General features: G+C 71.6%; 52 protein-coding genes, 1 pseudogene and 2 riboswitches (1 of these 55 only partly in view). Of the genes and pseudogenes, 16 read left to right on the top strand and 37 right to left on the bottom strand.

The window, feature by feature from the left end:
- Together ABZ374_RS20740 and ABZ374_RS20735 are read right to left on the bottom strand one after the other, a co-directional pair.
- Positions 1-481 carry the beginning of a cytochrome P450 gene (locus tag ABZ374_RS20740; protein WP_360313058.1) on the bottom strand. It extends 701 nt beyond the left edge of the window, so 481 of the gene's 1,182 nt are visible here — the first part of the coding sequence; the start codon lies at positions 479-481; its stop codon lies beyond the left edge, outside the window.
- 34 nt (positions 482-515) lie between these two features.
- Entirely contained in the window at positions 516-974 is a 459-nt protein-coding gene (locus tag ABZ374_RS20735) for a 2,4'-dihydroxyacetophenone dioxygenase family protein (RefSeq protein ID WP_360313056.1), read from the bottom strand.
- Between the two features lie 145 nt (positions 975-1,119).
- Here ABZ374_RS20735 and ABZ374_RS20730 point away from each other — a divergent pair, with 145 nt between their 5' ends.
- Positions 1,120-1,929, top strand: a complete 810-nt coding sequence (locus ABZ374_RS20730; protein ID WP_360313054.1) for an SDR family NAD(P)-dependent oxidoreductase — start codon at positions 1,120-1,122, stop codon at positions 1,927-1,929.
- Between the two features lie 78 nt (positions 1,930-2,007).
- Here the strand turns inward: ABZ374_RS20730 and ABZ374_RS20725 are convergent, their stop codons facing one another.
- The 3 genes from ABZ374_RS20725 to ABZ374_RS20715 form a co-directional block, all read right to left on the bottom strand.
- Positions 2,008-2,706: a response regulator transcription factor gene (locus ABZ374_RS20725; RefSeq protein ID WP_360313052.1), complete on the bottom strand. Its 699-nt coding sequence runs from the start codon at positions 2,704-2,706 to the stop codon at positions 2,008-2,010.
- The gene (locus ABZ374_RS20720) at positions 2,703-3,935 is read right to left on the bottom strand and encodes a histidine kinase (RefSeq protein WP_360313050.1); all 1,233 of its coding nucleotides are present in this window, start codon (positions 3,933-3,935) and stop codon (positions 2,703-2,705) included. Before ABZ374_RS20720 ends, ABZ374_RS20725 begins: the two co-directional genes overlap by 4 nt.
- Before the next feature lie 118 nt (positions 3,936-4,053).
- A complete protein-coding gene (locus ABZ374_RS20715; RefSeq protein WP_360313048.1) occupies positions 4,054-5,232 on the bottom strand; it encodes a histidine kinase in 1,179 nt (392 codons plus the stop codon).
- 106 nt (positions 5,233-5,338) lie between these two features.
- Here ABZ374_RS20715 and ABZ374_RS20710 point away from each other — a divergent pair, with 106 nt between their 5' ends.
- Positions 5,339-6,313, top strand: a complete 975-nt coding sequence (locus ABZ374_RS20710) for an SAM-dependent methyltransferase (protein WP_360313046.1) — start codon at positions 5,339-5,341, stop codon at positions 6,311-6,313.
- Between the two features lie 61 nt (positions 6,314-6,374).
- On the opposite strand, the gene ABZ374_RS20705 is transcribed toward ABZ374_RS20710, so the two are convergent.
- From ABZ374_RS20705 to ABZ374_RS20695, 3 genes are read right to left on the bottom strand one after another with little or no spacing between them, the layout of a single operon-like run.
- On the bottom strand, positions 6,375-7,628 hold the full coding sequence (locus ABZ374_RS20705; RefSeq protein ID WP_360313044.1) for a CoA transferase: 1,254 nt from the start codon (positions 7,626-7,628) through the stop codon (positions 6,375-6,377).
- Between the two features lie 36 nt (positions 7,629-7,664).
- A complete protein-coding gene (locus ABZ374_RS20700; protein WP_360313042.1) occupies positions 7,665-9,035 on the bottom strand; it encodes a PH domain-containing protein in 1,371 nt (456 codons plus the stop codon).
- Positions 9,032-9,529 carry a PH domain-containing protein gene (locus tag ABZ374_RS20695; protein ID WP_360313040.1) on the bottom strand — a complete coding sequence of 166 codons (498 nt, stop codon included), beginning with the start codon at positions 9,527-9,529 and terminating at the stop codon, positions 9,032-9,034. Before ABZ374_RS20695 ends, ABZ374_RS20700 begins: the two co-directional genes overlap by 4 nt.
- 70 nt (positions 9,530-9,599) lie before the next feature.
- Here ABZ374_RS20695 and ABZ374_RS20690 point away from each other — a divergent pair, with 70 nt between their 5' ends.
- Positions 9,600-10,751 (top strand): NADH-quinone oxidoreductase subunit D, encoded by a 1,152-nt coding sequence (locus tag ABZ374_RS20690; protein WP_360313038.1) that lies wholly within the window; start codon positions 9,600-9,602, stop codon positions 10,749-10,751.
- A 43-nt stretch (positions 10,752-10,794) separates the two neighbouring features.
- Here ABZ374_RS20690 and ABZ374_RS20685 read toward each other — a convergent pair whose 3' ends face one another.
- The 4 genes from ABZ374_RS20685 to ABZ374_RS20670 form a co-directional block, all read right to left on the bottom strand.
- Positions 10,795-12,180: a hypothetical protein gene (locus ABZ374_RS20685; protein ID WP_360313036.1), complete on the bottom strand. Its 1,386-nt coding sequence runs from the start codon at positions 12,178-12,180 to the stop codon at positions 10,795-10,797.
- 206 nt (positions 12,181-12,386) lie between these two features.
- Complete coding sequence (locus ABZ374_RS20680) at positions 12,387-13,241, bottom strand: ABC transporter substrate-binding protein (RefSeq protein ID WP_360313214.1); 855 nt, start codon at positions 13,239-13,241, stop codon at positions 12,387-12,389.
- A 92-nt stretch (positions 13,242-13,333) separates the two neighbouring features.
- On the bottom strand, positions 13,334-14,008 hold the full coding sequence (locus tag ABZ374_RS20675; protein ID WP_360313034.1) for an ABC transporter permease: 675 nt from the start codon (positions 14,006-14,008) through the stop codon (positions 13,334-13,336).
- Positions 14,005-14,745: an ABC transporter permease gene (locus tag ABZ374_RS20670; protein WP_360313212.1), complete on the bottom strand. Its 741-nt coding sequence runs from the start codon at positions 14,743-14,745 to the stop codon at positions 14,005-14,007. The genes ABZ374_RS20675 and ABZ374_RS20670 overlap by 4 nt, the downstream gene beginning before the upstream one ends.
- A 169-nt stretch (positions 14,746-14,914) precedes the next feature.
- On the opposite strand from ABZ374_RS20670, the gene ABZ374_RS20665 reads away from it, so the two are divergent.
- Positions 14,915-16,063: an ATP-binding cassette domain-containing protein gene (locus tag ABZ374_RS20665; RefSeq protein WP_360313032.1), complete on the top strand. Its 1,149-nt coding sequence runs from the start codon at positions 14,915-14,917 to the stop codon at positions 16,061-16,063.
- A gap of 25 nt (positions 16,064-16,088) precedes the next feature.
- Here the strand turns inward: ABZ374_RS20665 and ABZ374_RS20660 are convergent, their stop codons facing one another.
- The 11 genes from ABZ374_RS20660 to dacB all read right to left on the bottom strand — a co-directional run bounded on the left by ABZ374_RS20660 (position 16,089) and on the right by dacB (position 26,574).
- On the bottom strand, positions 16,089-16,553 hold the full coding sequence (locus tag ABZ374_RS20660; RefSeq protein WP_360313030.1) for a DUF3180 domain-containing protein: 465 nt from the start codon (positions 16,551-16,553) through the stop codon (positions 16,089-16,091).
- Positions 16,550-17,137, bottom strand: coding sequence for a 2-amino-4-hydroxy-6-hydroxymethyldihydropteridine diphosphokinase (gene folK, locus ABZ374_RS20655; protein ID WP_360313028.1), 588 nt, complete (start codon positions 17,135-17,137; stop codon positions 16,550-16,552). Before folK ends, ABZ374_RS20660 begins: the two co-directional genes overlap by 4 nt.
- Positions 17,134-17,496, bottom strand: coding sequence for a dihydroneopterin aldolase (gene folB, locus ABZ374_RS20650; RefSeq protein ID WP_360313210.1), 363 nt, complete (start codon positions 17,494-17,496; stop codon positions 17,134-17,136). Before folB ends, folK begins: the two co-directional genes overlap by 4 nt.
- A 192-nt stretch (positions 17,497-17,688) precedes the next feature.
- On the bottom strand, positions 17,689-18,153 hold the full coding sequence (locus ABZ374_RS20645) for a nuclear transport factor 2 family protein (protein WP_360313026.1): 465 nt from the start codon (positions 18,151-18,153) through the stop codon (positions 17,689-17,691).
- On the bottom strand, positions 18,150-19,034 hold the full coding sequence (folP, locus tag ABZ374_RS20640) for a dihydropteroate synthase (RefSeq protein WP_360313024.1): 885 nt from the start codon (positions 19,032-19,034) through the stop codon (positions 18,150-18,152). Before folP ends, ABZ374_RS20645 begins: the two co-directional genes overlap by 4 nt.
- Positions 19,035-19,143: 109 nt before the next feature.
- Positions 19,144-19,749, bottom strand: coding sequence for a GTP cyclohydrolase I FolE (gene folE, locus ABZ374_RS20635; RefSeq protein ID WP_360313022.1), 606 nt, complete (start codon positions 19,747-19,749; stop codon positions 19,144-19,146).
- A gap of 2 nt (positions 19,750-19,751) precedes the next feature.
- Positions 19,752-21,806: an ATP-dependent zinc metalloprotease FtsH gene (ftsH, locus tag ABZ374_RS20630; RefSeq protein WP_360313020.1), complete on the bottom strand. Its 2,055-nt coding sequence runs from the start codon at positions 21,804-21,806 to the stop codon at positions 19,752-19,754.
- Positions 21,807-22,113: 307 nt separating this feature from the next.
- Positions 22,114-22,680, bottom strand: a complete 567-nt coding sequence (gene hpt / locus ABZ374_RS20625; protein ID WP_078979398.1) for a hypoxanthine phosphoribosyltransferase — start codon at positions 22,678-22,680, stop codon at positions 22,114-22,116.
- 46 nt (positions 22,681-22,726) lie between these two features.
- Positions 22,727-23,707, bottom strand: coding sequence for a tRNA lysidine(34) synthetase TilS (gene tilS / locus ABZ374_RS20620; protein WP_360313018.1), 981 nt, complete (start codon positions 23,705-23,707; stop codon positions 22,727-22,729).
- Positions 23,708-23,925: 218 nt separating this feature from the next.
- Positions 23,926-25,080 (bottom strand): zinc-dependent metalloprotease, encoded by a 1,155-nt coding sequence (locus tag ABZ374_RS20615; RefSeq protein WP_360313016.1) that lies wholly within the window; start codon positions 25,078-25,080, stop codon positions 23,926-23,928.
- Between the two features lie 90 nt (positions 25,081-25,170).
- A complete protein-coding gene (gene dacB / locus ABZ374_RS20610) occupies positions 25,171-26,574 on the bottom strand; it encodes a D-alanyl-D-alanine carboxypeptidase/D-alanyl-D-alanine-endopeptidase (protein ID WP_360313014.1) in 1,404 nt (467 codons plus the stop codon).
- 151 nt (positions 26,575-26,725) lie between these two features.
- Between dacB and ABZ374_RS20605 the strand changes: the two genes are divergently transcribed.
- The gene (locus ABZ374_RS20605) at positions 26,726-27,217 is read left to right on the top strand and encodes an inorganic diphosphatase (RefSeq protein ID WP_020549566.1); all 492 of its coding nucleotides are present in this window, start codon (positions 26,726-26,728) and stop codon (positions 27,215-27,217) included.
- Between the two features lie 120 nt (positions 27,218-27,337).
- On the opposite strand, the gene ABZ374_RS20600 is transcribed toward ABZ374_RS20605, so the two are convergent.
- The 4 genes from ABZ374_RS20600 to ABZ374_RS20585 all read right to left on the bottom strand — a co-directional run bounded on the left by ABZ374_RS20600 (position 27,338) and on the right by ABZ374_RS20585 (position 31,635).
- The gene (locus ABZ374_RS20600) at positions 27,338-28,684 is read right to left on the bottom strand and encodes an NlpC/P60 family protein (RefSeq protein WP_360313011.1); all 1,347 of its coding nucleotides are present in this window, start codon (positions 28,682-28,684) and stop codon (positions 27,338-27,340) included.
- 226 nt (positions 28,685-28,910) lie between these two features.
- Positions 28,911-29,849, bottom strand: a complete 939-nt coding sequence (locus ABZ374_RS20595; protein WP_360313009.1) for a hypothetical protein — start codon at positions 29,847-29,849, stop codon at positions 28,911-28,913.
- Between the two features lie 40 nt (positions 29,850-29,889).
- The gene (locus tag ABZ374_RS20590) at positions 29,890-30,609 is read right to left on the bottom strand and encodes a VTT domain-containing protein (RefSeq protein WP_360313007.1); all 720 of its coding nucleotides are present in this window, start codon (positions 30,607-30,609) and stop codon (positions 29,890-29,892) included.
- 147 nt (positions 30,610-30,756) lie between these two features.
- Positions 30,757-31,635 (bottom strand): metal-dependent hydrolase, encoded by an 879-nt coding sequence (locus ABZ374_RS20585; protein WP_360313005.1) that lies wholly within the window; start codon positions 31,633-31,635, stop codon positions 30,757-30,759.
- 118 nt (positions 31,636-31,753) lie between these two features.
- Between ABZ374_RS20585 and ABZ374_RS20580 the strand changes: the two genes are divergently transcribed.
- Complete coding sequence (locus tag ABZ374_RS20580) at positions 31,754-32,512, top strand: hypothetical protein (RefSeq protein WP_360313003.1); 759 nt, start codon at positions 31,754-31,756, stop codon at positions 32,510-32,512.
- Between the two features lie 69 nt (positions 32,513-32,581).
- Here ABZ374_RS20580 and ABZ374_RS20575 read toward each other — a convergent pair whose 3' ends face one another.
- Both ABZ374_RS20575 and ABZ374_RS20570 read right to left on the bottom strand, forming a co-directional pair.
- Positions 32,582-33,562, bottom strand: a complete 981-nt coding sequence (locus ABZ374_RS20575; protein ID WP_360313001.1) for an LLM class flavin-dependent oxidoreductase — start codon at positions 33,560-33,562, stop codon at positions 32,582-32,584.
- A 102-nt stretch (positions 33,563-33,664) separates the two neighbouring features.
- On the bottom strand, positions 33,665-34,078 hold the full coding sequence (locus ABZ374_RS20570) for a MarR family transcriptional regulator (RefSeq protein ID WP_360312999.1): 414 nt from the start codon (positions 34,076-34,078) through the stop codon (positions 33,665-33,667).
- A gap of 109 nt (positions 34,079-34,187) precedes the next feature.
- On the opposite strand from ABZ374_RS20570, the gene ABZ374_RS20565 reads away from it, so the two are divergent.
- The 3 genes from ABZ374_RS20565 (at position 34,188) to ABZ374_RS20555 (ending at position 37,470) form a co-directional block, all read left to right on the top strand.
- Positions 34,188-35,039 carry an SDR family oxidoreductase gene (locus ABZ374_RS20565; RefSeq protein ID WP_360312997.1) on the top strand — a complete coding sequence of 284 codons (852 nt, stop codon included), beginning with the start codon at positions 34,188-34,190 and terminating at the stop codon, positions 35,037-35,039.
- A 98-nt stretch (positions 35,040-35,137) separates the two neighbouring features.
- Complete coding sequence (locus tag ABZ374_RS20560) at positions 35,138-36,061, top strand: TIGR03619 family F420-dependent LLM class oxidoreductase (protein ID WP_360312995.1); 924 nt, start codon at positions 35,138-35,140, stop codon at positions 36,059-36,061.
- 143 nt (positions 36,062-36,204) lie between these two features.
- Complete coding sequence (locus ABZ374_RS20555) at positions 36,205-37,470, top strand: TerD family protein (RefSeq protein WP_360312993.1); 1,266 nt, start codon at positions 36,205-36,207, stop codon at positions 37,468-37,470.
- Positions 37,471-37,530: 60 nt separating this feature from the next.
- Here ABZ374_RS20555 and ABZ374_RS20550 read toward each other — a convergent pair whose 3' ends face one another.
- Positions 37,531-38,247 carry a L,D-transpeptidase family protein gene (locus tag ABZ374_RS20550; protein ID WP_360312991.1) on the bottom strand — a complete coding sequence of 239 codons (717 nt, stop codon included), beginning with the start codon at positions 38,245-38,247 and terminating at the stop codon, positions 37,531-37,533.
- Between the two features lie 92 nt (positions 38,248-38,339).
- Entirely contained in the window at positions 38,340-39,020 is a 681-nt protein-coding gene (locus ABZ374_RS20545; RefSeq protein WP_360312989.1) for an HAD-IA family hydrolase, read from the bottom strand.
- A gap of 265 nt (positions 39,021-39,285) precedes the next feature.
- Here ABZ374_RS20545 and ABZ374_RS20540 point away from each other — a divergent pair, with 265 nt between their 5' ends.
- The gene (locus ABZ374_RS20540) at positions 39,286-39,603 is read left to right on the top strand and encodes a hypothetical protein (protein ID WP_360312987.1); all 318 of its coding nucleotides are present in this window, start codon (positions 39,286-39,288) and stop codon (positions 39,601-39,603) included.
- Positions 39,604-39,658: 55 nt separating this feature from the next.
- Positions 39,659-40,432 carry a phosphotransferase gene (locus tag ABZ374_RS20535; RefSeq protein WP_360312985.1) on the top strand — a complete coding sequence of 258 codons (774 nt, stop codon included), beginning with the start codon at positions 39,659-39,661 and terminating at the stop codon, positions 40,430-40,432.
- A 43-nt stretch (positions 40,433-40,475) separates the two neighbouring features.
- On the opposite strand, the gene ABZ374_RS20530 is transcribed toward ABZ374_RS20535, so the two are convergent.
- The 3 genes from ABZ374_RS20530 to ABZ374_RS20520 all read right to left on the bottom strand — a co-directional run bounded on the left by ABZ374_RS20530 (position 40,476) and on the right by ABZ374_RS20520 (position 43,040).
- On the bottom strand, positions 40,476-41,315 hold the full coding sequence (locus ABZ374_RS20530; RefSeq protein ID WP_360312983.1) for a hypothetical protein: 840 nt from the start codon (positions 41,313-41,315) through the stop codon (positions 40,476-40,478).
- A 343-nt stretch (positions 41,316-41,658) separates the two neighbouring features.
- A complete protein-coding gene (locus ABZ374_RS20525; protein ID WP_360312981.1) occupies positions 41,659-42,474 on the bottom strand; it encodes a (2Fe-2S)-binding protein in 816 nt (271 codons plus the stop codon).
- Positions 42,450-43,040 carry a cob(I)yrinic acid a,c-diamide adenosyltransferase gene (locus ABZ374_RS20520; RefSeq protein ID WP_360312979.1) on the bottom strand — a complete coding sequence of 197 codons (591 nt, stop codon included), beginning with the start codon at positions 43,038-43,040 and terminating at the stop codon, positions 42,450-42,452. The genes ABZ374_RS20525 and ABZ374_RS20520 overlap by 25 nt, the downstream gene beginning before the upstream one ends.
- 59 nt (positions 43,041-43,099) lie before the next feature.
- Positions 43,100-43,227, bottom strand: a riboswitch (cobalamin riboswitch).
- A 244-nt stretch (positions 43,228-43,471) separates the two neighbouring features.
- Here ABZ374_RS20520 and ABZ374_RS20515 point away from each other — a divergent pair.
- Entirely contained in the window at positions 43,472-44,209 is a 738-nt protein-coding gene (locus tag ABZ374_RS20515; protein WP_360312977.1) for an Ig-like domain-containing protein, read from the top strand.
- Positions 44,210-44,333: 124 nt separating this feature from the next.
- On the opposite strand, the gene ABZ374_RS20510 is transcribed toward ABZ374_RS20515, so the two are convergent.
- The gene (locus tag ABZ374_RS20510; protein WP_360312975.1) at positions 44,334-44,546 is read right to left on the bottom strand and encodes a DUF5708 family protein; all 213 of its coding nucleotides are present in this window, start codon (positions 44,544-44,546) and stop codon (positions 44,334-44,336) included.
- A gap of 370 nt (positions 44,547-44,916) precedes the next feature.
- On the opposite strand from ABZ374_RS20510, the gene ABZ374_RS20505 reads away from it, so the two are divergent.
- On the top strand, positions 44,917-45,666 hold the full coding sequence (locus ABZ374_RS20505) for an ABC transporter ATP-binding protein (protein WP_360313208.1): 750 nt from the start codon (positions 44,917-44,919) through the stop codon (positions 45,664-45,666).
- Positions 45,666-48,212, top strand: coding sequence for an ABC transporter permease (locus ABZ374_RS20500; protein WP_360312973.1), 2,547 nt, complete (start codon positions 45,666-45,668; stop codon positions 48,210-48,212). Before ABZ374_RS20505 ends, ABZ374_RS20500 begins: the two co-directional genes overlap by 1 nt.
- Before the next feature lie 34 nt (positions 48,213-48,246).
- On the opposite strand, the gene ABZ374_RS20495 is transcribed toward ABZ374_RS20500, so the two are convergent.
- Positions 48,247-48,891, bottom strand: coding sequence for a helix-turn-helix domain-containing protein (locus ABZ374_RS20495; protein ID WP_360312971.1), 645 nt, complete (start codon positions 48,889-48,891; stop codon positions 48,247-48,249).
- 138 nt (positions 48,892-49,029) lie between these two features.
- Here ABZ374_RS20495 and ABZ374_RS20490 point away from each other — a divergent pair, with 138 nt between their 5' ends.
- Positions 49,030-49,713 carry a hypothetical protein gene (locus ABZ374_RS20490; RefSeq protein ID WP_360312969.1) on the top strand — a complete coding sequence of 228 codons (684 nt, stop codon included), beginning with the start codon at positions 49,030-49,032 and terminating at the stop codon, positions 49,711-49,713.
- Between the two features lie 256 nt (positions 49,714-49,969).
- On the opposite strand, the gene ABZ374_RS20485 is transcribed toward ABZ374_RS20490, so the two are convergent.
- On the bottom strand, positions 49,970-55,000 hold the full coding sequence (locus tag ABZ374_RS20485) for a DUF3320 domain-containing protein (RefSeq protein WP_360312967.1): 5,031 nt from the start codon (positions 54,998-55,000) through the stop codon (positions 49,970-49,972).
- Positions 55,001-55,545: 545 nt separating this feature from the next.
- A riboswitch (cyclic di-AMP (ydaO/yuaA leader) is annotated at positions 55,546-55,689 on the top strand.
- A 9-nt stretch (positions 55,690-55,698) separates the two neighbouring features.
- On the opposite strand from ABZ374_RS20485, the pseudogene ABZ374_RS20480 reads away from it, so the two are divergent.
- A pseudogene (locus ABZ374_RS20480) lies at positions 55,699-56,094 on the top strand (hypothetical protein); the annotation flags it as partial.

Below are 56,094 nucleotides of genomic sequence, written 5' to 3'. Positions count from 1 at the left end.
CCGGCGGCAGGCCCATCAGCTCGCCGATCACCTGGGTCGGCAGGCTGGAGGTGACGTCGTGCACGAACTCGACGTCGCCGGTGCCCACCCGCGCGAAGATCTCCCGGCAGATGGTCCGGATCCGGTCCTCCATGCCGCCGACCACCTTCGCGGTGAAGGACTTCACCAGCGGCTTGCGATACGCGCGGTGGCGCGGCGGGTCCATCGACAACAGCGTGCCGCGCAGGGCTTCGAGCCGCTCGGGTTCGAGGTCCTCCAGGATGATCCCGCCCGCCTCGGCGGAGAAGATCGCCGGGTTCTGCGAGACGTATTCGACGTCGGCGTGCCGGAGCACGGCCCAGTAGCCCGGCTGTCCCGGGATGTCCTGCCAGTGCACCGGGTCGGTCCGGCGCAACTCGGCGAACAGCGCGTGCGGCGGGCCGTCGAGATACAGCTCGGGGCTGTACAGGTCGACTCCGGTCGAATCGGACGTGACGGTCATGGCATCTCCCTCGAAGCCTCGGATCGCATCCCGGTCAGCCCACGAGCACGTTCGGCCGGCCGAAGCCCTGTGCCTCGCACAGGGCGTAGTAGGCGCGCAGCGTGCCCGCGCCGTCGGTCACCGAGGTGATGTTGCCCTCGGCGTCCAGGTTGAGATTGGCGCCGTACATCTGGAACCAGACCCGGGTGTCGGGCTCGACGCAGGTGAGGGTGTGCACGGAGCCGGCGGGCTCGTAGAGGAACGAGCCGGCCCGGTTGACGTAGTCGTACTCGGCGTATTTCCACGCGCCGGCCACGGTGTAGCCGTAGACGGGGCCGGTGTGCCGGTGCGTCTCGACGGCGAAGCCCGGCTGGAAGACGTTCTCCACGATCCACAGGCCCTCCTCTTCCTTGACGCACAGCACCTTGAGCTTGTTGCCGCCGCCGATCTCGACGAACGGCAGGTCCTCGGCCCCGATGTGCACGGCGGGGCGTCCGGTTTCGGTGGTGGTCATGCGGGTTCCTCCCGGAGGCGATCGGTGCTCTGTAACGGTGTAACAGCATGCCTCAAGGACCGGTGGGTTTCGAGAGCCGCGTGGGATGGGCAACACCATCGACCGCACATGAGTGCACCGGGGGGACGGAGATGGGGAGCGGGAGATGGGACAGCTCGACGGGAAGGTGGCCGTGGTCACCGGCGGCGCCAACGGGATCGGCCGCGCGTGTTGTGAGCGCTTCGCCGAGGAGGGCGCCGACATCGTGATCGCCGACCTGCTGGACGAGGCCGCGATCGGCACCGTCGAGGCGGTCGAGAAGCGTGGCCGGCGGGCCACCTACATGCACACCGACGCGAGCAGCCCGACCGACGTGGGGACGGTGATGCAGCACGCGATCGACACGTTCGGATCGATCGACGTGCTGGTCACCGCGGCGGGCATCAGCACGGCCGACTATGTCAGCGGCCGACCGAGCAACGCGGTCGCGACCGAGCGGGACCCGATCAAGCGATTCGTGGACAGCCCGCTCGCCGAGTGGCAGCGGGTGCTCGACGTGAACCTGACCGGCACGCTGCTCGCGGTCCAGGCCGCCGCGCGCTGGATGGTGGCCCAGGGGCGACGCGGTTCGATCATCACCATCGCCTCGATCGCCGCCAAGCACCCCGAGGCGGGTTCGGCGGCCTACTCCGTGTCCAAGGCCGGTGTGTGGATGTTGACCAAGCAGGCCGCGCTCGTGCTCGGCCCGGCCGGGATCCGGGTCAACGCGATCGGTCCCGGCTTCATCGAGACCAACATGACCGCGGTGCTGCGCGGGATGCCCGAGCTCGAACAGCGCCTGCTCGGCAGCGTGCCGCTGGGCCGGATGGGCAGCGCCCGCGAGGTGGCCAACGCGGCGCTGTTCCTGGCGAGCGACCAGTCGTCCTACTTCACCGGTGAGATGTTGCACCCGGACGGCGGTTTCTATACCGACTGACCCCACCGCGCGGACGCGCCCGCACGCGGGTCGGGCGATCGCCCGAGCGGCGTGCGGGCGTGGCCCGACGGACGGGGGCTAGCGACCCCTGGCCTTGACCAGACCCGTCTCGTACGCGAGCACCACGACCTGGACCCGGTCGCGCAGCCCGAGCTTCATCAGGATCCGGCCGACGTGGGTCTTGATGGTGGCCTCGGACAGGAACAGCCGCTGGGCGATCTCCGCGTTGGACAACCCCTGGGCGACCAGCATCATCACCTCCAGCTCGCGCTCGGTCAGCGCGTCCACCACGTCCGGGCGCGGCTCGTGGTCGCTGGGCAGGATCGGCGCGAACCGGTCGAGCAGCCGCTTGGTCGTGCTCGGCGCGACCACCGCGTCGCCGGAGGCCACCGCCCGGATCCCGGACAGCAACTCCGGCGGCGGGACGTCCTTGAGCAGGAAGCCGCTGGCCCCGGCCTTGAGCGCGGCGAACGCGTACTCGTCCAGGTCGAAGGTGGTCAGCATGAGCACCTTGGGTCGGGCCCGGCCCTCGGGCAGCACGAGCGCGTTCTCACCGCTCTCGGCACAGATCCGCCGACACGCCTCGACCCCGTCCATCCGCGGCATCCGCACGTCCATCAGGACCACGTCCACGTCCACGTGCCGAAGCTTGTCCAGCGCCTCGACCCCGTCGCCGGCCTCGGCGACCACACTCATGTCCGGCTGGGCCTGCAACACCATGGTGAAACCGGTCCGCAGCAATTCCTGGTCGTCGACCAGCATCACCTTGATGCTCACTGAGCTCCTTGAAGAGTCGTCCTGGCGGGCGTACCGGAGGAGATGGAGGAGTCGTCGGGGCGACCGGCGTAGGGCAACATCGCGCTGACCGACCAACCGCCCCCGACGCTCGGCCCGGTCCGCAACCGACCGCCCAGCATCGCGACCCGCTCGCGCATGCCGACCAGACCGTGGCCCATGCCGTCGCCGGGGGCCGCGGCACCGCGGCCGTCGTCGCTGATCTCCATTTCGAGCCCATCTTCCCCGTAGCCGACACCGACCGTGGCGGTGGCATCGGGACCCGCGTGCTTGCGGGTGTTGGTCAGCGCCTCCTGGACGATGCGGTACGCGGTCAGCGCGACGCTCTGCGGCAGCTCGACCGGCACCCCCTCGACCCGGAGCTCGACGTTGAGGCCGGCGGTGCGCACCTGTTCGACCAATTCGCCGAGTTGTTCGACGCCCGGCTGCGGCACGTACGCGTCGGTCTCGGCCTGCGAACGCAACACCCCGAGCAGTCGGCGCATCTCGGCGAGCGCCTCCCGCCCCGTCGCCGCGATCGTGCCCAGCGCCTCGCGGGCCCGGTCCGGCGACGACTCGATCGCGTACGCGGCGCCGTCCGCCTGCACCACCATCACCGACACGTTGTGCGCGACCACGTCGTGCAACTCGCGCGCGATCCGGGCCCGCTCGGCCGCCGCCGCGATCTGCGCCTGCTGGTCCCGCTCGAACTCCAGCCGGGTGGCCCGCTCCTCCAACTCGGCGTAGAACGCCCGGCGGGTGCGCATCGAATCGCCCAGCACCCACGCGATGGCCAGCAACACCACGATGAAGCCGAAGCCGATCACGTTGTCGCGGAACGAGGAACCGCCCGTTTCCGGGAAGCGCGAGAGCAGGATCACCGGTCCCAGCACGGTCATCGCCAGCCCCGTGCGGGAGAGCCAGCGCGGACCGGACTTGGCGGCCGTATAGAGCACGACGAGCATCGAATAGTTGGCCGCGCTCAGCGTGTCGTCCCAGACGAGCTGCATCAGGCCGCCGGTCACCACGAGGGCGGTCGCGGTCATCGGACGCACCCGGTGCAGCGCCATGCCCAGGCTCAGCAGCGCCACGATCGCCAGGAACCACCACCGAGGCGCGGCGACGGGGGTGTCCGAGACGACCTGGAGCAGTCCGAGGCCGAGAACCGGAATCGTGCACACCGAGTCGACCCACAGGGGGTGCGCTCGCAGCCACGCATAGATTCGTTGCACACTTCGACGCTACGTGGCCGCGGGCCGGGCGCGCGTCAACCGACTTGCCGAATCATCCCTCCGCCACAAGTCGGATCCGACCGGGTCGCGGGCCCTCCCCGAGTGCCGCCGGGACGGTTCAGCCGCCCTCCCCCGGGCGTACCGGCAGTCGGGCCCGGACCCGCCAGCCGCCGTCCGGCCGGGGCCCGGTCTCCAGATGGCCGCCGAACAGCGCGACCCGCTCGCACATACCGACGAGACCGTGTCCCATCCCGTCGCCGGGAGCCGCCGCGCCCCGCCCGTCGTCGCCCACGTCCAGTTCGACGTCCTCGCCCAGATAGCGAAGGCGCACCCGCGCCTTGGCGTCCGGCCCGCCGTGCTTGCGGGTGTTGGTCAGCGCCTCCTGGACGATCCGGTACACGGTCAACGCGACGCCCTGGGACAGCTCGACCGGCACCCCCTCGACGGTCAGGTCGACCGGCAGGCCCGCGCTGCGCACCCGCTCCAGGAGGTCTTCGAGCTGCTCGACGCCCGGTTGCGGGACATAGGCGTCGCCCTCGCTCTGCGAACGCAGCACGCCCAGCAGGCGGCGCATCTCGGCCAGCGCCTCGCGGCCGGTGGCGGAGATCGTGCCGAGCGCCTCGCGGGTCAACTCGGGCGCGGCGTCCAGCGCGTACGCGGCGCCGTCCGCCTGCACCACCATCACCGACACGTTGTGCGCGACCACGTCGTGCAACTCGCGCGCGATCCGGGCCCGCTCGGCCGCCGCCGCGATCTGCGCCTGCTGGTCCCGCTCGCGCTCCAGCCGGTCGGCCCGGTCCTCCAGCTCGACGTAGTACGCCCGCCGGGTGCGCATCGAATCGCCGAGCACCCAGGCGATCACGAACGGGCCCATCAGCAACAAGGTGAAGAAGATGATGCCGGTGGTCGGCACCTCCGGGTTGTCCCACCAGCGCAACATCGCCGCGATCGGCGCGAGCACCCCGCCGACGAGCGCCGTGCGCGAGACCCAGCGCGAGCTGTAGGCGGCGGCGCTGTAGGCGATCGCGGGCATCGCGACCGCCTCCAGGCCGGGCGGTATGTCGTCGAAGAGCTGGAAGATCCCGACCGCGAGGGTGACCGCCAGCGCATGGCTGGGATTGCGCCGGCGGATCAGCAGCACGATCGACATCGTGCCGAGCGCGACCAGGTGCGGGAGGTCGAGCGGGCCCGGCTCGTCGATGATCACCTCGAACAGGCCGAACATGAGCAGCAGCAACGCCCACGCTGCGTCCACGAGCAGGGGGCGGCCACGGAGCCAGGCGTACAGGTGATGCACACAGGCAGGTTAGACGGGCACATCCGTTCGCCCACACTCCGGACGGACCGGCACAGACCGACCTCGGTCGTACGGCGGCGATCGGGGGCCGGTACCGTCGGGTTCGATGGAACGACGGCTGACCTGGAAGGAAGCCACCCGTCGGGCGTTGTACGGAGCCGAGGGCTTCTACCGCCGGGCCGAGGGCCCCGCCGGCCATTTCCGCACCTCGGTGCACGCCTCCCCGCTGTTCGCCCGCGCGCTGGCCGACCTCGCGCGCGCCGCGGACCTGGACACCGTCGTGGACGTGGGCGCCGGGCGGGGCGAGTTGTTGGTCGCGCTGTGCCGGATCGCGCCGCACCTGGAGCTGATCGGCGTGGATGTCGCCGGCCGGCCGGAGGCGCTGCCGCCGTCGATCGGCTGGGAGCCGGAGGTTCCGCCGGGTCGGACCGCGTTGTTGATCGCCAACGAGTGGCTGGACAACGTCCCCGCCGACGTCGCGGAGGTGGACGAGCACGGCGTGCCGCGGGTGGTCGAGGTGGACGTGCGCACCGGGGACGAGCGGCTGGGCGCCGTCGTCCGCGACGAGGACGCCCGCTGGCTGGATCGCTGGTGGCCGCTGGTCGGCGCGGAGCCGGGCACCCGGGCCGAGATCGGCGAGTCCCGGGACGTCGCGTGGGCGGACGCGATCGAGCGGCTGGAGCGGGGGGTCGCGGTGGCGATCGACTACGGACACCTGGCCGACGGGCGTCCGACGTACGGCTCGCTGACCGGATATCGGCAGGGCCGGCAGGTGCCGCCCATTCCGGACGGCACCTGCGATGTGACCTGCCATGTCGCGATGGACGCGGTGGCGGCGGCGGGCGAGGCGGCGGGCGCGCGGGACACGGTCCTGACCACCCAGCGGCACGCGTTGCGCGCCCTGGGCCTGACCGGCCACCGCCCGCCGTACGAACTGGCCCGCACCGACCCCACCGGCTACCTCGCCGGCCTGCGCGACGCGGGCGAGGCCGGCGAACTCACCGCACGAGGCGGCCTGGGCGACTTCCACTGGCTGGCTCAGGGCATCCGCATGCCCGTCCCCACCCACCTCCGCCCCTGACCGAACCACCCCGAGCCGATCGGCCCGGCAAACCGGCCGGGCCGGCGTCCGAGGCCGGCCGTCAGCTCGAACCGAGCGCCCCCGCCGCCCGAAGCGCGGCGATCCGCGCCTCGTCGTACCCCAACAGGTCCGCCAGGACCTCGGCGCTGTGCTGCCCGACCGTGGGCGCCCGCTCCGGCACGGGCAGCGACTCCCCGACGAACTTGATCGGCGACGGCAACTGCTCGGCCCCGAGCCGGTCCTGGTCGAACCACGGGAACCGGTGCCGGAACTGCGGATCCTCGGCGATCGTCTGCGGCGTGTTCACCGGCGCGATCGGCGTGTTCGCGTCGTTGCCGAACTCGATCCACTCGCGCGCGGTCCGGGTCGCGAAGATGTCCCGCAGGATGCCGCGCAGCTCGACGTTGCCGACCGCGTGGTCCGCGTACTTGGAGCCGGGCCAGCGCTCGAACAGGTCGGCCCGGTCCACCCCCTCGCAGAAGTTCTTCCACAACGACTGCTCGGACGCCATGAACAGCACGTACCGATCGTCCTTGGTCGCGTAGATCTGGTAGCGGACACCCTTCTCCATGCCGCCGGTGCCGGGCGCACGCCGCTCGTAGTTGTCCGACTTGTTGCCGGTCACCTCGGACTCCGGGCGCTCGTACGCCTTCCAGGTCTCGCTGCGCAGCCAGTCCATCGACGCGGCCGCGTCCGACTGGGCGATGTCGATCACACTGCCCTCGCCGGTGGCCCGAGCCCGGATGATGCCCGCGAGCACACCGAGCGCGCCGAACATCGGACCGGCGTGGATGCCGATCGAGGCGTGCTCGGGCAGATACGGGAAGCCGTCCTCGTTGATCGCCGGCTTCACCACGCCGGCCCAGGTGTCGTAGGCGACGCCGTGGCTGGGCATGTCCCGGTACGGGCCGGTGGCGCCGTAGCCGGAGATCGTGCAGAACACGATCCTGGGGTTGATCTTCCTCAGGTCCTCGAAGCCGATCCCGCGCCGGGCCAGACCGCCCGGTCGCATCGCCTCGATCACCGCGTCGGCGTCCTTGACCAGCGCCTTGAAGGTCTCGATCGCCTCCGGCTTGCGCAGGTCCAGGACCAGTGACTTCTTGCCCCGGTTGACGTGCAGGTGCATCAGTGACGAGCCCTCCACGATGGGCCACGTCATGTCCCGGATGTAGTCGCCCTGCGGCGGCTCGATCTTGATCACCTCGGCGCCCAGATCGACCAGCGACGAGGTGATCGCGGCCGGTCCCAGCATCGAACACTCGATGATGCGAACCCCTGCGAGCGGGGCCCCACCCTTCGACTCGACCTGACTCATCGCTGCCTCCCTGCGAATATGACGGTGCGTCAGATATTAACCGGCGCTCCCGCCGAGGGAAGAGGCGGAACCTGACGAACTGTCAGATGCGGGTCCGATCCAGCGTTCCGCACCCGCCTCGCGGCGTCCGATCCGTGAGCGTTCGGCCTGTTCGGCGACCATCGCGTCGGCCTCGGCCGCGTCCCGTCGGGCCGCCTTGACGTGCACCGGACCCGGGGTGGAGTCCAGGTGCACGGTGGCCAGGCCGAGCCGGCGCTCCCACGGCCCCTGGGTCCGCCGTACGCTCTGCACCTTCGCGTGCGGAATCACATCCAGGATCCGGTGGAACCGGCCGCTGCGGGCCACGAACACCTCGGCGTCCGCGCCGTAGGCGTAGGCCGACCAGCCGACCGGATCGTGCCAACGGGCCCGCCGCGGCGCCGGGATCAGCTCGACCGTGTCGATGTCCACACCCGGCAGGATCTGGCCGAGCAGGCCGTGGGCGACCACACGGGGCGCGACCGGCAACAGGATCGTCTCCTTGTCGTCGGCGTCCTTGCCCCCGTAGCCGGCCACATTGATCTCGACCCGGACCCAGCCACGCAGCCGCCACAACCACGGCTGCACGATCCGCACCGCCTGGACCCGGCCGGGCGGCACCGTCTGATGCCGCTGTTCGAGCAGGCCGTGCCGCAACCGCAGACCGTCCGGCGAACGCGCCACGGTAAAGTCGAAATTCCGGATCACCCGCCCGGCGGTGAACTGCCACGCGGCCAGGAACAGCGGCACCGACCCGAACACGAAGGCGAGTTCGTGCAGGACGAAGGCCAGGATCACCACCACCACACTGGGCGCGAGCGCGGCCCACGTGCCCACCGAGAGCAACACCGAGCCGACCACCGCCGAAAGCGGCACCGAGACCAGCGCCTGCTCGGGCGCCTCCCCCACGTCCGGGCGCACCCCCGCGGCACGCGCGAGCAACTCGGCGCGCAACCGCTGCGCCTCCGCCTCGGCCAGATAGGACAGGCTCGCCTCGGCCTTGTCCCCGCCGGCGACCTGGAGCTGCAACTCGGCGAGCCCGAACAATCGGGCGGCCAGCGGGCGGACGATGTCGACCGCCTGGAGCCGGGACAGGCGTACGTGCCGGGTCCGCCGGAACAGCACCCCGGAATCCAGCCGCAGGTCGTCGCCCTCGATCCGGAACGTGGTGAACCACCACGACAGGTAGCCGTAGCCGAACGCGAGCGGCACCACCACGCCGAGCCCGATCATCAGCCGACCCGGGGTCGCCCACCCGGAGTTGACGTTGTGCACGACCACGCCCAGGCACGCGGCGATCACCACCCAGCCGCGGGCTGGCGGGGTCAGCGGGTGCAGCCGGCGCGGCTCGTCGGTGCCCTGGACGGGCCGCTCGCCGGCGGTGCTCACAACCCCGCCGATCGGGCCTCGCCCAGCGCCGCGAGCCGGTCGCGCAGCCGCGCGGCCTCGGCCGGCGGCAGGCCGCGCACGACCGCGTCCGAGGAGGCCGAGGCGGTGTGCAGGGTCACCGTGGCGATGCCGAAGCGACGCTCGAGCGGGCCCGCCTCGACGTCCACGAACTGCATCCGCCCGTACGGCACCACCACCAGCCGGCGAAACAGCACGCCGTGCGCGATCAGCAGGTCGTCGTCCCGCTCCGCGTAGCGCCACGAGCGCTGGTTGCGCCGGAGCGCGGGCAGACCCCAGGCAGCCGTCCCGACGCAGGCGAGCACCACCACCGCGCCCGCCCACCAGACCACGAACCGGCCGAGCAGACCGCCGGCGAGCACGGCGAACACCACACAGCCGGCGAGCAGCAGCGCGCGGCGCATCCGGTAGAGCTGTTCCGAGACGGCCCGCCAGTCGAGGTCGGGCGGAGCCAGGGCGTCATCGGCCGGTTTCATGGGGGCAACCTTCCCAGGTGGGCATACAAGGGTGCGAAGGAGCACACGACTACTGGCAGACTCAGGGTCCATGACCGCCAGGACCGTGGGCGTGGGTATCGGCGCCGACCAGCTCGACACGACCGACATGGTGCTCAACATCGGGCCCCAACACCCCTCCACGCACGGCGTGCTGAGGTTGCGACTCGTGCTCGACGGCGAGCGGATCGTCTCCGCCGAGCCGATCGTCGGCTACATGCACCGCGGCGCGGAGAAGCTCTTCGAGGTACGCGACTACCGACAGATCGTGATGCTCGCGAACCGGCACGACTGGTTGAGCGCGTTCGCGAACGAGCTGGGCGTGGTGCTCGCGGTGGAGCGCATGCTGGGCATGGAGGTGCCGCAGCGCGCGGTCTGGGCGCGGACCCTGCTCGCCGAGCTGAATCGGGTGCTCAACCATCTGATGTTCCTGGGCTCGTATCCGTTGGAGCTGGGTGCGATCACCCCGATCTTCCACGCGTTTCGCGAGCGCGAGGAGATCCAGGCGGTGATGGAGGAGATCTCCGGTGGCCGGATGCACTTCATGTTCAACCGGGTCGGCGGCCTCAAGGAGGATCTGCCGGCGGGCTGGACCGGGCGGGTACGGCACGCCGTCGCCACCGTGCGCACCCGGCTGACCGGGCTGGACGACCTGGTCTCGGGCAACGAGATCTTCCGTGCCCGCACCCGGGGGGTGGGGGTGCTGACACCGGCCCTGGTGGCCGCGTACGGAGTCAGCGGGCCGATCGCGCGGGCCTCGGGCGTCGACTTCGACCTGCGTCGGGACGAGCCGTATCTGGCCTACGGCGAGCTCGCCGACGTGCTGCGGGTGGTCACCCGCGAGGAGGGCGACTGCCTGGCCCGGTTCGAATGCCTGCTGGAGCAGGTGCACGTGAGCCTGGACCTGGCCGACGCGTGTTGCGACCGGCTCGACGCACTCCCGCAGGGTCCGGTGAACCTGCGGCTGCCGAAGGTGCTCAAGGCGCCCGAGGGCCACACCTACGCGTGGACCGAGAATCCGCTCGGCCTGAACGGCTACTACCTGGTCTCGCGCGGCGAGAAGACGCCGTGGCGACTCAAGCTGCGCTCCGCGTCCTACAACAACGTGCAGGTACTGACCGAGTTGTTGCCGGGCTGCCTGATCGCGGACATGGTGGCGGTCCTGGGATCGCTCTTCTTCGTCGTGGGCGACATCGACAAGTGACACCGCGGACGCCGGTCGGCGGTCGGGCGGGGCGCCGGCCGGGTCAGGCGTGCTTGCGGATGTCGATCCGGGGGATCTCCTCGGTGTCGTCGTGCGCGGTGAGGTCCACCGGCAGCGGCTTGGGCCGCGGCACACCCGGCCGGACCCGGTCGGACTCGCTGGGCGCGAACCGTACGCCCTGGCCGCGGTGCACCGGCGTGGGCTGGACGACCGGCGTGTCCTCGGCGCGGACCGGGTCGGCGAGCCGATCGGCCTCGATGTCGTCGACCGCCCGGTCCGGGACGGAGGTCGCCTCGGCCGGCTCGATCTCCTCCCCCTGCGGGCGCCCCGCGACCAGCGCGTCGTAGCGCGCGTCCGAGCCGAACAGCTCGTCGGTCAGGAAGCCGGTCGCCTCGGGCTCGGCCGGAGCGGCCTTGGGCGCGAAGAAGTCGAACCGCCCGGAGGCCCCGGAGCCGGCCACCCGGCGGGTCACCTCCAGCACCTTGTCCCGCACCATCCGGGTGACCTCGGCGGTCTCGGTTCCGGACGCCCGGGCCGGCGCGGGCACGGTCGCGGGCGGGGTGGGGGTCGAGGAGGCGGGCTCGGCCGCGGCGGGCGGCGGCGACGCGACGCCGGGTGTGTCGGCAGGTGTGTCGGCTACCGGAGCCGACACGCCGGCCGGGACCGGGACGGCGGGGGTGGCGACGGCCGGCGGCGCGGACGAGGCGGCAACGGCTGCCCCGGGAGACTCGGCGCGGGCGGGCACGGCGGCGGAATCGGCCCGGGAGGCTGCCGCCGGGGCCGCCGGGGCCGGGGCACCGGCCGGGCGGGCGACACCGCGGCCGGGCTCGGCGGGCCGGGCGACCGGGGCGGCGGGCCGCGTCGCGGCGGCGGGCGCACTCTCGACCCGCGCGGCGGGGCGCGCCGCCGGGCCGAACACCGAGGCCGCGTAGGCCGGGACCAGGTCCGGCGCGGAGACGGGCGGCCGACGCACGGCCGGGACGATGGACGGGGCCGTGGGACGCGCCTCGCCGGCCCGCCGATCCAGCAGGTCCAACACCGCCGCGCCGCGCGCGAACAGGTCCGGGGTCAGCCGTTGCGGACGCGACACCAGGTGGTCGGCGGCCAGTTCGCCGGCCTGCAACACGGCGAGTTCGTGCTCGTCGGCCCGTTCGATCGCCACCCGCAGCTCTTCGGCCGAACGCTCTCGCTCGCGGCGCCGGGCGATGCTCTCCTCGGCCAGTCGCCGATGGTGTGCGGTACTCCCGCGGACCACCCACGCGATCGCGCCGGCCGCGGACAACACGCCCAGCAACACGGCGAGTCGAAGTGTGGTCGCACCTCCCGCGACGACCGCCAGGACGACGGCGACGAGCGCCGGCGCGCATATGGCGGCAAGCAGGGATATGCGTGTGGCGGTCGAGACCGAGCGATGGCGTCCACGTGGCATGCACCAGACGTTAGCGCGATACGGCGTTCGCCTTGGTGCGGGGGTTGCCGTGGGCGCGGGCTTTTTTGCTTTCCGTGGGGGGAACTTGGCCGGGCCGACCGCGAACACCGGGCCGGGCCGAAATCCTCCGGAATGCCGCGACGCCGACCGGACCATGGGTAAGTCCGGTCGGCGCCAGGGGATTTGCCGTCATCGAGGAAATTGCGTCAGATCAGGTTCTTGGACTTCAGGTAGGCCTTGGCGACGTCGGCCGGCTTTTTGCGGTCCTCGTCGACCTGCTTGTTGAGCGCGGTCAGGTCCTCGGTGGTGAGCACGGGGGCGAGCTTGTCGACCAGCGGCAGGATCTTGTCCGCCTTGCCCGAATTGACGACCGGAATCACGTTGTCGGCGTTCTGCAGCTTCTTGTCGTCCGTGAGGACGACCAGGCCGAACTGGTCGAGCGTGGCATCGGTGGACGTGGTCAGGACCAGTTGGTCCTTGCCGTCCTTGACCGCCTGCTTGGCGGCGGTGGTGCCCACGCCGAGCGGGTCCACGCCACTCACCTTGATGCCGTACGTCTTCTCCAGGCCCGGGGCGCAGAACGGGCGCGTCTTGCACTCCTCGCCCGCCGCGATCTTCACCTCGATGCCGGCGCGGCCCAGGTCGGAGAGCGTCTTCAGGTTGTTCTTCGCGGCGAAGTCCTTGGTCACCGCGAACGCGTTCTGGTCCACGGCCTGCGACGGTGTTCCGGACTTGAGCCCGGCCGGGCCGGCGAGCGTGTTCAGCGCGGCGACCGTGGCCGCCACATCCGGCGAGGCGACCGGTGCGGCATCCGGGCCGTTCTTCTTCCGGTTCAGGAACTCCGCCATCGTCGCCGCGTATTCGGGCACGACCGCGATCTTGCCCTTCTCCAGCTCGGGTTCGTAGAGCTCACGGTTCTTGACCGTCTTGATGCTCGCCTTCACCCCGCCCTTGTCGAGCAACTGTTTGTACATCTGCGCCAGGATCTCGGATTCGGTGAAACCGGCCGAACCGACCACCGTCTTGTCGTCGTCCGAGGAGGAACACCCCGTCGCGCCCATCAGAAACACCAGGGACAGCCCTGCCGCCACGCCGACCGTCATGCCCGTCTTGCCACGCCGTATAAGCATGCGATGCACCGCCCTTTCCGTTCTCACGAGGTCACACCGCCACGCGGCGTCCGGGCCGTGAACCGCTGCACGAGCGCGAACAGGCCCTCCACCACCAGAGCCAACGCGGCCACGAGGATTGCCCCCGCCACCACTTGACCGTTGTCCTGCAGGTCGAAACCGGCCGTGACGATGCGCCCGAGACCGCCCCCCGCGACCAGTGCCGCGAGTGTTGCGGTCGCAACAACCTGAACGGCACACGTTCGAATTCCCGTCATGATCAACGGAAGTGCCAGGGGCAGCTCGACACGGAACAACATCTGCCCGCCCGTCATGCCCATGCCGCGCGACGCCTCGACCACGTCCCGGTCCACTCCCCGCATGCCGACGTAGGCGTTGGTGAGCACCGGCGGGATGGCGAACAACACGAGCGCGATGATCGTCGCGGTGTCGCCCATGCCGATCGGACTCAACCCGAGCAGCACCAGCACCGCGAACGTCGGGATGGCCCGCCCGATGTTGGAGATGTTGATCGCGAGCGTGCCGCCCCGGCCCAGATGTCCCAGCCACAGCGCGATCGGCAGCGCTATGACCACCGCGACCAGCACGCACACCACGGTCAGCACGACGTGTTCGCCGAGCCGATTCCACACCCCGCTCTCGCCGCTCCAGTTCGTGCCGTCGGCCAACCAGTCCCACGCGTCGCCGAGCACGTTCACGCCGAGGCCCCCGCCTTCAGGTCGATCTCGGCCGTCGGCGCGGGCACCGCCGACTGTCGCCGCTTGCGCCCGCCGGCCCGCTCCCACGGGGTCGACAGCCGCTGTACGCCGAGCAACAACAGGTCGGCCACGATGGCCAGCGCGACGCACAACACCGACGCGGTCAACACCTGCGCCTTGAAGAGCGTGTCGATGCCGGAGTAGATCAGGTTGCCCAGCCCGCCGGAGCCGACGATCGCGCCGACCGTGGTGAGCGCGACGGTGGACACCGTGGCGACCCGGACGCCGGCCATGATCGCGGGCAGCGCGAGCGGCAGTTCGACCTGGAACAGCAACCGCCCGGGCCCGTAGCCCATGCCCTTGGCCGCCTCCACCACATCCGGCGGCACCGCCTGCAGACCGGCGAGCATGTTCCGCACCAGGATGGTCAGCGAGTACAACACCAGGCCGATGATCACCGTGGTCTCGGTCAGACCCGTGAACGGCTGCAGAATCGCGAACATCGCCAGCGAGGGAATCGTGTACAGGATCGTGGTCGAGCCGAGCAGCACGCTGCCGGTCAGTCGCCAACGCCGGGCCGCGAGGGCCATCGGGAACGCGACGAGCAGACCGATCGCCACCGATACGACGGTCAGATAGATGTGTTCGCGCAACGCGGTGGTGATCTCCTCGGAGTACTCGTCGAAGTACTTCCCGCAGACCCACGAGTTGCGCTTCAGGCAGTCACCGGAGGCCACAATCACGGGCGGACAGTACCCCAGCGGTCGGACGGGCATTCTCGTGACGGCCGACACACCCGGTGTGTGAACGGGATCGTCCGGGTACGTTGCCACCCTTGGGGGCCGGGAATCACCCGGATCTCCGGACACCTGCCACAATTGCCCGCCATGCCCCCGGAGGGTCCCCATGATCCGGCTCGACCGCGTCACCAAGCGGTACCCCGACGGCACCGAGGCTGTCGCGGAACTGTCCCTGAAGGTCGCCGCGGGCGAACTGGTCACCCTGGTCGGCCCGTCCGGCTGCGGCAAGACCACCACGATGAAAATGGTCAACCGGCTGATCGAACCCACGTCAGGGCGGATCTTCCTGGACGACGAGGACATCACCCGGGCCGACCCGGTCAAACTGCGCCGGCGGATGGGCTATGTGATCCAGTCCGGCGGCCTGTTCCCGCACCGCACCGTGCTGGAGAACACCGTCACCGTGCCGAGTCTGCTGGGCTGGGACCGCAAGAAGGCCCGGGCGCGCGGCGTCGAACTCCTGGAGCTGGTCGGCCTGGACCCGGCCAGGCTCGGCGACCGCTACCCGCACCAGCTCTCCGGCGGCCAGCGCCAACGGGTCGGCGTGGCCCGCGCCCTCGCCGCCGACCCGCCGGTGTTGCTGATGGACGAGCCGTTCGGCGCGGTGGACCCGGTGGTGCGCGAGCGTCTGCAGAGCGAATTCCTGCGACTTCAGGCGGAGTTGAAGAAGACCGTCCTGTTCGTCACGCACGACATCGAGGAGGCGGTGCGACTCGGCGACCGGATGGCGGTCTTCTCGATGGGCGGCCACATCGAGCAGTTCGACACGCCCTCCAGCGTGCTCGGCGCGCCCGCCAACGACTACGTCGCCGACTTCGTCGGGGCGGATCGCGGCCTCAAGCGGCTGTCGGTGACCGAGATCACCCCCGAGGACCTCGAACTGCCGCCGGTCGTGCACCTGGACGACCCGATGTCGGAGGCGCTCGCGAAGCTGCGCGCGGCCGACTCGCGCTGGGCCGTGGTGCTGGACGACGCGGGCAACCTGCACGGGTGGGTGGACGACCGCGCGACCGCCGGTACGGTGCGCGATCGGGCCCGCCGGATGGAGGCCTGGGTGTCGGTGCGCGCCTCGCTCAAGCAGGCGTTCGGCGAGATGCTCCAGCACGACGCCGGGTGGATCGCGGTGCTGGACGGGGACCGGTTCGTGGGCGTGCTCACGCCGGCGCGGCTGCACGAGGCCCTGCGGCGCTCGATCGGTGCGGAGGAGCGGGACATCCCGTTGGCCGAGGTCGTGCTGGACACGATCGAGGGCTGACGGGAAATCCCGGGCCGGCCCGGGGCTACTTGTCCTCGGGGTCCTCGGGGACGCGCAGTATCCGCTCCAGGAACAGGCAGCCGCCGACCAGCAGCAGGCCCGCGCCCACGGCGAAGGCACAGCGCTGGGCCTGGGCCGAGCGCTCGGTGACCTCCAGGAAGCCGGTCAGGTAGAGCGCGTAGCCGCCGTACAGGCCCACCACCAGCGCGCCGACCAACGAACCGGCCTTGGCGAAGACCACCGCCCGCGCGGCGACCAGCGGATCCACCGGGCGGGCGTTCGGCCGCCGCTCGCGCTGCGCCTTGAGCCGCGAACGCAGCGACAGCGCGGTCGCCAACGCGATCGCGGCCAGGCACAGCAGCACGATCGGGGCCAGGATCGGGACCACGGGCGGCGTGCCGCGCGAGTCCCACAGGTCGATTCCGGCATACGCGAGGCCACCCGCCCCCAGCGCGAGGGCGAGCAGGACGAGCGGGCGCGTGGGCTTCATCGGTCTGCGGTCAGCTCCAGGTCGTCACGGCGACGCACCCCGTCGAGGCCCACCCGCGCGAGCAGGTCGGCGACCCGGCCGTGGCCCGGTACCTCCGCCTCGGGGTCGATGTCGTGCCACGGCGCGAGCACGAACGAACGCTCGTGCGCGCGCGGATGCGGCAGGGTCAGGCGCGGGTCGTCCCGCACCACGTGCTCGAACCAGATCACGTCCACGTCCAGCGTGCGCGGTCCCCAGCGCTCGACCCGGACCCGCTGGAACGCCTCCTCGATCGAGTTGCCGCGCTCCAGGATCAGATCCGGGGTGAGCAGCGTGCGCACCTCGACCACCGCGTTGAAGTAGGTGCCCTGCTCGGGCCCGCCCACGGGGTCGGTCTCGTAGACCGGGGACACCCGCAGCAGGCTCACTCCCGGGGTGTCGGCGATCTCGTCGATGGCACCCTGGATGGTTTCCAGGCGGTTGCCCAGGTTGCTGCCGAGCGCGAGCACGACCCGGCTCCAGGTCGACGGCATCCGCCGGCCGGCGGTCTCGGCGGGCTGCTCCGGGACCGGTTCGCGCGTGGGCTCCTCGACGGTGTCGGTCATCGGTCCCGCCCTCGCACGATGGTCACCGTCACGTCGTCGAACGGGACGGTGATCGGGGCGTCGGGCTTGTGCACGATCACTTCCACCTCCTGCACGAGCGGGCGGGCCAGGCACACGTCGGCGATCCGCTGCGCGAGCGTCTCGATCAGATCGACCGGGTCGCCCTGGACGACGCCGACCACGTCCTCGGCGACCTCGCCGTAGTGCACCGTGAGGGTGAGGTCGTCGGACTGCGCGGCCGGACGGGTGTCCACCCCGAGCACGACGTCGACAACGAAGGTCTGGCCCTCGTCGCGTTCCTTCGCGAACACTCCATGGTTGCCGCGGGCCTTCAGTCCCCGCAGCGAGACGCGGTCCAGCATCAGTCGCCTCCTCGGCGCTATCCCATCACTGCGCACCCCGACCGTTCGGTTGTCGACCCGTCGAGGGGCGGTCGCGCCGACGGCCGGACCACCTCTGTGCGGTACGAATGTACCCAGCGAACCCGACAGGTTCGCTCGGCCGGGTGCCCCGAAGACACCCGAACGACGCATCGAAGCGATCGGGATCGGTCAGATCTCCTCTTCGGCGTCGACCTCCGCCATCACCGGCGACGCGTGGTGCAGCCACAACCGCCAGCCCGCGGGAGTGCGCCGGAAGACGTTGGTGACCACCGCCCGGCCGCCCGCGAACCCGGCCTCGTCGCCGCCGTCCTCCTCGGCCATCCCGGTCAGCATGTTCGCCGTGCAGGACAACACCGCGACCTCGCCGGCCAGCTTGACCTCGACGTCGGTCAGGAAGAACTGCACATACGCGGTGTTCGCCATGATCAGCGCGTACGAGCGCAGAATCTCCGCGCGTCCGTGCAACGCGGGCCACCCCGGATGCACGCACGTCACGCTGGGCGCGTCGGGGCCGTCGGCCCAGATCGCGCCGAGGGCGTCGATGTCGCCCTCCTCGACGGCCGTCCACAGCGCGAGGTTGACCTCGCGTACCGCGTCCGCCTCGGGCGACGTCTGGTCGTCAATCGGGTTCATCGGGCCTCCTGCCAGGCAGCCGCCACCTTGACCGCGTCGAGCGAAGCGGGCACCTCGTGCACACGGACGGCCCACGCGCCCGCGGCGGCGGCCAGCGCGGAGACCGCGGCCGTCGCGTCGTCGCGGCCGCGAGGCGGACGCAGTGTGCCGTCCTCGGCGGCGAGCAGCCGCCCCAGGAAGGTCTTGCGGGACGCGGCCACGAGCAGCGGACGACCGAGCTCGTGCAGCGCGTCCAGGTGGGCGAGCAACGGCCAGTTGTGCGCGGCCGTCTTGGCGAAGCCCAGACCCGGGTCGAGCACGATCGCGTCGGGGTGCACGCCGGCCGCGATCACCTTCTCCATCCGCTCGGCCAACTCGGTGCGCACCTCGGCGACCACGTCGGCGTAGACCGCGTGCTCCTGCATGCCGCGCGAGTGCCCACGCCAGTGCATGACCACCACGGGCACCCCGCTGTCGGCCACGTAGGCGGCCATCGCCGGATCCGCGAGCCCGCCGCTGACGTCGTTGACCAGCCTGGCGCCGGCCTCGACGGCGGCGCTCGCGACCTCGACCCGGGTGGTGTCCACGCTGACCACCGCGCCGGCCGCGGCCAGTTCGCGCACCACCGGGACGACCCGGCGCAGTTCCTCGTCCACATCGACCCGACCGGCCCCCGGTCGGGTCGACTCGCCGCCCACGTCGATCAGGTCGGCCCCTTGGTCGAGCAGCGCGAGCCCACGCGTGATCGCGGCCTTCGAGTCGAACCACAGGCCGCCGTCGGAGAACGAATCGGGGGTCACATTGACCACCCCCATGACCGCGCACCGGCCGAACTCGGGCAGGCCGCGCACCCGTGGTGGGCGGTCGGGAGCCCGATGTCGCGGGCCGGTCGTCGCTGTCATGGGGAACAGAGTAGGGGTTGACCGGGCGCTGCCCGGTCAACCCCCGAGTACTGCGTCGCGACTTGTCGCCGGTGTCCCCACCGACCCGCGACCGTGCGCCGTGCGACCGCTACCGGCTCAGGATCAGGCTCATCGCCTCGGCTCGCGTGGCCGCGTTCAGCAACTGCCCGCGCACGGCGGAGGTGAGGGTGCGCGCACCCGGCTTCCGTATGCCGCGCATGGTCATGCACAGGTGCTCGCACTCGACCACCACGATCACCCCGCGCGGGCGCAGGATGTTCACCAGCGCGTCGGCGATCTGGGTGGTCAGCCGCTCCTGCACCTGCGGACGCTTGGCGTAGACGTCCACCAGGCGCGCGAGCTTGGAGAGGCCGGTGATCTGACCGTCCTCCGACGGGATGTACCCCACGTGCGCCACCCCGTGAAAAGTCACGAGGTGGTGCTCGCACGTGCTGTAGACCTCGATGTCCTTGACCAGGACCATCTCGTCGTGGCCGAGGTCGAAGGTCGTGGTGAGTACGTCCTCGGGCTCCTGCCGCAGTCCCGCGAAGATCTCCTGGTACGACCTGGCCACACGAGCCGGGGTGTCCTTGAGACCCTCGCGGTCGGGGTTCTCCCCGACCGCGAGCAACAGCTCCCGAACCGCGCGCTCGGCGCGATCCTGGTCGAACTCACCCACGGTACGACCGTCGAAGGTGACCGGGTCGATCGTCACGTTCAGTTCTCCGGAGAATCGGACGGCGGCTCGGGGTGCGCTACCGCCCCACCGGACCCCGTCGTGGTGCCCGTCGCAGAGGTCGAGCCACCGTTGAGAATTCCATTCTCGCTGCCGCCGCCGGAGAGTGTGAGCTCGCGGGGCGTCATCACGGGGGGACGGCTGGACGGCTGACGCCGGCTGGAACCCGTCCACGCGGGACGAGCCGGGCGCTTGGTGACCGGAGCGAAGATCTCGGCGACCTGGGCCTTGTCCAGGGTCTCCTTCTCCAGCAGCTCCAGCACCAGGTTGTCCAGCACGTCACGGTTCTCGACGAGAATCTCCCACGCTTCGTTGTGGGCGGTCTCGATGAACCTCTTGACCTCTTCGTCGACGATAGCCGCGACCTCTTCGGAGTAGTCGCGCTGGTGACCCATTTCACGACCCAGGAAGGGCTCGGCACCGTCGTTGCCGAACTTGATCGCACCCAGCCGCTCGGTCATCCCGTACTGGGTGACCATCGAGCGGGCCAGACCGGTGGCCTTCTCGATGTCGTTCGAGGCGCCCGTGGTCGGGTCGTGGAAGACCAGCTCCTCCGCCGCGCGCCCGCCCATCATGTAGGCGAGCTGGTCGAGCATCTCGTTGCGCGTGGTGGAGTACTTGTCCTCTTCGGGCAGGACCATCGTGTAGCCGAGCGCGCGACCGCGGGACAGGATCGTGATCTTGTGCACCGGGTCGGTGTTCGGCAGCGCGTGGGCCACCAGGGCGTGGCCGCCCTCGTGGTACGCGGTGATCTTCTTTTCCTTGTCGCTCATGATCCGGGTGCGCTTCTGCGGCCCGGCCACGACCCGATCGATCGCCTCGTCCATCGACTGCGCGTCGATCAGCTTGGCGTCCGCGCGGGCGGTCAGCAACGCGGCCTCGTTGAGCACGTTCGCCAGGTCGGCACCGGTGAACCCGGGGGTGCGCCGAGCGACCGCCTTGAGGTCGATGTCGTCGGTGACCGGCTTGCCCTTGGCGTGCACCTTGAGGATGTCCCAGCGGCCCTGCATGTCGGGACGGTCGACCGCGATCTGCCGGTCGAAGCGGCCCGGGCGCAGCAGCGCGGGGTCCAGGATGTCGGGCCGGTTGGTGGCGGCGATCAGGATCACGCCGCCCTTGACGTCGAAGCCGTCCATCTCGACCAGGAGCTGGTTGAGGGTCTGCTCGCGTTCGTCGTGACCGCCGCCCATGCCCGCGCCGCGGTGTCGGCCGACCGCGTCGATCTCGTCGACGAAGACGATCGCCGGCGCGTTGGCCTTGGCCTGCTCGAACAGGTCGCGCACTCGGGAGGCGCCGACACCGACGAACATCTCGACGAAGTCGGAACCGGAGATCGAGTAGAACGGCACGCCGGCCTCACCCGCGACCGCGCGGGCGAGCAGGGTCTTGCCGGTTCCGGGCGGGCCGTACAGCAGCACACCCTTGGGGATCTTCGCGCCGACCGCCTGGAACTTGGCGGGCTCCTGGAGGAACTCCTTGATCTCGTGGAGTTCCTCGACCGCCTCGTCCGCACCGGCCACGTCGGCGAAGGTCGTCTTCGGCGTGTCCTTGGAGATCAGCTTGGCCTTGGACTTCCCGAAGTTCATGACCCGGGAGCCGCCGCCCTGCATCTGATTCATCAGGAACAGGAAGACCACGACGATGAGCACGAACGGCAGCAGGGAGAACAGGATGCTGACGATCGTGCTCTGCTTGCTGAGCTTGACCGTGTAGGAGTCCTGGATCTTGCCCTGCTCGTACTTGGACTGGAGCAGGCGCTGGATCTCCACGCCCTGCTCGTCGATGTACGAAGTCTTGATCTTGTTGTGCTTGTCGACCTTCACCCCGTCGATCAGGGTGAGTTCGAGTGACTGGTCGTTACCGCCGATGAGCTTGGCTGACTTGACCTGGTCGTTTTGGATCGCCTGGATCGCCTTGCCGGTGTCGACACCCTTGAAGCCGCTCGAAGAGGAGACGAGCTGCATCAGGAGGATCACAGCAATGACGGCCAGCGCGATCCACATGACCGGCCCGCGGAAATAGCGCTTGACGTCCATCGATGCGGGGCAGCAGACGCCCCGTCCCTCCTGCCGACTTTTGACCCGGACGCCTTATGGCGCCCGGGTACGTTGCCTGTCCGGTATCGCCCGGCACGGTCGCCCGTGCTGATCGGATGTCACTGCGTTAGACGGTACACCGGGCATCCGCACGTCAACGCGCCGCGCGTTCACTCACCTTGCGCGCCTTCGTGAATCGACCCCCGACGCACCCTCCAACGAGGGGAAACGTTCCCCTTGTTCCCGGATGCTGTTACAGGATCTCGATCGCGCAAACCCGAAGCCGTGATCCATGCGTCCGAGCGGGTCAGGTCGGCTTCGAACCACCGTATACATGCTCGGCCAGAGTGCCCACGAACGGCAGGTTGCGGTAGCGCTCGGCGTAGTCGAGGCCGTAACCCACCACGAACTCGTTGGGGATGTCGAAGCCCACGTACTTGACCGGGATGTCGACCTTGGCGGCCTCCGGCTTGCGGAAGAACGCGCACACCTCCAGCGAGGCGGGACCTCGCGAGGTGAGGTTGGCGAGCATCCACGACAGGGTCAGGCCCGAGTCGATGATGTCCTCGACGACCAGCACGTGCCGACCGGCGATGTCCGCGTCGAGGTCCTTGAGGATGCGCACGACGCCCGAGGACTTGGTGCCGGAGCCGTAGGAGGACACCGCCATCCAGTCCATCTTGACCGGCGAGTGCACGGCTCGGGCGAGGTCGGCCATGACCATGACGGCGCCCTTGAGCACGCCGACCAGGAGCAGGTCCTGGCCCCGGTAGTCCTCGTCGATCCGTTCGGCGAGCTCGACGAGCTTCGCCTCGATCTCCTCCTGCGTGACGAGGACCCTTTCGAGGTCGGCGCCCATGTCCTTCTCGTCCACCACATGCCTTACTACGAAGTTTTCGACTGAGCCCCGCGGTCACCGGTCAGGATTGAGCCGGCCGGTGAAAGAGAAGCCTGCCACACCGTCTGCGTATCTCGACGCCCCCGGGCAGGTGGATGGGCCCCTGGCCGTGCCACGAGATGACCAGCTTCTCCACCGCCTCCACGTGTCGGGCGAACAGTGCCCCGGAGGGGCTGCCCGCGCCGACGGCCGTGCGGCGCAATACCCGACGGCGGACCGCGGCGGGCAACTCGGCCAGCCCGGCGACCTCCAGTTCGCCGTCGTCGTGCGTGACGTCCGCCTGGGCGCGGTCGGCCCACTGGTCGAGCGCCTCGGCGTCGTCGCGGAACAGGCGCGCGGTGCGGGCCAGCGCCTCGGACACTCCGGGGCCGAGCGCCTTCTCCAGCACCGGGAGCACCTCGTGCCGCACCCGTGCCCTGGTGTAGGCGGGGTCGGCGTTGTGCGGGTCCTCCCAGGGCAGCAGGTCCTGCGCGACGCACGCCTGCCGGGTGATGTCGCGGCCCAGCTCCAGGAACGGGCGCTGGTAGTGCCCGGTCAGCGGCGGCATGCCGGCCAGCGAGCGCGCGCCGGAGCCTCGGGCGAGCCCGAGCAGCACGGTCTCGGCCTGGTCCTCCAGGGTGTGCCCGAGCAGCACCAGCGCGGCGCCGTGCGTCCGCGCGGCGGTGTCCAGGGCGGTGTATCGGGCCAGCCGCGCGGCGCCTTCGGGGCCGCCGCGGGTGCCGACGGTGACGCCGAGCGCCTCGACCGGACGCAGGCCCAGGTCGCGCAGTCGGGCGACGAGATCCACGGCACGACGGGTGGAGCCCGCCTGGAGACCGTGGTCGACGGTGATGGCTCCGGCACGCAGACCCGCCCGCGGGGCCTCGAACGCGGTGGCCGCTGCGAGCGCCAACGAGTCCGCACCACCACTGCAGGCCACCAGGACCAGGTCACCCGGTTGCAGCTCGCGCAGGGTCTTGCGGACGGCCAGCCTGGTGGCGGCCACGGCGGGATGGGGTCCCACGGCTCGACGACACCTCCTTGCACGTCCGGTTCGGCCGGTTCGCGGAGGTCGCGGCCGCCGCGAGGAATGCCGAAGAGAGTTGGTTCGCCCACGCTACGTCACCCGAAGCGCCCCGGGCCGCAGACACCACCGGATGTCGCCCGGATGAGGACGGGGCGGGCCGGCGCGGGCCCGGCGCGGCGCGTACCGGCGCCGCGTCGGGTGTCGGGCGCCGACTCTCACCCGGGGTCGGCGGGGCCCTCGGTCGGCGCGCCGGCGGCGCCCGCCTTGCCGTGCACCCGGTCCACCCAGCGGCCCGGCTCGGCCACCTCGGCCTTGGTGGGCAGCGTGTTCGGCGAGGTCCACACCCGGTTGAAGCCCTCCATGCCGACCCGACCGACCACCTCGCGCACGAACCGCTCGCCGTCGCGGTACTGGCGCAGCTTCGCGTCCATGCCGAGCAGCTTGCGCAGCGCCTGGTCGAGCCGCCCGGTGCCCTGGGCGCGCCGCTCGGCGAACTTCTCCCGGATCTCCGTCACGGTCGGGATGACCTGCGGGCCGACTCCGTCCATCACGAAGTCGGCGTGTCCCTCCAGGAGCGACATCACCGCGGTGATCCGGCCCAGGATCTCGCGCTGCTCGGGCGTCTGGACGAGTTCGACCAGCGAGCCGCCGTCCGTGTCGCCCTCGGTGCCGGCGCGGCGCGCGCCCGCGAACGTGGAGACCGCCTCGCGCAGCCGGCCGAGCACCGCGGAGGGGTCGACCTCGGTCTCCCCGAGGAAGCCGTGGATCTCCTGTTCCAGGTGGTCGCGCAACCACGGCACGGCGGTGAACTGGGTCCGGTGGGTCTCCTCGTGCAGGCACACCCACAACCGGAAGTCGTGCGGGTCCACGCCCAGCTCGCGCTCGACCTGGACGATGTTGGGCGCGACCAGGAGCAGGCGCCCGGGGCCACGCCCGCTCGCGCCCGGGGCCTGCGGCGCGAAGGTCTCGTACTGGCCGAGCACGCGCGAGGACAGGAACGCGAGCAGGGTGCCCAGCTCCAGGCCGGTCACCTTGCCGCCCACGGTGCCCAGCGCGGCACCGCCCGGCACGCTCTCGCGGCGCTGTTCGACCTTGTCCAGGAGTGGTCGCAACACGTGCCGGAAGCCCTGCACGTTGGCCCGGGCCCAGCCCGGTCGGTCCACCACCAGGACCGGGGTGTCGTTGTCGCCCGAATCGAGTCCCGTGAACGCTCGTACGTGTCCCTCGGACGTCTTGGCGTGCGCGCGCAGCTCCGCCACGACCGCCCGCGCCTCGTCCCGTCCGACGTCGGGTCCCGGCCGCACGAGCCGGTTCGCCGTCGCCACGGCCAGGTCCCAATCGATCATGTCCGCACCGTTGCCGCTCGTCATACGGCCACGTTACGTGCTCGGCGCGGCCCCGAAAGAGGAACCGGGGGCTGTGACTTGGTCAGGAGCGGGTTTTGTGCCGGGTCGGCCGGGTCAGCCGGTGCCGCAGCCGCAGTCGGCCAGGGCGGCGGCCATCCGGTCGATCGCCGCGCGGGCCGGGTCGGGATCGCCGGTGAAGCGGTCGGCCAGGATCGCGAACGCGAGCAGTCGCCCGTCCCGGTCCCGGACCAGGCCGGCCAGCGTGCTGACGCCGGTCAACGAGCCGGTCTTGGCCCGGACCACGCCGGCCGCGTCGGCGGCGCTGCTGTTCGGGCCGTACCGCTCGGCCAGGGTGCCGGTGAAGCCCGCGATCGGCAGGCCGGTGAGGGCCCAGCGCAGTTCGGGGTGGGGTTCGGACGCGGCCACCGCGAGGGTCTGCACGAGCGTCTGCGGGGTGAGCCGGTCCTCCTTGTCCAGGCCGCTGCCGTCCTTGAGGTTGGACGCCCCGTAGGTGACGCCCAGACCCTCCAGGACCTTGCGCGCCGCGACGGTGCCGCCCTGGAAGCTCGCGGGTTGTCCGTTGGCGATCGCGACCTGCCGCAGCAGGGCTTCGGCCAGGTCGTTGTCGCTGACCGTCAACATCTGCTCGACCATCGCGGACAACGGCGGGGACTGGACCGAGGCGAGTGCGGGCGCGCCGCCGGCGGGCGCGGTGCCCGCGGCGGGCGTGCCGTCGACGGTGATGCCCGCCGTCTTGAGCATCGCGGCGAACTTCTTCGCGGCGTCGATGCCCGGCGACGACACCCGGTTGCTCTCCTTGCCGACCACCGTCGGGTCCACCCGACCCTCGTCGACCATCAGCGACACGACGGGGGCGATGTTCTCGTTGACGCCGATCGCGTGCAGGGCCGGGCCGGTGTACAGGGTGGTGTCGTACTGGAGCTTGACCTGGGTGGTGCCGGTCGCCTTGAGCGCGGTCGCGGTCGACTCGGCCAGGTCGGACAGTCGGGCGGGCCGGAAGGCGCTGTTGTACTGGTTGCCGTCGAGCGCGGTCAGCGTCGGGTCGCCGCCGCCGACCAGCACGATGGTGCCGGGCGTGCCGCCGGGCACCACCCGGGTGGCGATCCGGTGGTTCGGGCCGGGCGCGGTGAGCGCGGCCACCGCCGTGGTGATCTTCGTGGTGGACGCGGGAGTTGCCGCGCGGTCCTGGTTGGCGCCGTACAGCGCCTTGCCGGTCAGCGCGTCGACGACGGCCATCGCGGGCGGGGCGCCGAGCGCGGTCGCCTTGGCCAACGGATCCAGCGCGGCCCGGATGCCGGCCTCGGTCGGCACGACGCCGGTGGCATTGCCGGAGACCGGCGCGAGCACCGGCTGCGCGCTCGCGACCCGGCCGCCCGTCGGGTCGGCGCGGGCCGCCAGGGGCTCACCCTTCCACGACTCGTGCACCAGCGTGGTGAGCACGGCCAGCACGATCGCCGCCAGGACTGCGGCGATCGCTTTGCTCCTTGTGCCGGCCACGCGAGACCATCCCCTTCCGCCGGACCACCGGCCATGCGAGACACTGAGATCAGATCAGGTTCTGTCCGGGACCTGTGCCGGGTTCGGCCTCGCGGACAGAACGACCCTAACGGTCCCGGCAACGGTCCCGGCGCAGCACTATGGAGGAGCCTTGGAGTTCGACGTCACCATCGAGATCCCCCGGGGATCGCGCAACAAGTACGAGGTGGACCACGAGACGGGCCGCATCCGGCTCGACCGGATGTTGTTCACGTCGACGCGCTACCCGGCGGACTACGGCTTCATCGAGGACACCCTCGGTGAGGACGGTGACCCGCTGGACGCGCTGGTGCTGCTGGACGAGCCGACCTTCCCGGGCGTCCAGGTCCGATGCCGCGCGATCGGCATGTTCCGGATGACGGACGAGGCCGGCGGCGACGACAAGGTCCTGTGCGTGCCGGCCACGGACCCGCGCGTGGAGCACCTGCGTGACATCCACCACGTCTCGGAGTTCGACCGGCTGGAGATCCAGCACTTCTTCGAGGTCTACAAGGACCTGGAGCCGGGCAAGTCGGTCGAGGGTGCCAACTGGGTCGGCCGCGACGAGGCCGAGGCCGAGGTCGAGGCGTCCCGCAAGCGGCTCACCGAGCAGGGTCACCACTGACCCGGTAGCCCCTCGAACGAACGCCGTCGCCGGCGGCCACCCGCGAAGGTGGCCGCCGGCGACGGCGTTTCGTCGTCGTGACGGTCGAGCGGTCGAGCACTGCGGCGGTCGGGGACAGGGTCAGGACGGGCGGGCGTAGTAGTCCGGGGTGCCCATGTAGAACATGTTGCTGATCTTGATCACGTCGCCGGTGCGCGGCGCGTGGATCATCCGGCCGCCGCCCAGGTACATCGCGACGTGGTGGATGTCGGAGGCGCTCTTGGTCTCGGTCCAGAAGATCAGGTCGCCCGGGCGCAGGTTCCGGTACGACACCGGAGTGCTCTCGAAGTACTGCGTGGCGGCGAAGTGGGTCATCGTCACGCCCGCCTTGCGCCACGCCTGCATGACCAGGCCCGAGCAGTCGTAGCCGCGTGGGCCCTCGCCGCCCCAGACGTAGGGCTTGCCCAGTTGCGCCTTCGCGTAGGCGATCGCGGTGGCCGCGCCGGCGCCGTCGGCCGCGGGGGGCTCGGCGGGCGGGTCGGGTCGGGTCGCGGTCACCGGGTCGGGGCCATCGGCGGGCTTGGCCGGCGCGTTCGTCCTCGTGGGTTTGCCCGCCTCCCGCTCCCGGGCCTCGCGCACCACCCGCGCCTGCTCGGCCTGTCGGTCGGCCTCCTCGCGGGCCGCGTCGGCCTCGGCCCGGGCCCGGGCCTCCTCCTCGGCGCGACGCCGGGCCTCGGCCGCCAGGCCGTCCCGACGCTGCGTCTCCAGGTCGACCGAGGTCTGCTTCAGCGTGGCCAGTTCGCTCAGCAACTCGGTGCGCCGGGCGGCGACCTCGCCGACGCGGTGCTGCTGCTCGGCGAGTTCGGCCTCGACCCGCTCCTTGGCCGCGAGGACCGCCTCGGCGGCTCGGGTGGCCGTCTCCGCGGTGTGTTCGGCATCGGTCCTGGCACTCGCCGCGTCCCGGACGGCGATGGTGGCGCGGTGCAGGGTGTCCTCGCCGTCCTGCGAGATCCGCCGGATGCCCTCCATGCGGGAGAGCAGGTCGGCGGGCGAGTCGGCGCCCAACACCGCCTGGAAGGTGCCCAGTCGCGCGCCGCCGCCCATCCGGTAGGTCTGTGCGGCGAGCCGGCCGAGTTCGTCCCGGGAGCGGGTCAGCCGGGCGTCCGCCGTACGCAGGTATCCGTCGGCGACCACGGCCCGATCGCGGGCCTGCCCGCGCAGCACCACGGCCCCGTCGTACGCCTCGACGGCGGCCTCGGCGCGGACGTCCAGGCGCCCGAGTTCGGTTGTCTCGCGGTCGAGTTCGGCCTCGATCCGACCGATGTCGTCGACCTTGCCGGTGGCCGCGTCCCGGGCCTGGCGGACCTGGTCGGCACCGGGGTAGGCGGAGCCTGCGGGGTCGTCGGCGAGGGCGGCGGGGGTGATCGTGAAAACGAGAACGGCGGCGAGTCCGGCAGGGACTGCGGCGCGGAAGAACGGTCCAGGCATGCGGTCTCCCTCCAAGCGGCGGGCACCGAAGAGAACCGGGGATCCCGGTTCCGGGCAGATCTCCCAACCTAACGACCGGCGTTCACAATCGCACCATAAGCGACATATTTCCCGCTAATGGGCTTATCCCTCGGGAGTCACTCGAACATCAGTCCCGCACCCGGGTCTCGGCAGCGCGGCGACCCGGCCGGCCGAAAACGCGCCCCGATCACGCCCGGTCGTGCGTTCAGCCGACCGCCGCCGACTGCTCCAGCGACCACATGCACACCGCGCCCGACTCCGCGTCGGCGGTCAGCCAGACGCCGTCCGAGCGCACCACGAGCCATTCGCGCGGCGCGTCCTCGGGATACTCGACCTCGGCGATCGCCCGCAGGTCCGGCACCGAGAACAACACGTGCCGCTCGCCCGAGGAGGCCGCGAGCACCAGGTCGCGGCGCACGAAGCCAGCGTAGATGTCGAACACCTCGTCCGGGTCCGGGAAGACCTGCTCCCCCGGCCGGGCCGCTATCACCGCGCCGTCCGGGTAGCGCACCAGCGCGAGCGGGCCCGCCTCGATCGGCGTGGTGAGCATCATCCGACCGGAGCCGTGCACGTCGGTGAGCACCCGGCTCTCCCCCGGCGGCACCTCGGCCACCCGGTCCGGGGCGTCCGTGCCGAGCACGAAGACCCGGTACGCGTCGTCGGCGTGCGACGCGGCCAGGCCCACGTGCACACCGTCGGGATGCGGAATCAGTTCGGAGCCGACGGTGGCCGGATCCAGCGGCCAGGCCGCGAGCGCACTGCCGTCCGCGCCGTCCAGCAGCACACATCGGTCACCCTCGGCGGTGCGCACCACCGCCCAGATCCCGGCCGCGGTGACCGCGCAGGAGCCGGCCTCCTCGGGCTCCCACGGCGTGTGCGGATGGGCCCACACCTCGCGCCCCTGTCCGTCCAACACCACCACTCGATCGGGTGCCGAGGCGACGAAGTACCCGAGGTCGGGGGTGACCGAGTGGCCACCCCGCCAATCCTCGGGCAATCGCACCTCGCACACGGTGCTCAGCGAGTCGTCGAGCACGACGAGCGAACCGTCCACCCCGTGCGCGAGCCAGGCCGCCGCACCGGGGATGCGGTCGAGACTCCACAGGGACGGCAGGGTTGCCCGGGCCAGAAGTTGAGCGCGCATGGCGTGAACTCTATTGGCGGCCGGGACCGACCCGTACGGCTCAGCGCCGCGGACCCGATTCCGCGTCCGGCCGGTCGTCGCTCGCGCGGTGCCGACCGCGACCCGGGGCCGACTCCGGCCGGTCCGCCGCGGTCCGCTTGCGCGACGCCGAACGGGCGCGCAGGAGTTCGATCGCGACCGGGACCACCGAGATCAGCACGATCGCGATCAGGATGAACTCGATGTTGTCCCGGACGAAGCCCACCTGACCCAGCGAGTGGCCGAGCAGGGTGACCCCGACCGCCCACAGCAGGCCGCCGATCACGTTGTAGACCACGAACGTGCGGTACTTCATCGCGGCCACACCCGCGACGATCGGGGTGAAGGTGCGCACGATCGGCACGAACCGGGCCAGCACGATCGAGCGCGGCCCGTACTTCTCGAAGAACTCGTGCGCCTTCGCCACGTTCTCGCGCTTGAACAACCGCGAATCGGGCCGGTTGAACAGGGACGGCCCCACCTTGCGGCCGAACAGGAAGCCGACCTGGTCGCCCGCCACCGCCGCGGCCCACAGCAGCAGGCACACCAGCCACAGCGGCTGGGAGAACTTGCCGTCCGAGACCAGCAGTCCGGTGGTGAACAACAGCGAGTCGCCCGGCAGGAAGAAGCCGATCAACAGCCCCGACTCGGCGAAGACGATCACCAGGATGCCGATCAAACCGAACGTCGAGATCAGTTTGTCGGGGTCCAGAAACGATGGACCCAGGGCGATGGTGTTCACGGCGCGAGCCTCCTGGAACGGGTGATGGCGGACGTCGGAAGTCCCCCGACCAGGTCATGGTTAGGCAAAGAGAATTCCTTCCGAAGGTAACGTCCGCATCGTGGGACCGGTTCCCGACCGGCCGAGGCGACGCTCCTCGGGACGGGATCAGCCGCGCTCGGGCCGGGTCAGCGCGACGAGTGCGCCGTCCTCGTCCATGCTCAGGTCGATGCCCAGGGAGCGCAGCTCGCCGAGCCGACCCAGGTGCGAACCGCCGCACGCGATGTGCGCGTCGCCGTCCGGCAGGCCGCAGTGCCACTCCCGACGGGCGGTGAGCGCCGGGCCGGGCACCTCGATCCGCACCTCGGCATCGGTTTTCAGCCATTGCGCCAACAGCGCCTCGACCTCGTCGCGAATGCCGGGCAGTTCCGCGGCCAGGCCGTCCGCGGTGAAGCCCTTCTTGCGCAGCGACTTGCCGATCCGGTAGTCGTCGCGGCTGCCGCCCTCGTCCATCCGGGACGAGGTGATCGCCAGGTTGTCGAAGTCGGGGCGGCCGAGACTGTCGGTACGCACCTCCTTGCGCCAGCGCGGCGCGAGCACCGCGTTGAGCGCGAACGCCAGCAGATGGCACGAGGTGTGCGCGGCGCTCAGCGCGGCCCGACGGTCGGCGTCCACGGCCAACTCGGCACGCGCCCCGACCAGCTCGCCCGGATCGCCCGGGGCCCGGTCCAGGACGTGCAGCACGAGCCAGGACCAGTCCTCGTCGCCGCGCCGGACCGGAATCGCCTCGCCCACCGCGAACTCGCCGGCCGGGCCGAGGGCGCCGGTGACACAGTCCGACACGGTCAGCTCCGCGCCCGCCACCCGGATCACTCCGGTGTCGGCGGGCTGGTCCGGCCAGGTGTGGTCCAGCGGGTGGAACGGCGTCCTGGCGACCACCAGGGCGGTCCGCCCGTCCGGCAACACGGGCGCGGCCAGGATCGGCGCGTCGCCGGTGATCGCGCCCGCCGGGAAGGTCACCTCGGTGGAGGTCGTGGGGAGGGCCATGTGCGTCCTAACCTCGATTCGATCCGGTCGCCATCGTGCCGGTGCGGCAGTGGCGCCATTCGGTCCATTCGATCATGGACAATCCTCCTCACACGGGAATCGCGAGCAGGGACGGTTTGTGCACCACCAAGGCTGGATCTCGACCACGGCGCGACTGGCCGGCGACGCCGAGGCCGGGCCACACGGCGTCGGCTGGATGCTCGTCGCGTTCATCTTCACGTTCGCGGTGACCCGCCTGATCACCCGGTTGATCCGTGCGGGCAAGGGCCCGTTCCGAAACATGATGGTGGGCAAGGTGCACGTGCACCATCAGGTGTACGGGATCTTCCTGATGCTGATCGCGGGCGCGCTGGAGTTCGCCTACGAACCGGGCGGCGCGCTGCGACAGGTGCTCGCCGGGCTCTTCGGGATGGGCGCCGCGCTGACGCTGGACGAGTTCGCGCTGCTCGTGCACCTGGACGACGTGTACTGGGCGGCGGACGGCCGCAAGTCGGTGGACGCGGTGTTGATCACCGCCGCGATGGGCCTGTTGTTGTTCGTCGGCGCCAACCCGCTCGGCCTCGGCGACGGCGACAGCAAGCCGGTGGCCGCGACGGTGGTCGTGTTCAATCTGGCCTTCGCCCTGTGCGCGCTGGCCAAGGGCAAGGTCGCCACCGGGCTGATCGGGGTGTTCGTACCGTTCGTCGCGATGGTGTCGGCGCTGCGCATCGCCAAGCCGGAGTCGCCCTGGGCGCGTTGGCGGTACAAGGAGGGCCCGGGGCGGACCTCGCCGCACGCGGACACCAAGCTGGCTCGCTCGCTGCGCCGCTTCCCGCCCGACCGGCGCACGTGGTGGGACCACACCAAGGACTTCGTCGCGGGCGCACCGCACCACTGACGCGCGCACGATTCGGCCGCGACGCGCGCCCCGACCGCGGTGTCGGGGTGCGCGGCACGGCCGCGGTGCCTACAGGTTCGGGAGCACCTCGTTCTCGAACAGGCGCAGGCTCTCCCACGCGAGCTCCGGCGGGATGCCGCCCATCATCGGGTGCAGGATCGCGAACGCCGCGTCGCCCTGCGCCTTGAGCTCGGCCACCAGGGTCTCCGGGGTGATCACCCGGTACTGCCCACCCGCGCGCAGCGCGTCGGCGTCGGTGACGCTCGCATAGCCGCCCACGCCCGCGGTGCCCGCCGCGGCCATCGTCTCGCCGTAGGCGTTGACCTCGTGCAGCGCGTGCGGCGCGATCCTGTCCCAGTCCCGGTCCGGCTCGTTCGAGAGATGGAAGAAGCTGGTGTCGCCGCCGAAGTACGGACCCGGGTCCTCCTCGCCGAGCTTGACCTTCTCGTCCCGGTAGAACTCCCAGATCGCCGGGTTGGACGGCATGAACCCGTCGGCGATGCGCGCGGCGCGGCGGGCGGCGGCCTCGACGCTGCCGCCCAGGATGATCGGCGGGCCACCCTTTTGGAACGGCTCGGGGGTCACCCGCACGGTCCGGCCGCGGAATTCGAACTCCTCGCCCGTCCACGCCTTGCGCAGCGTCTCGACGGTCTCCACCGTGCGCTTGGCCCGCTCGCGCATCGGCACGTCGTACATCGCGAACTCGGTGTCGACGTAGCCGTTGGTGAGCACCACGTTGACCCGGCCCTGGCTGAGCAGGTCGAGCACCGCGAGTTCCTCGGCCAGGTGCAGCGGGTCGTGCAGCGGCGCGGGTATCGCCGCGATGGTCACGCCCATGTTCCGGCTGCGCGCGGTGATCGCGGCGGCGAACTGGAGCGGGGCGGGCAGGTAGCCGTCGGCGAAGCCGTGGTGCTCGGACAGCGTGACCATGAAGAACCCGCGCTGATCGGCCCATTCGACCATGTCGAGTGCCGCCGCGTAGCGCTCCCCCATGCTCGTCCCGGCGAAAGCCGGATTGCGGAAGTCGAAACGCAGCGCGAACACAGCCATGCCGTACTCCTGTCCCCGGCGTCGCCGGGATGAGCGGCGCCGCACTCTCTGATGGGGCGTCAGGTTAGTCGCGCCGGTCGCCGAGAACCAGGGCGGGCCTCGTCACGTGTGCAACGCCCGGTCGAGCAGCACCCGCAGGGCGCGCCGGTCGGCGTCCGGCAGGCCGGTCAGCGGCGGATCGCAGGCCAGCGCGGCGAACAGGCGCTCGCGCAGCTCGGCGCCGGTGGCGGTGAGCGCGATCAGCTTGGCCCGGCGGTCCCCCGGGTGCGGCCGGCGTTCGACCAGGCCGCGCTCCTCCAGGCGGTCCACCACGAACGTCACGTTGGGTGGCTCGCAGCACATCCGCCGACCCAGCTCGCGCATGCCCAGCGGCTCGGCGAGTTCGTGCACGGCGTTCGCCTGGGACGCGGTCAGGCCGACCGCGCCGGCGCACGCGGCGAAGTGCGCGTCCAGCCGTGCGGTGGCCGCGTAGAGCAGCGCGGTCAGTCCCGGCAGCTCGCCTTCCCCCGTGGTCATGGCCACACTCTAGCCGAACTTCGTTACAGCTCGAATGATTCGAGGTGTAACGTCGACGCGGAACTGACACGTCGTCAGTTCCCCTGCTCACCCCGGGAGGAACCCGCCCATGCCCGCAATCCTGGCCGGTCGGATGGCCCTGGTCACCGGTGGCAGTGGCGGCATCGGCTCCGCGTGCGCGGCCCGGCTGCTGCGCGACGGCTGCTCGGTCACGCTCACCGCGCGGCGCCCCGACGTGCTCGCCACGACGGCCGACCGACTGCGCGCCTCGGCTCCGGCCGACACCCAGGTGCGCGTCGTCGCGGCGGACGCCTGCACCACCGACGGGATCCGCGCCGCGGTCCGGGCGGCGGGCCCCGAACTCGCCGTCTGCGTGGCCACCGTGGGCGGCGGCGGCACCGCGCCGATCCTGGCCATGGACGACGACGCGTTCCTGGCCGACCTGCGGCGCAACACGCACAGCGCGTTCCTGGCGATCAAGTACGCCGCGCCCGTGATCGCCGCACGCGGCGGCGGCGCGATCGTGTGCGTGTCCTCGACCGCGGCCAAACTCACCATGCCGTTCCTGAGCGGCTACGCGGCCGGGAAGGCGGGCCTGGAGGCACTGGTCCGGGCCGCCGCGGACGAGTTGGGCGCGGCCGGCGTCCGGGTCAACGCGGTCCGTCCCGGCCTGGTGCGCTCGCACGAGGAGGCCCGGATCTTCGGCGACGCCGAGATGATCGCGCGCTTCGTGGCGAACAAGCCGCTGGGCCGCACCGGCCTGCCCGAGGACATCGCCGAAGCGGTCCGCCACCTGGCCGGCCCCGAATCCTCGTGGACCACCGGCCAGAGTCTGGCCGTGGACGGCGGCAACGAGCTGCGCCGGGCACCGTCCTTCGAGAAGTACGCCCGGGCCGCGTTCGGCGACGCGGTGATCGACGCGGCGGTGGCCGGCCGCGATCCGTACGCCGGATCGCGCTGAACCGCCACCCGGGCCCCGGAATCCCCGCCCCGCCTCGACCACGCCCCGGCCGCGCCTCGGCCGCACCCACCTCGACCTCGACCCGACGGAGCATCCGCATGACCACCGACGTGCAACTTTCCATCGGCCTGCCGAACTTCGGCACCTGGCCCGCCGACGACTGGCCCGGCTTCGTGGACGTCGGCCGAGCCGCCGACGACGCGGGAATCGACCGCATCGTCCTGGTCGACCACGTGGTGATGGGCCCCAACACGCACAACTACACGTGGGGCCGCTTCCCCACGCCGCCCGAGGCCGCCTGGCCCGAGCCGCTCACCCTGCTCGCCGCGATCGCCGCCGTCACCTCCCACGTGCGCCTGGCGACCGGCATCCTGGTCGCCCCGCTGCGCAGCGCCACCCTGCTCGCCAAGACCGCCGCGACGCTGGACCGGATCTCGCGCGGACGCCTGGAGTTGGGCGTGGCCACCGGGTGGCAGCGCGAGGAGTACGACGCGGCCGGCCTGGACTGGGACGCCCGGGGACGACTGCTGACCGACACGCTGGCCGCGTGCAAGGCGCTGTGGACCGACCTGCCCGCGTCCTTCGCCTCCGAGACGGTGAACTTCACCGACGTCTACTGCGCGCCGCAGCCGGTACAGGCGGGCGGCGTGCCGCTGTGGATCGGCGGCACCCTCAACAAGCGCAATCTGGACCGGATCGTGCACAGCGGCGACGGCTGGATTCCGATCATGGGCCTGTCCACCGCCGACATGGCCCGGGACGTGCTCCGCATCCGCGAGGCGCTCGCCGCGGCCGGTCGCGACCCGAAGGCGCTGCGTGTGCAGGGCCCGCTGCCGATGGTCAAGGACGACGCCGGGCGGTTCGACCTGGCCGCCACGATGGCCGGCGCGCCCGAGGTGATCGCCGCCGGTGCGACCGCCGTGCACCTGCCGATCCAGGTGTTCTGTACCGGCCCGGAGCAGGCGCCCGCGTTCTTCGCCGAAGCCAGGAAGTTGTTCGACCGGGTGGTGTCCGGGGGCTGAGTCGCCCCCCGAGGGACGCCGCCGGCTGGGGCTTTACCTCTGCTTGGGGAAAGTTCCCGGTTTGCGGAACGTCGTCGGCGGGAGGGTCGTTCCCCTGATCAGGGCGCGAAACGGCGCCTTTGTCCAACGCGGGAGGGCCCTCCATGTCCGACGTCACGCTGCCCACCGGCGCCAACGCGCCCCTGACCGGCGACCGCGCCGAGGTCTCCATCGGGTGGGGCTCGACCGACGTCGTGGACGTGTCCGCCGTGCTGCTGACCGACGCGCACAAGGTGCGCACCGACGAGGATCTGGTCTTCTTCAACAATCCCGTCGGCGGCGACGGCGCGGTGCGCACGGCGGCCGGCCCCTCGGGAACCACCCACGTCAGTGTCGAACTGGCCAAGCTGCCCGCCGACATCGCCCGCGTGGTGGTCGTGGTGAGCTCGGACGCGGATCGCCCGGAGATGACCCTGGGCCAGGTGCCGGGCCTGGGTGCGGTCACCGTGTCCGGCGACGCGCGGATCGGCTACACGCCGGACGCGTTCGCGGGCGGCGAGACGGTCGCGGTCCTGGTCGAGCTGTACCGCCGCGGCGACGCGTGGAAGGTGCGCGCGGTCGGTCAGGGTTATGCGAGCGGGCTGGCCGGGCTGGCCACCGACTTCGGCATCTCGGTCGAGGACGAGCCGGAACCGGAGCCGACCCCCGCGCCCGTCGCGCCCGCGCACGTGATGGTCAAGGAGCCCGCCGCGCCCCCCGCGCCGGCCGCGCCCGCGCCGATCTCGATGGCCAAGGAGCCGCTCGGCCGGGTCGACCTGGCCAAGGGCGGCCGAGCGACGATCAACATGGACAAGGGCGATCGCTCGATCACCGTCACCGCGTCCCTGGTCTGGGACGGCGGCGACGACGCGCGCCGCAAGACCGGCGCCGACCTGGACCTCTACGCGCTGTTCGTGCCCAGGTCCAAGGTGGGCGCGAAGAAGGGCGACAAGGACGGGGTGATCTACTACCGCGAACTCGGCAGCCTCACCGCCGCGCCCTACATCCAACTGGACGGCGACTCGCGGGTCCCCGGCCGGGAGACGGTCCGGATCACCCGGCCCGACGAGCAGGGCTACGTGCTGATCTGCGCCTACAGCGCGGTCGAGAACGGCTTCGGCAGCTTCAAGTCCTACGGCGCGCACGCCGAGGTCACCGACGGCCAGGGCTCCACCGTGAACGTGCCGCTGTTCAACAACAAGCGCGCGGTGTTCTGGGTGGCCATCGCCCTGGTCGACTTCACCGACCCCGACGGCGTCTCGATCCAGCACGTGGAGAAGTACTCGAAGCTGATGCAGGAGCGCCGCCCGATGCTGCACCCGGACGGCACGTTCGAGATGGGCGCCGGACCGGCGGAGTTCAAGACGGTGCGCTCGCCGCGCGAGCGCTGATCGGGTCGCCACCGCTCGGTCGTCGGAGCCGGGCGGTGGCCGATCGTCGAGTCGTCGCGGTTACTTCTTGACCGAGCGGTAGACGATCACCTTGTCGCCGACCCGGGTCTCGTTGAAGAGCCGCTGCACCAGGCCCTTGTCCCGGACGTTCACACATCCGTGCGAGGCACCGTTGTAGCCGTTGGCGGCGAAGTCGGCCGAGTAGTGCACGGCTTGGCCGCCGGAGAAGAACATCGCGAACGGCATCGGCGTGTGGTAGAGCGTCGACACGTGGTCGCGGCTCTTGAAGTTGATGCTGAACGCGCCCTCACGGGTGGGCGTCTCGGCCGAGCCGAAGCGCACGGCCGTGGAGTACTGGGTCTGGCCGTCGATCACCCAGGTGAGCCGGTCGGTGCGCTTGTCGATGCAGATCGCCCGGCCGGTCAGGCACCGCTCGTCCAGCCCGGCCTGTGCGGCCGGCGGCTTGGGCGAGGCGGGCTTGGTGGTCGGCGGCTTGCTCGTCGGCGGCTTGCTCGTCGCGGTGGTGGCCGGCTTGCTCGTGCCGGGCTTGGCGGAGCTGGGCGCGGCGCTGGTGGGCGCGCCGGTCGTGGGCGCGGCGGAGGTCGGCGGCGCGGTGCTCTCGGGCGCCGGCGTCACCGGTGCGGACGAGGAGGTGGCGGGCAGCGGCGACTGCGCTCCGGCTTTGGCGCTCGAGTCACTCGACGAACCGGAGTTGCAGGCCGACAAGGCCAGGATCGCGGTCACGGTGACCGCGAGGGATATACGCGTCTTCTTCATCGAGTGGTGCCTCTCCGACCCAAACCCAAATGTGGATGTTCCCCGAGTCGTGCACCCTTGTAGACGCCAATGGGACCCGAGAGGTTGCGTTCCTAGTTTGACCCATTCGTGTGAATGTTCAGCCGGACATGTCCCGCCGTGACCAGTTCGGGATCGACCGGACGCAGATCCGAAGCCCACGCGTCCAGCGCGGCGCCGATCTCGCCCTCGGCCAGGGCCGCGCCGATGCCCAGACAGCGCATGCCGGCCGCCTCCGCGGCCCGCACACCGCTCTCCGCGTCCTCCACGACCAGGCAACGATCCGGCCGCACGCCCAGCAGTTCGGCCGCGCGCAGGTAGCCCTCGGGTGCCGGTTTGCCCTCGCGGACGTCCTCCGCGGTGACCATGTACACCGGTTCGGGCAGTTCCGCCGCACGCAGTCGGCCGCGGGCCACCCGGCGGGTGCCGGACGTGACGATGGCCCAGCGCGCCGCGGGCAGCGCGGCGAGCAGACCGACCGCGCCGGGCATCGGGCGGATGCCGGTGAAGTCCCGCTCCTCGCGCTCGACGATCCAGGCCGCCTCGACCTCGGCGTCCAGCGTGGGGGCGACCACGCGGACCAGGTCGATGTCCCGCCGCCCGTAGGAGGCCGCGACGGCCACGTCCGGGTCGACGCCGCGGTCGCGCGCCCAGGCGCGCAGGATGCGTTCGATCAGGGGATGGGAGTCCACCAGCACGCCGTCGAGATCGAACAGGATCGCGTCGCAGTCGAGCGTGGTGCCGTCGTTCGCCATGCGGCCAGGCTGTCAGGAGCGGCGGGGCGGCGTCGAGGACTTCGGTCAGGTGATCACCGCGCCTGGAACGACACTTGGAACGACACCTGGAACGACACCCTGAAGGGCGCCTTGAGGCGTCACCCACACGGCTCAGCCGTTGATCAGAAGCGATCATCTCCGGACCTGGGACGACGGGCCCGTTGCCTAACCGTCACGTTTGCGCCAACCCCAACCGGCTAGGGGCTCACTACGGCCCGGACACGCTCACCCCCAGGCGGACGTCATGTACTTGGTTCTCGCCCTGCTTGCACTGATTGTGATGTTCCTGCTGATACCCGGGCTGGCCTGGCTGGAGGACCACATGTTGGGGCCCCAGGCCCTGCCGAATCCGACACCCGTACCGCCGACCACACGACCGGCGGTCGAACCCGCCACCGCGACCGCCGCGCCGGCCGCAGCCGCGCTGCCCGCCGTGCCTCGGCCGACCGGGCACACCGCGCGATCGGGACGGGCCCGGCACGCCCGCCGCCCCGATTCGCCGATCGCCTACCGGCACCACATCGGTCGCCGACGCCCGCCCCGAGCCCCGGTCCTTCGTTGACCACAGGCGCACCGTCCCGGAGGCGACCCTGAGCGAGCCCCCCGCGCCGCCGCCGGTGCGTATCGAATCCGTACCGCCCGAACTGGGCTCCCCGCTGGGCGCCGCGCCGCTGTCCGCGCACTCCGACGTCTGGCATGTGCGCGGCAGTGGCGCCGACGCGGTGCTCAAACTCGCGACGCCGGACGGTACGGCGTCCGCCAATCCGCGCTACTGGGCCCGTGAGGTCGAGGCGTACGAGAGCGGCTTCGCGCCCACCGTGTACGCCGCCTTCGGGCTGACCGCGCCCCGGGCGTTGCGGGCCGACCGGCGACCGGACGGGTCGGTGGCGCTGTGGCTCGACTACGTGCGAGGGCGGTCCGGGACCACGTGGGACCTGCCCCGATGGATCGATTTCGCCCGCCGACTCGGCGCCGCGCAGGCCGCGCCGCGCCCGGACGCGCCACTCTGGTTGTTCGAACCCCCGTCCCCGGTCGGACCGCTGGCGGAACGCGCCGCCGAACTGCCGTACGTACCGTGCCACCTGGATCTGCGTCCGGTGAATCTGATCGCGCGGGAGGAGGACTTCGTGCTGTTGGACTGGTCGCATGTGGGCTACGGGCTGCCGGGCGAGGACCTGACCGGGTTGATCCTGGCCCACGCGGCCGAGCCGGAGTCGGCCTCGGAGCTCAATGCCGCGTTGCCGGCCGAGTACGCGCGGGGCGCGGGGCGGTCGGAGGCGGACGTACGGGTCGCGATCGCCGCGACGGCGCCCGCGAGGTACGGGCCCGGCGCGGACGAGGCGACCCGACGGGTGTTGCGGATGTGGACGCGGGAGGCGTCGGCCGGCTGAGCGCCCGGGAGCCGGGTGCCGGCGGGTCGTCGCGCCCTCGTCCCTATCGGCGCGACCTGCGGAGCGCCCAGATCAGGACCAGGACGGTCGTCGCCGCAGCGATGGCGGCGGGGATCGGACGGCTGCGGACCTCCGCCGCGCCGGCCAGGCTCGCGTGCCGGAGCGGGTCGGGGGTGTGGTCGAAGAGCTGGTTGCCGGCCGCGTGGCCGACCTCGACGGTGCGGTCCTTGGCGTGGCCGACCCGGTTTCCCGCCACCTCGCGGGCCCGGGCGGCGCCGTGGCCGGCGGCTTCCTTGACCTGCTCGGCGCGGTGGCCGGCGGCCTCTTTGACCTGTTCGGCACGGTGGCCGGCGGCTTCCTTGGCCTGTTCGGCCCGGTGACCGGCGGCCTCCTTGACCTGCTCGGCCCGGCGCTCGACGGCCTCCTTGGCCTGTTCGGCGCGATGTCCGGCGGTCTCCTTGGCCTGTTCGGCGCGGTGCACGGCGGCCTCCTTGGCCTGCGCGGTCCTGTGTCGGGTGGTCTCCTTGGCCTGGTCGGCCCGGTCGCGGACCGCGTCCTCGGCCGACTCGGCCCGGTCGGCCACGGCGGCCGCGATCCGTTGCGCCCGGCGCCGGGTGCGCGGCGCGGCGCGGTCGATCCGCTCGGCCGCCTCGCCGACCTTGCGGTGGATCGCCTCGGGCGGCTCGGCCTGGGTCAACTCCTCCACGGCGTGGTCCACTTGCTCCTGTTTGTGGCCGGGTGTGCGCTCCTGCCGGGGAAGCTCGGACGGCACGCGGGGTTCGACGACGGAATCGGCGGGCGGTGGCACGGTCGGGTCGACGGCAATCTCGTCGGGCTCGCGCGACGCGGACCTGCCGCCGGGCTCTCGGCCTGGGGTACTCATCGGTGCGTACTCCTCTTCACGGTCTCGATGTCCTCGCGTCATCGCCGAGGACCGCGCGCCCTACGTCTGCCCGGCGAGCGGCCGGTCATTCGTCCTCGGCGGCCCTTCGACGGCCGGGGCCGTCTCCCCGATCCTGCCGGGGGCGCAGACCCGGCAGGACCGAGGACACGGTCCCGGCGTTCGGTGCGTCGATGCCGGAATCGGTGTCTCCGGGACGAGGCTAGGAAAGTCCGCGCCGCAGATCCGGGAATGTCACCCGGATGCGCGGCGGCGTGTCCGATGGATCACCCGCTCGGCCGGATCCGGAGCGCGTCCCGGGGGCCGAGCGGGCGATCGTACGCGGTCAGTGTGCGCCGTCACGCCCGCGCGCCGACGACCCGATCCGGACCCGGGTCGGTTGCGGCGGCTTGTCGTGGAAGACGCAGTCGCCGCACGTACCGCCGCCGGGAATCCGGTAGTACAGGCAGCACGTGGTGCGCCGGAACGCGCCCAGGGCGCCGTGCAGCCCACTCCCTCGCAGCAGGCCCGTGGCCAACAGACCGTCGGCGAACGACCGGGTCGTCGTCACGAGTTCCGGCTCGTCCGGCGCCGGGTGCCGGTGCAGCACCCGGGCCGCACCGACCAGCGCCGACGCGGCGTTGCCGGCCAGCAGGCGCTCCGCGATCGGCACCACCGCCCGAGTGGCCCGGGCCAGCGGCACCAGGTGCGCGGTCATCACCGCGGCGTACACCCGGTCGATCCCGGCCCGGTCCGCGAGCACCGGCGTCGGGATCGGATCCGGCGCCCACAGTTCGATCGCACCGCTCGCCGGGAAGCGCCAGTGCGTCCGGACCGGGTCCAGGTCCGGCACGACCCGACCGAGCACCGCCGCGCCGAGCGCCACCGACCACAACCGCGAGGCCACGCCCAGGTACAGGATCGACGCGGCGACCCGCGGCTCGTCGGTGCGCAACCGGCCCCGCACGTACTCCACCCGGGCCGCCCACGCGTCGGGCGCGGCGCGGTCGTACAACTCGACCAACGGCCGAAAGCCCGCGCCGTCGGCAATCGCTCCGGTCCGCAGCACGAAGTAGGGCCCCACCTCGGCGACTCGGGCCATCGCGTCGCCGACCTCGGGCCGTGCCGCCGAACCGCTCAGCGGTTGTCGCCCGGACGCCACAGCAGATCACCCGCGCCACCCGCGTCGGCCCGTCGGGCGAGCACGAACAGCAGGTCGGACAGCCGGTTGAGGTAGCGCGCGGTGAGCGGGTTCACCGTCGCGGACCCACCCGCCGCCGGTTCGTCCGCCTCGATCAGCGCCCAGGTCGAACGTTCGGCGCGCCGGGCCGCGGTGCGGGCCACGTGCAGCAGGGCCGCGGCGGGGCTGCCGCCGGGCAGGACGAACGAGCGCAGCGTGGGGAGTTCCGCGTTGAACGCGTCGCAGTGCTCCTCCAGCCGGGCCACGTCGGCCTCGGTGATCCGCAGCCGGGTGTCGCCTTCGGCGATCGGCGCGCACAGGTCCGCGCCGACGTCGAACAGGTCGTGTTGCAGTTGGGCCAACACCGCACGGGTCTGCGGCTCCGGGTCGCCGAGCGCGAGCACGACCCCGATCGCCGCGTTGGTCTCGTCCGTGTCGGCGTAGGCCGCCAACCTCGGATCGGTCTTGCGCGTCCGGGAGTTGTCGCCCAGCGCGGTGGTACCGGCATCGCCGGTACGGGTGTAGATCCGGCTCAGTACCAAGGACATGGCGCAGCACCGGCCTCTCTCGGGGAAATCCGCCCCGGTTGGTGAGGTGGCGACGACGTGAGTCTCCTGGCTCTCGGCTCTTCGCTCCTCCCGGCCTTCCCACCCCGTCGCGGGGTCGTGGCCGGTGTGGGAGTCGCTCCCCGATCACAGTGGCGGGACCGCGTCGGATTCACACCGACTTCCTCGTACCGCCGTCGCATAGCGCCTCCCACCATGACACGCGCGCCGGGCCGGGTCCACTGTCGGGCCCGGTCGGTCCACGCTTGTGGGTGAAGCTCGCCGCCGCTCCGCGTGCCGCGTCGCGAACCGGTGGGCACTGCGCACAGGATCGGGGTTCGAGAGCGGCTCCCTCGGCCGGCATCGGATCCGGCGGGCGCCGGCCGACCCATCCCAGATCCGGCCGTGTCCGGACCAGAGTGCCGGAGGATTGTGTGGCCACGGTTTCCGGAACACCCGAACCGGCCGTCCGGATGCGTCGAGTCGGTGTGGTGCTCGTGTGGTGCGCGGTGTTGTTCGGTGTGGGCGCCGGGTGCCCCGCCGTTGCCGTGGTGCCCATCCCGTCGCTGCCGCCCGTGGTCGCCGGCCCGGCCGGCGACTCCGCTCCGGGCTCGCGTGTCGACCGGGTACGGCCGAACGGCGGGTTCGGAGCGCCGATGCCGGCCGCGCCGCGGGCCGTCACGGATCGGGTCGGCACTCGCGCCGGGCAGTCGGTGGACGTCCCGGTGCTGGCCGGCGACACCGGTGAGGGGCTGGCCCTGGTGTCGCACACCAATCCCGAGCACGGTCTGGTCCTCGACGTCGAGGGCGCTCCGGACGAGGGCACGACGGAGGCCGTGTTGCGCTACACGCCGGGGCCGGGCTTCGCCGGGCGCGACGGCTTCCATTACACGATCGTCGACCGGCTCGGCCGCCAGGCCACCGCGACCGTGCGGATCGACGTGGCGGCCGATCCGGGAGCGGCGGAACGGGCGGTCGAGCCGAGGACGGGCCGGCTCGGCGTGCCTCGCGGCGTCGACGAACTGCGGGCGCCGGCGGCCGTGACGCGGCAGGGCGGGCACGATTCGGGCGGCGGGCTGTTGCTGTCGGCCTTCCTGGGCTCGGCGTTGCTCGGCGCGGGCATCCTGGGTTGGGTGGCGCACCGTCGGCCGGGGCGGCGGCAGGTGCGCTGAACGGGGTGATCGGCGGGCCGATCGCCGGGCCGGTCACCGAACCGATCACCGAAGCGATCGGGAAGCGACCGGAAAGCAGTCGGGACGCGATCACCGGGCCGTTCGCCGCGCTCGGCGCACCCGGTCAGGGCTTTCGGGCCTCCCGGGCCTCCCCGGCCTCGCGGGTCAACCGGTAGAGCCCGTACAGCACTTCGGCGATGCCGACGATCAGCAGCACGACGCCGATCTTCCCGAGCGCGATCACGGGTGTGTCGACGTCGTCCGCGAACAGCTTCAGGGCCGCGCCCACCAGCGCGCTCGCCAGGCTGGCCGTCAACGAACCGCGTGCCTTCGTCATGTTCTTCCCTCCTCCACTCGACCTGCGGACATGCCCACGAGGCTAGGTCCGGGGCCGGGGCCGGCACGCCCTCCGCGAGGACGACCCGGCGTACACACTTCGGCCCAGGCGGGGCCCGATTTCCGGCCCGCGAGCGGCTTCGGCGGACCCGGCCCGCCGGGGGCGCAGGTGGGGCCGGCCCCACCCTCGGACGGTGGCCGACCCCATGGGCAGGGGCGATTCGCGCTCCTAGCGTTGGACCCGGTGCCGTACACGGGGTGGCGGCCGGATCGGCGGGAGAATCGACGTGGGCGGGCAACCGACACACGAGTGGTACACGGCGCCGGCCGAGTGGGAGGGCGCCGGCCCGCCGGCCGTCCGGCTCGACGCGGTGCGCAAGGTCCACGGCCGGGGCTCCGCGTCGGTGGCCGCCCTCGACGGGGTCGACATCACGTTCGGGCAGGGCTCGTTCACCGCCGTGATGGGCCCGTCCGGCTCCGGCAAGAGCACCTTCCTGCACTGCGCGGCCGGTCTGGACCGACCCACGTCGGGCACGGTCACGGTGGCCGGCCAGGACCTCGCCGAGTTGAACGAGAACGCGCTGACCAAGCTCCGCCGGGAACGCATCGGCTTCGTCTTCCAGGCGTTCAACCTGCTGCCCACGCTCACTGTGGAACAGAACATCACGCTGCCGATGCGGTTCGCGGGCAAACGCGCCGACCGCCGGCGTGTCGCCGAGGTGATCGCGCACGTGGGCCTTACCGACCGGGCCCGACACCGACCGCACGAGTTGTCCGGCGGCCAGCAGCAGCGGGTCGCGATCGCTCGCGCGCTCGTCGTGAGGCCCGCCGTGCTGTTCGCGGACGAGCCGACCGGTGCGCTGGACACCCGGACCGCGGCCGAGGTGCTCGGCCTGCTCCGGGAATCCGTACGGATCGACGGCCAAACCGTCGTGATGGTCACGCACGACCCGGTCGCCGCCTCCTATGCCGACCACGTGGTCTTCCTGGCCGACGGCCGGATCGCGGACCGGGTGAGCGCGCCGACGGCGGACACCATCGCCGAGCGGATGACCCACCTGGGCGCGTTCGCGGACGCGCCGGGGCCGGGCCGACCCGGGCCGATCGGCAGGGTCCGCTGATGTGGGGGCTCGCCCTGCGCACGCTGCGCTTTCGGGCCGGTGGCTTCGTGGCCACCTTCATCGCGCTGTGCTTCGGCGCGACCGTGGTGATGGCCTGTGGCGGGCTGCTCGAAACCGGGGTCCGCAACAACGCGCCGCCGCAACGCCTGGCGCAGGCTTCGCTGTTGGTGATCGGCGATCCCACCTTCACCGGTCCGCGCGACGGTTCCGGCGACCGCGAGCGGGACTTCGCACTGGCCGAGCGCACCCCGTTGCCCGTGGGGCTCGTGGCTCGGGTGCGGGCGTTGGAGGGGGTGCGGGCGGCGGTCGGCGAACAGACCTTCGAGGCCGCGCTGATCGGCCCCGCCGGCAACCACGGGGCGCAGGGCCACGCGTGGGATTCCGCAGCCCTGACGCCGTACCTGCTCGCGCAGGGCGCCGCGCCGGTCGGGGCCGACGAGGTGGTGCTGGACAGTACGCTCGCGCGCCGCGCCGGGGTGGCCGTGGGCGATCGGGTCGAGATCGCCGCGCACGGCGGCGCGAGCGCGTACCGGGTCAGCGGCATCGCCCGGGCCGCGCGTACCGTCTCGCAGGCCGGCGTGTTCTTCGCGGCGGCGCAGGCGGACCGGCTCGCGACGCCCGCCGGCACCGTCGCCGACATCGCGATCGTGGCCGCCCCGGGTAGCGATCTCGGCGCGCTGCGCAAGCGGGTCGCCGGGGCACTGCACGACCATCACGTCCGGATCCTGGCCGGTGACGATCGCGGCGCGGTCGAGCACCCCGAGATCCTGGCGAACAAGTCGGACCTGATCTCCCTCGCCGGCGTCTTCGGCGGCCTGGCGGTCTCGGTCGCGGTGTTCGTGGTGGCCGGCACCATCGGGCTGTCCGTGCAGCAGCGCCGGCGCGAGTTCGCGCTGATGCGCGCGATCGGCGCCACGCCCCGCCAGTTGCGCCGGATGTTGCTCGGCGAGACGTTCCTGGTGACCGTCCTGGCGGCGGGCGTGGCCTGGTTCACCGGGCCGGCGGCCGGCCGGGTGCTCTTCGACCGGCTGGTCGCCTCGGACATGGTCGCCGAGACCGTGGAGTTCGAGCAGGGCTGGATCCCGGCGGTGGCCGCGGCGGGCGCGGTGCTGCTGACCGCGCTGGTCGGCGGCTTCGTCGGCGCGCGGCGCGCGGTGACCGCCAAGCCGACCGAGGCACTCGCCGAATCCGCCTTCCAGCCGCGCTGGTTCAACTGGTTCCGGCTCGCGTTCGCGCTGCTCGCGCTGGCCGGCGCCACCGCTCTGAGTCTGGTCACGGTGTACGTCCTGGAGGGTCCGGTGGCCGCGAGCACCGCGGGCCCGGCGGTGATCTGCGCCGCGATCGGCCTGGCCCTGCTCGCCCCCGGCCTGACCAAGCTGCTGACCCGGATGTTGTCCGGCCCGCTGGGCGCGCTGACCGGCGAGTCCGGCCGGATCGCGATGCTCGGCTCGCGGGTCACCTCGGTACGGACGGCCGCCGTGGTGACGCCGATCATGCTCGCGGTGGCGATCAGCACCGGCGAGTTGTACCTGCAGACCACCACGACCACGCACGCCGAACGCGTGTACACGGAAACCCTGCGGGCCGACGCGGTGTTGACCGGTGCGGGCGGCGGCCTCGACCCGGCCCTGGTCGACCGGGTGCGCACGATTCCCGGCGTCGCGAGCGCGAGTGCGTACACCGCGAGTGCCGGCTTCATCGAGCAGCCGCGGACCGCGCCGGACGGTCGACACGGCCTGCGACTCCAGGGCATCGACACCGAGTTCGGTCTCGCCACCACCGGGGTGAGCGCCACCTCCGGGTCGCTGACCGAGTTGCGCGGCAATACCGTGGCGCTGCCCGAGAGCCTGGCCCGCTCGATCCACCGCGGGCTCGGCGACACGATCCGGCTGCGGCTGGGCGACGGGAGTTCGGCCGACGTTCGGGTGGTCGCGCTGTTCGGGAGCCGGCCGGGCTACGACTCGTTGCTGCTGCCGGTGTCGCTGCTCGCGCCGCACACCACCGATGGGCTGCCCGCGCAGATCCTGATCCGCGCGGCACCGGGCACCGACGCCGACCGTCTGGTCGCCTCGCTGGGGGCATGGGCCAAGGAACATCCGGGAGTTCGTGCCGCCTCCCGGGACGCGCTGCTGGAGACGCACGCCGAGGAATCCAAGACCCAGGCGTGGGCCAACTACCTGATCATCGGCATGTTGACCCTGTACACCGCGCTGTCCCTGGTCAACTCGCTGATCCTGGCCACGCACAACCGGCGCCGCGAGTTCGCCCTGCAACGCCTCAACGGCGCGACCCGGGCCCAGATCATGCACATGTCCGCGGTCGAGGCGGCGCTCACCACGTTGATCGGCGTGATCCTGGGCACCGTCGCGGCGGCCGCGGCGGTGGTCCCGTTCAGCCTGTCGCTCACCGACTCGTGGTTGCCGACGGGGCCGATCGGCATCTACGCGGCGGTGGTCGGTACGGCGGCGGCGCTCACCTTCGCGGCGACGTTGCTGCCCACGTGGCGGGCGTTGCGGACCGGGCCGGTGGCGATGGCGCAGGGCTGAGGCGTGGCCGGGGCCGCTCGGCGGGCGGGCCGGCTCAGCGGTCGGGGACCGTCGGGCGGTCGGCGGCGGTGATCAGGTCCTCGAAGGACAGCGGGGTGCGGGGCGTCGGGGCGGCGTCCCCGGCCGCGCGCGTGGTCAGGCCGTCCAGGGCCAGATCGAGATGGTGGTGCAGCACCGCGCCGTCCGGGTCGAGCCGGTCCAGGCCGCCGGGGAGCGGGCGGGACAGCCGGATCGAGAGCAGGACCAGGTCGCCCATGCCGACGTCGGGGCGCAGCGTGCCCGCCGCGTGCGCGGCCTCGATCAGCGCCTCGACGGTACTCGCGGTCGCGGTCCGGATCCGAACCAACTCGGCGTCCACGACCAGTCCTTCGAGGAGTACCAGGATGACCGCCCCCATCCGCAGATCGGCCGCGGCATGCACGAAACGCCGAACCGCCGCGAACGCGTCGTCGTCCACCGTCGCCGCCTCCTCGGCGGCCAGCTCCAATCGGCCCAGCAGATCCCCGGTGAGGTCGCGGACCAGCGACTCCCGGTCGGGATAGCGCCGGTACAGCGTGGCGGGCCCGATGCCGGCCCGGCGCACGATCAGGTCCAAAGGCGCCTCCAGACCGCGTTCGAGGAAGACGTCCCGGGCCGCGTCGAGGATCCGCCGTCTGCTGCGTGCCGCGTCCGCGCGCATGGTGCACCGTCCTTCGCTGGTCGGGGTGTACGGGAAGGGTCGACCACACCCGAGAGTTAATCGGAGAGTTTCTCTCCGCCTATGCTACCGTTCTCAAACCGGAGAGAAGTTCTCCGCTTGATTTGGAAGGAGCAGATTATGGGCACCCCCGGCACCCGCACCGAACCCCTCACCATCCGCACCGTGATCGACGGCATCGAGCACCCGGAGCAGGACGTCCTCGACTGGGAACTGAACCGCGCCCGGACCGCGCTCGCCCTGCTCAAGGCGCGAATCGGCGACGAGCGCACGCGCGAACTGCTCGCCCCCGACCTGCTCGCCGCGGACGCGGCAATGGCCCCGTTGCCCGGTACCGCGCACGGCGAGTGGCGGTCCGCGGTCACCGAGATGGAGGTCGAGGGCATCGACGCGCACACCTTCCTGACCTGGTGGCAGGGCCGGCTCGGCAGCGCCGACCGGGTCGCGCTGCTCGCGGCCAACCCCGAGCACTACCTCGCGAACTCCGCCGACGGCCTGGTCGAGATCATCGAGACGATCGGCTCCGGGCCGCTGCGCTTCTTCCTCACCTTCCACGACGGCGTCGCGATCGCCGACCCGGGCCACGAGACCTACCCGGTACGCATCGGCGGCACCGGCCGACTGGCCGACGGCACCGAAATCGCCCGCGTCATGCACGAGTTCGGCGACGGCGCGAACGGCCTGCGGATCCGGCTGACCATCCAGTTCCCGACGAGCGCCCCCGAGCACGTCTTCGTCGGCCACCAGTGGCACTTCGCCTGCGAATTCCGCAACTGGCTGGAAGCCGCCCGCCGGGCGGCCTGACCCACCTCGCCGACTCGGCCCGGCGCTACTCTCCGGCCACACCACCAGCCTGTGGCCCTACCTCCTGGCCCCACCCCTCGGCGCCCTCCCGGTACCGACCTGTACCGCCTGCTCACCACCATCCGCCGACACCACGGGCCCACCCCGCCGGGCAGGTCGGCCGTTCCCGCTTCGCCGCCGACACCACGGTGAGCGCGTCGCCCGGTCGGCCGACGGGCCCGGGCGCCGGTCGACGCCTCGGGCCCGCCGGCTCGCGTCATGCGATCGCGGTGAGGTATCCGTCCGCCTCCTTCAGGCGACCGCGACGGTGCAATTCGTCGATGTCGGAGTCCAGGAAACCGCGGATGTCCCGACCCATCCGTCGCCAGCCGAAGAACTCGCAGGCGTGCCGGACCAGTTCCTCCCGAGACATGCCCGGGCACTCGGCGGCCAGTTCGTACAGCGCCAGTTGCCTTTCCGCCGGCGCGATGTGCGCGGCTTTGCGCGGCGCCTCGCCCTCCGCCGGTACCCGGGCGGCCGGCCGCTCCCGGTCGGTCACATCCAGGAACTCGCCGTCGACCCCGACCCGCCCGGTGCGGACGAGACCACGCACCACTTCCTGCACGTTTTCACGGATCCGGGCGCCCGCCCGGGCCACCCCCCAGGCCTCCCGCGCGCGCTGCACCAACAACTCCTCGTGGATGGGCCCCTCGACCCCGACGACCCGGGTCAGGATGTCGCGCAGCGCGGGGCGGGCCTCCGGGGTGTGCAGTTCGTACGGCGAGCCGGCGATCGACACGCACACCTCGTACCGGGAACTCCACGGCCGGTCGGGCTCGGTGTCGACCGGGACCCGGTCATGCTCCACGGGTGCCGGGACGGTCGGCGACATGCCGTTCCGCGGGCCGGGAACATCGGAGGAGGTCGAGGTGTCGGGGAGCCGGACCGGCGGCCCCACGTCCGGGACACGGTCCGGCTCGTCCCCGGCAGCGGACGTCGCCGGCCTGGCCGCGGTGGTCGTCGACATCGGTCCCCGTTCGATCGCCGCCTCGACCGCGGCGCGCAATCTCGCCTCGGCGGCGGCCCGCCCGCGATACCAGTCGGTGCCCCAGATGCGGTGGAGCCGCCAGCCCAACCCGGCAAGCACCTCCTCCCGCAGCCGATCGCGATCCCGAGCCGTCCTCGACGAGTGGTACATCGCACCGTCGCACTCGATGCCCAGGGCGTAGGAACCGGGGAACTCCGGATGCCGTACCCCCATGTCGATGCGGTATCCGGCGACCCCGACCTGCGGCTGCACGCGATGGCCCCAGTCGCGCAGCACCTGCAGCACCGACTCCTCGAAGGGGCTGTCCGGTTCGGCGTCGGCCTGGACCACATCCTGCGCGAGGACGGCCGGGCCGTTCTCCGCGTAGTCCAGATACCGCTTGAGGTGCTGAACACTCTCGTTCGTGCCATCGGCCAGGCTGCCGGCGCGGAAGGAGGCGACGACCTCCATGCGCAAGCGCGCCCGGGTGACGGCGACGTTGAGGCGGCGCCAACCACCACCCTTGTTGATCGGCCCGAAGTTCGTGCCGAACTTGGCGTTCTCGTCGGGGCCGTACCCGATCGACATGATCATCACGTCCCGCTCGTCGCCTTGGACCGATTCGAGGTTCTTGACGAAGAACCCGTCGAGCCGATCCTCGGTGAAGCAGTGGTCCAGGTCGGGACGCAGCAACCGGGCCTGCTGAACGGACTGATCGATGGCCGCGGCCTGAGCCTGGGACAGGGCGACGACGCCCAGCGTGCGGCCGGGTCGGGTGTCGAAGTGGTGGATGACCCGCCGGGCGACCATCTCCGCTTCCAGGCGGTTGTCCCGCCGTCCGCCGCGGTCGTAGACACCGTGCGCGTGGAAGTACTCGACACCGATGTCGTTGCCGTGGTCCAGCGCCCCGGGAAACGTCACCATGGAGTTGCCGTAGAACGACCTGTTGCTGAACGTGATCAGGTCCTCGTGCCGGCTTCGGTAGTGCCAGCGCAGCGACAACTCGCGCAGTGCACCCGCCTTGCAGGCGTGCAGCAGGGACTCGAAGCTGTGCGGAGCCTCCTCGTCGTATTGGTCGGAATCGTCCTCCACCGACGAGTCGAAGAAGGATGTCGGCGGCAACTGCTTCTCGTCGCCCGCCACGATCAGCGAGCCCGCCCGGTACACGCAATTGATCGCGTCGGCCGGGCGCACCTGTGACGCCTCGTCGAAGATCACCACGTCGAAGTGATAGTCCGGGGGCAGGAATTGGCTCACCGTCAACGGACTCATCATGAAGCACGGCTTGATCAGCCGAACGACTTCGCGGGTGCGACCGAGCAGTTCCCGCACCGGCATGTGACGACGCTTCAGCTCCGCCTGTTGCTTGATCACCAGGGCCGGCCCGCCACTGAAACGGCGTGGGCGGCGCGCGTTGCATGCCTCGATCACGGCTCCGCTCGCGGCGGCGACGAGCCGACGATCCGCCTCCCGGAAGTCGGCCACCCGGGCGTCCAGGTCCGCCGAACGAGTGGTGGTGAGGCGGGGATCCGTACCGAGCAGATCGTCCGCCCAGCACTTCAGCACCGCCTGTTCGACGACGTCGGGCAACTGCTCGGGAAGAACGCCTCGTTCGACGGCACGAGGAACGAGTTCCTCGACACCGTGCCGGGCCAGCACGTCCAGTCCGGCGCGGTGGGCCTGCCATTCCTCCGGGCCGCGCGGGTCGTCCCGGAGCTCGTCGACGGCCTGCCGGGCCTGATCGAAGGTGCCCAGCAGGGCGGCGGACAACCCGACCCGACGAGGTTCCTCGAAGAGGTCGAGCAGCGCTGTCGAGGACTGCGCCCAGCGCGCGATACGCAGCGTCGCGACGTCGCACCAGTGTCCCAACGCGCCACGGACGTCCCGAGCCACCAGTCCCGGCACCGGGTCGAACTCGACGCCGTCGGCCAGACGGGACACCAGAATGTCCCGCCGACCGATGCCTCGGGTGAGTTCGGCGATTCGGTCCGCGATGTCCAGCACCGCCCGCAGGGACGGCAGGTCGTCCGCGCCGCGCGGAAGGCAGGGGCCCAGCGCCTCCTGATGCAGAGTCATCAGCCGAGTGACCTCGGCCGCGGCGTCGTGCCAGGCCAGGGCGTCGGTCAGGCGTTGGGGCACGGTCTTGTGCCAACCGGCGCGGGTGAGCGCGACCGCCGCCGCGCGATCCTCGCGATACCGGGAGGACAGCCGCCCGAACACACCCCGGTGCTGCTCGGCGAACCTCCCGATCAGGGCAGGCAACTCCTCTGCTTGCAGGACCTGTTCACCGAAGACGTCCTCCGCTGCCGCACGCGCGACCGCGCAGGCGGCAAACGCGACCTGCAACTCCCCGGCCGCTCGATGTGCCGCGCGCAGCCCGTCCTCGTCGAACCATCGTGCGGGCGGCCGTCGGGCCGCGGAGGTCAGATCGACGAGTTGCAGCAGGCCGAAGGCGGCCTGCATGCTCTGCGGCTCGGGCAGTGCGAACAGCTCGGCCAACCGCGCAAACCCGGCGGAGGGATCGTCCGAGAGCCCGGCACCGGCGGTGCCGACCGCGGCCGGGTCTCGTCCGGGCAGGCCCGCCTCCAACGTGGTCACGACCCTGCGTAGGTCGGGCACGGCGCGCGGTTGGGGAATGGTGGCCCCGAACGGACGACGCTCGGCAGCCGTACCCAGGTCGGCGAGTGCCTCGGCGGCCTCGGCGAGCACAGCGGTGGGAGCGGAGTCCCTCTTCAACCCGCGCCAGACGAACGCCTCACGTTCCGCCGCCGGCCGCCAGGCCCGTCCGACGGCGCCCGCCGCCGCCACGATCGACCCCAGGTGTCCGGCTTCGAGTCGGCGGATCGTGTCGGTGCTCCGCGCGCCGAGGGTGAGTTGCGGCGTGTCCGCCTGCTCCAGCAGCACCAGGCGGCCCAGGACGTCGTGCAGGGAACGGCCGAGCGGTTCACGGGTGTGGTTCATCGCCGCCGCATAGGCGGACAGCTCCTCGCGCAGGCGACGGGCCCGATCGAGTTCGTGCTCGGCCGCCCCGGTGATCCGTACCTCGGTGGTCAGCACCCGCTCCAGCTCGGTCGCCACCGCCTTCTTGCCGGTGTCACCGCTGTGCAGGGCCATTACGAAGTCCCCGAGGCCGACACCTCGGAGCCGATTACGGACGACGTCGAGCGCCGCGGCCTTCTCGCTGACGAACAGAACGGACCGGCCGGCATGCATGAGTGCGGCGATCATGTTGGTGATCGTCTGGCTCTTGCCGGTACCGGGCGGACCGCTCATCACGAAGGAACGCCCGTCCAGCGCGGCCGCGATGCACTGCCGCTGCGAGGAGTCCGCGTTCAGCACGAGCGGGGTCCGCTCGGGCAGTTGGATCTCGTCGATGCGGTCGATCTCGGGCGGCTCGAAGTCGATCAGGTCGTCGGGCAGTCCCGCGTCGGGGCCGAGGCCGACGGCTCGCACCAGCGGATGGGCCAGGATGCGCTCCTCGTTCTGCTGGAGGTCCTGGTACATGGCCTCCTTGTGCGACGAGAAGAGGCCGAGCACCACGCGGTCCTCGACCGACCAACCCTGCTGCGTGCCCGCGACCTCCCGGGCTGCCGACAGGACCGCGTCGGAATCGAGCACGTCGCAGTCGGCCACCGTGCTCCAGTCGACACCCAACTGCTCCAACTTGACCGCGAGCGCGGGATTGTGGATCCGGTCCTGGTCCTCCGCCAGGTGCAGTCGCGTCTGCCTCCGCGCGTCCCGACGAAGCTCCACAGGTACGAGCAGCAGCGGAGCAAAGCACGTCTCCGCGGCGCCCGCCTCCCGCCACTCCAACATGCCGACGCCCAGCCAGAGCACCCACAAGCCGTAGTCGATGTACATCTGACCCGACTTCTGCCGCAGTTGGTAGAGCGACGCGTCCAGCCCTGCCTGCGTGTTCTTCCGGGTCACCAGGCCGTCGGCACGACCGGTGCGGCCCGCCTCCGAACCCAGGTCGTACGCGAGGAAGGTCTCGGTGCCCGGTTCGGCCTCCTCCGCCTCCGTGCCTGCCTCGACCCGTCCGTCGGACTCGACGGGAGCGAACGGCCAGCCGCGAGCGAATCCGGCCAACACGGCGGCGGCGTCCGGCGCGACGACCTCCAGAGTGGCGACGCGGGTGTGCCGGAAGTTCAACAGCCGGTTCCGCCCGCCCAGGTCGAGCAGCGAGTCCCGCCAACCGCCCAGGACGCCCCTCAATCGCGCGAGCGCCGCGTCGTCCCCACTGCCAGGCTGCGCAACTCCGGCCGTTCGCGAACTCTGCATGCAGACGTACCTCCGAAGCGGATACGCACAGGAGGCACCCCACCTCGGCCCCCCGGCCGCAGTAAGTATTCAGTGCCGGCAGTCCGACGCACCAGTCACCCGAACAGCCGTCCCCATAAGGCCCATCGGACGATCGACGACTCCGAAACAACCACACCGTGAACCGCGTTCGCGGCGCGTGGCTTCGGCTTTATCGCGCACCGCCGCGGCCCCGAAGCCGACGCGACAACCCCTGCGGCCCACAGCTCTGCGGACGACCAATTTCTCACGTTCGGTGACATCGATGGAGTTGGGCCGGCGGCTGATCCACGCCGCCAATCATTGGCAAATCGGTCCAAGATCGATTTTCGGGCATCCACGCGCTTTTCCCGTAATAAGCGGAGAATGAAACGGAAGTCTTGGTAAAGTTTTGGCAATGCAGAGGCTCCCGGTGCCGACCGTGACACCCCTGTGACTATCGTTCTGCGATAAGGCGATCGGTTCGACGTCGGCCATCCCGGTCGACACGATCGCCTCCGCCGAATTCGGGGACGAGTTTTGGTGACGGTGAGTGATCGCCGTCGTTGCGACGCGAAGCCGGAACCGGGGACCCTCGCAGTCCCTGGGGTGAATCGGTGCCTCGGCACCGTAGGGCGTCTTCTTCCGCCCGAACCCGTCAGCTAACCCGGTAGGCGGCCGAGGAAGGAGACCCGCCACCAGTGGCGACCCAACGTCGATCCGGGCAGCACCGCAAGCCCAAGCCGCGCACCGCCGTGCGTACCGCAGCGACCGTCGTCACGGCCGCGGCGACGATGACCGGCGTGATGACCTTCGCCGGCACCGCGAGCGCCGACCCCGCGCAGTCGTTCCAGCAGACCAAGGATCGCGTCAACCAACTGCACAGCGAAGTGATCAAGGCCACCGAAGCCGCCAACGGCGTCGACGAGCAGATCACCAAGCAGCAGGGCACGGCGAGCCGGACCCAGGCCCGGATCACCGAGGAACAGGCCGCGCTCAACACCCTGCGCGACCAGATCGGTGTCCTGGCGGCCAACCAGTACCGCACCGGCGGCCTGCCCCCGTCGCTCTCGCTCGCGCTCAGCGGCGACCCCGAG

This window comes from Embleya sp. NPDC005971 (assembly GCF_040629175.1).
Taxonomy (GTDB): domain Bacteria; phylum Actinomycetota; class Actinomycetes; order Streptomycetales; family Streptomycetaceae; genus Embleya.
Note: the sequence above shows the minus strand (reverse complement) of the source record. Positions and strands in the feature narration are given on the sequence as shown.

What these genes read in the sequence shown, in the direction of transcription:
- ABZ374_RS20735 (WP_360313056.1), bottom strand. Translation starts at nt 974, where the DNA reads ATGACCACCACCGAAACCGGACGCCCCGCCGTGCACATCGGGGCCGAG.
- ABZ374_RS20730 (WP_360313054.1), top strand. Translation starts at nt 1,120, where the DNA reads ATGGGACAGCTCGACGGGAAGGTGGCCGTGGTCACCGGCGGCGCCAAC.
- ABZ374_RS20710 (WP_360313046.1), top strand. Translation starts at nt 5,339, where the DNA reads ATGGAACGACGGCTGACCTGGAAGGAAGCCACCCGTCGGGCGTTGTAC.
- ABZ374_RS20705 (WP_360313044.1), bottom strand. Translation starts at nt 7,628, where the DNA reads ATGAGTCAGGTCGAGTCGAAGGGTGGGGCCCCGCTCGCAGGGGTTCGC.
- ABZ374_RS20695 (WP_360313040.1), bottom strand. Translation starts at nt 9,529, where the DNA reads ATGAAACCGGCCGATGACGCCCTGGCTCCGCCCGACCTCGACTGGCGG.
- ABZ374_RS20690 (WP_360313038.1), top strand. Translation starts at nt 9,600, where the DNA reads ATGACCGCCAGGACCGTGGGCGTGGGTATCGGCGCCGACCAGCTCGAC.
- ABZ374_RS20685 (WP_360313036.1), bottom strand. Translation starts at nt 12,180, where the DNA reads ATGCCACGTGGACGCCATCGCTCGGTCTCGACCGCCACACGCATATCC.
- ABZ374_RS20680 (WP_360313214.1), bottom strand. Translation starts at nt 13,241, where the DNA reads ATGGGCGCGACGGGGTGTTCCTCCTCGGACGACGACAAGACGGTGGTC.
- ABZ374_RS20665 (WP_360313032.1), top strand. Translation starts at nt 14,915, where the DNA reads ATGATCCGGCTCGACCGCGTCACCAAGCGGTACCCCGACGGCACCGAG.
- ABZ374_RS20660 (WP_360313030.1), bottom strand. Translation starts at nt 16,553, where the DNA reads ATGAAGCCCACGCGCCCGCTCGTCCTGCTCGCCCTCGCGCTGGGGGCG.
- folK (WP_360313028.1), bottom strand. Translation starts at nt 17,137, where the DNA reads ATGACCGACACCGTCGAGGAGCCCACGCGCGAACCGGTCCCGGAGCAG.
- ABZ374_RS20645 (WP_360313026.1), bottom strand. Translation starts at nt 18,153, where the DNA reads ATGAACCCGATTGACGACCAGACGTCGCCCGAGGCGGACGCGGTACGC.
- folP (WP_360313024.1), bottom strand. Translation starts at nt 19,034, where the DNA reads ATGACAGCGACGACCGGCCCGCGACATCGGGCTCCCGACCGCCCACCA.
- ftsH (WP_360313020.1), bottom strand. Translation starts at nt 21,806, where the DNA reads ATGGACGTCAAGCGCTATTTCCGCGGGCCGGTCATGTGGATCGCGCTG.
- ABZ374_RS20615 (WP_360313016.1), bottom strand. Translation starts at nt 25,080, where the DNA reads ATGACGAGCGGCAACGGTGCGGACATGATCGATTGGGACCTGGCCGTG.
- ABZ374_RS20600 (WP_360313011.1), bottom strand. Translation starts at nt 28,684, where the DNA reads ATGCCTGGACCGTTCTTCCGCGCCGCAGTCCCTGCCGGACTCGCCGCC.
- ABZ374_RS20595 (WP_360313009.1), bottom strand. Translation starts at nt 29,849, where the DNA reads ATGCGCGCTCAACTTCTGGCCCGGGCAACCCTGCCGTCCCTGTGGAGT.
- ABZ374_RS20585 (WP_360313005.1), bottom strand. Translation starts at nt 31,635, where the DNA reads ATGGCCCTCCCCACGACCTCCACCGAGGTGACCTTCCCGGCGGGCGCG.
- ABZ374_RS20575 (WP_360313001.1), bottom strand. Translation starts at nt 33,562, where the DNA reads ATGGCTGTGTTCGCGCTGCGTTTCGACTTCCGCAATCCGGCTTTCGCC.
- ABZ374_RS20570 (WP_360312999.1), bottom strand. Translation starts at nt 34,078, where the DNA reads ATGACCACGGGGGAAGGCGAGCTGCCGGGACTGACCGCGCTGCTCTAC.
- ABZ374_RS20565 (WP_360312997.1), top strand. Translation starts at nt 34,188, where the DNA reads ATGCCCGCAATCCTGGCCGGTCGGATGGCCCTGGTCACCGGTGGCAGT.
- ABZ374_RS20560 (WP_360312995.1), top strand. Translation starts at nt 35,138, where the DNA reads ATGACCACCGACGTGCAACTTTCCATCGGCCTGCCGAACTTCGGCACC.
- ABZ374_RS20555 (WP_360312993.1), top strand. Translation starts at nt 36,205, where the DNA reads ATGTCCGACGTCACGCTGCCCACCGGCGCCAACGCGCCCCTGACCGGC.
- ABZ374_RS20550 (WP_360312991.1), bottom strand. Translation starts at nt 38,247, where the DNA reads ATGAAGAAGACGCGTATATCCCTCGCGGTCACCGTGACCGCGATCCTG.
- ABZ374_RS20545 (WP_360312989.1), bottom strand. Translation starts at nt 39,020, where the DNA reads ATGGCGAACGACGGCACCACGCTCGACTGCGACGCGATCCTGTTCGAT.
- ABZ374_RS20540 (WP_360312987.1), top strand. Translation starts at nt 39,286, where the DNA reads ATGTACTTGGTTCTCGCCCTGCTTGCACTGATTGTGATGTTCCTGCTG.
- ABZ374_RS20530 (WP_360312983.1), bottom strand. Translation starts at nt 41,315, where the DNA reads ATGAGTACCCCAGGCCGAGAGCCCGGCGGCAGGTCCGCGTCGCGCGAG.
- ABZ374_RS20520 (WP_360312979.1), bottom strand. Translation starts at nt 43,040, where the DNA reads ATGTCCTTGGTACTGAGCCGGATCTACACCCGTACCGGCGATGCCGGT.
- ABZ374_RS20510 (WP_360312975.1), bottom strand. Translation starts at nt 44,546, where the DNA reads ATGACGAAGGCACGCGGTTCGTTGACGGCCAGCCTGGCGAGCGCGCTG.
- ABZ374_RS20500 (WP_360312973.1), top strand. Translation starts at nt 45,666, where the DNA reads ATGTGGGGGCTCGCCCTGCGCACGCTGCGCTTTCGGGCCGGTGGCTTC.
- ABZ374_RS20495 (WP_360312971.1), bottom strand. Translation starts at nt 48,891, where the DNA reads ATGCGCGCGGACGCGGCACGCAGCAGACGGCGGATCCTCGACGCGGCC.
- ABZ374_RS20490 (WP_360312969.1), top strand. Translation starts at nt 49,030, where the DNA reads ATGGGCACCCCCGGCACCCGCACCGAACCCCTCACCATCCGCACCGTG.
- ABZ374_RS20485 (WP_360312967.1), bottom strand. Translation starts at nt 55,000, where the DNA reads ATGCAGAGTTCGCGAACGGCCGGAGTTGCGCAGCCTGGCAGTGGGGAC.